The organism is Paraburkholderia sp. GV068 (assembly GCF_003058125.1).
In the GTDB taxonomy this organism is placed as follows: domain Bacteria; phylum Pseudomonadota; class Gammaproteobacteria; order Burkholderiales; family Burkholderiaceae; genus Paraburkholderia; species Paraburkholderia graminis.
The window spans coordinates 228,338-286,008 of sequence record NZ_QBUB01000008.1 but is presented as its reverse complement, the minus strand read 5'-3'; the positions used below and the strand labels follow the sequence as shown (position 1 = coordinate 286,008).

At 63.7% G+C, this 57,671-nt stretch carries 49 protein-coding genes; 30 read left to right on the top strand and 19 right to left on the bottom strand.

Features of this window, described 5'->3' with window-relative positions; all coding sequences use genetic code 11:
• Positions 1-78: 78 nt before the first annotated feature.
• From rpmB to nadB, 3 genes are all read left to right on the top strand, one after another.
• A complete protein-coding gene (rpmB, locus tag C8K18_RS18590) occupies positions 79-312 on the top strand; it encodes a 50S ribosomal protein L28 (RefSeq protein WP_006050117.1) in 234 nt (77 codons plus the stop codon).
• Between the two features lie 10 nt (positions 313-322).
• Positions 323-490, top strand: a complete 168-nt coding sequence (rpmG, locus tag C8K18_RS18585) for a 50S ribosomal protein L33 (RefSeq protein WP_006050116.1) — start codon at positions 323-325, stop codon at positions 488-490.
• A gap of 238 nt (positions 491-728) precedes the next feature.
• Complete coding sequence (gene nadB, locus C8K18_RS18580) at positions 729-2,327, top strand: L-aspartate oxidase (protein ID WP_029968033.1); 1,599 nt, start codon at positions 729-731, stop codon at positions 2,325-2,327.
• An 81-nt stretch (positions 2,328-2,408) separates the two neighbouring features.
• Here the strand turns inward: nadB and nadC are convergent, their stop codons facing one another.
• The 6 genes from nadC to purN form a co-directional block, all read right to left on the bottom strand.
• Complete coding sequence (gene nadC / locus C8K18_RS18575; protein ID WP_107708719.1) at positions 2,409-3,338, bottom strand: carboxylating nicotinate-nucleotide diphosphorylase; 930 nt, start codon at positions 3,336-3,338, stop codon at positions 2,409-2,411.
• Entirely contained in the window at positions 3,338-4,477 is a 1,140-nt protein-coding gene (gene nadA / locus C8K18_RS18570) for a quinolinate synthase NadA (RefSeq protein ID WP_006050113.1), read from the bottom strand. The genes nadC and nadA overlap by 1 nt, the downstream gene beginning before the upstream one ends.
• A 130-nt stretch (positions 4,478-4,607) precedes the next feature.
• Positions 4,608-5,804 carry a fatty acid desaturase gene (locus C8K18_RS18565; RefSeq protein ID WP_006050112.1) on the bottom strand — a complete coding sequence of 399 codons (1,197 nt, stop codon included), beginning with the start codon at positions 5,802-5,804 and terminating at the stop codon, positions 4,608-4,610.
• Positions 5,805-6,006: 202 nt separating this feature from the next.
• Positions 6,007-7,380, bottom strand: coding sequence for a mechanosensitive ion channel family protein (locus C8K18_RS18560; RefSeq protein ID WP_107708717.1), 1,374 nt, complete (start codon positions 7,378-7,380; stop codon positions 6,007-6,009).
• A 72-nt stretch (positions 7,381-7,452) separates the two neighbouring features.
• Positions 7,453-8,712: an RsmB/NOP family class I SAM-dependent RNA methyltransferase gene (locus C8K18_RS18555; RefSeq protein WP_107708715.1), complete on the bottom strand. Its 1,260-nt coding sequence runs from the start codon at positions 8,710-8,712 to the stop codon at positions 7,453-7,455.
• Positions 8,709-9,362, bottom strand: coding sequence for a phosphoribosylglycinamide formyltransferase (purN, locus tag C8K18_RS18550; RefSeq protein ID WP_006050109.1), 654 nt, complete (start codon positions 9,360-9,362; stop codon positions 8,709-8,711). Before purN ends, C8K18_RS18555 begins: the two co-directional genes overlap by 4 nt.
• A 116-nt stretch (positions 9,363-9,478) precedes the next feature.
• Here purN and C8K18_RS18545 point away from each other — a divergent pair, with 116 nt between their 5' ends.
• The 6 genes from C8K18_RS18545 (at position 9,479) to dut (ending at position 16,897) form a co-directional block, all read left to right on the top strand.
• Positions 9,479-10,474, top strand: coding sequence for a bifunctional riboflavin kinase/FAD synthetase (locus tag C8K18_RS18545; protein WP_006050108.1), 996 nt, complete (start codon positions 9,479-9,481; stop codon positions 10,472-10,474).
• 165 nt (positions 10,475-10,639) lie between these two features.
• The gene (gene ileS / locus C8K18_RS18540) at positions 10,640-13,477 is read left to right on the top strand and encodes an isoleucine--tRNA ligase (protein WP_107708713.1); all 2,838 of its coding nucleotides are present in this window, start codon (positions 10,640-10,642) and stop codon (positions 13,475-13,477) included.
• A gap of 11 nt (positions 13,478-13,488) precedes the next feature.
• The gene (lspA, locus tag C8K18_RS18535) at positions 13,489-13,995 is read left to right on the top strand and encodes a signal peptidase II (protein WP_107708712.1); all 507 of its coding nucleotides are present in this window, start codon (positions 13,489-13,491) and stop codon (positions 13,993-13,995) included.
• 139 nt (positions 13,996-14,134) lie between these two features.
• Positions 14,135-15,349 carry a bifunctional phosphopantothenoylcysteine decarboxylase/phosphopantothenate--cysteine ligase CoaBC gene (gene coaBC / locus C8K18_RS18530; protein ID WP_029968043.1) on the top strand — a complete coding sequence of 405 codons (1,215 nt, stop codon included), beginning with the start codon at positions 14,135-14,137 and terminating at the stop codon, positions 15,347-15,349.
• A gap of 64 nt (positions 15,350-15,413) precedes the next feature.
• A complete protein-coding gene (locus C8K18_RS18525; protein ID WP_006050103.1) occupies positions 15,414-16,433 on the top strand; it encodes an LLM class flavin-dependent oxidoreductase in 1,020 nt (339 codons plus the stop codon).
• Between the two features lie 17 nt (positions 16,434-16,450).
• Complete coding sequence (dut, locus tag C8K18_RS18520) at positions 16,451-16,897, top strand: dUTP diphosphatase (protein ID WP_006050102.1); 447 nt, start codon at positions 16,451-16,453, stop codon at positions 16,895-16,897.
• 95 nt (positions 16,898-16,992) lie between these two features.
• Here dut and clpA read toward each other — a convergent pair whose 3' ends face one another.
• Together clpA and clpS are read right to left on the bottom strand one after the other, a co-directional pair.
• Complete coding sequence (clpA, locus tag C8K18_RS18515) at positions 16,993-19,290, bottom strand: ATP-dependent Clp protease ATP-binding subunit ClpA (protein ID WP_006050101.1); 2,298 nt, start codon at positions 19,288-19,290, stop codon at positions 16,993-16,995.
• Positions 19,287-19,601, bottom strand: a complete 315-nt coding sequence (gene clpS / locus C8K18_RS18510; protein WP_006050100.1) for an ATP-dependent Clp protease adapter ClpS — start codon at positions 19,599-19,601, stop codon at positions 19,287-19,289. Before clpS ends, clpA begins: the two co-directional genes overlap by 4 nt.
• Positions 19,602-20,149: 548 nt before the next feature.
• Here clpS and C8K18_RS18505 point away from each other — a divergent pair.
• Positions 20,150-20,356 carry a cold-shock protein gene (locus C8K18_RS18505; protein WP_007180614.1) on the top strand — a complete coding sequence of 69 codons (207 nt, stop codon included), beginning with the start codon at positions 20,150-20,152 and terminating at the stop codon, positions 20,354-20,356.
• A 174-nt stretch (positions 20,357-20,530) separates the two neighbouring features.
• Here the strand turns inward: C8K18_RS18505 and C8K18_RS18500 are convergent, their stop codons facing one another.
• The 3 genes from C8K18_RS18500 to icd form a co-directional block, all read right to left on the bottom strand.
• On the bottom strand, positions 20,531-21,340 hold the full coding sequence (locus tag C8K18_RS18500; protein WP_258196144.1) for a hypothetical protein: 810 nt from the start codon (positions 21,338-21,340) through the stop codon (positions 20,531-20,533).
• 157 nt (positions 21,341-21,497) lie between these two features.
• Positions 21,498-21,803 carry a DUF1330 domain-containing protein gene (locus C8K18_RS18495; protein ID WP_107708708.1) on the bottom strand — a complete coding sequence of 102 codons (306 nt, stop codon included), beginning with the start codon at positions 21,801-21,803 and terminating at the stop codon, positions 21,498-21,500.
• Between the two features lie 236 nt (positions 21,804-22,039).
• Complete coding sequence (icd, locus tag C8K18_RS18490) at positions 22,040-23,296, bottom strand: NADP-dependent isocitrate dehydrogenase (RefSeq protein ID WP_006050089.1); 1,257 nt, start codon at positions 23,294-23,296, stop codon at positions 22,040-22,042.
• A 339-nt stretch (positions 23,297-23,635) separates the two neighbouring features.
• Here icd and C8K18_RS18485 point away from each other — a divergent pair, with 339 nt between their 5' ends.
• The 11 genes from C8K18_RS18485 to C8K18_RS18435 all read left to right on the top strand — a co-directional run bounded on the left by C8K18_RS18485 (position 23,636) and on the right by C8K18_RS18435 (position 36,285).
• Positions 23,636-24,205, top strand: a complete 570-nt coding sequence (locus tag C8K18_RS18485; protein ID WP_029968059.1) for a pseudouridine synthase — start codon at positions 23,636-23,638, stop codon at positions 24,203-24,205.
• Positions 24,206-24,591: 386 nt separating this feature from the next.
• Entirely contained in the window at positions 24,592-24,786 is a 195-nt protein-coding gene (locus C8K18_RS18480) for a hypothetical protein (protein ID WP_027212290.1), read from the top strand.
• A gap of 144 nt (positions 24,787-24,930) precedes the next feature.
• A complete protein-coding gene (locus C8K18_RS18475) occupies positions 24,931-25,461 on the top strand; it encodes a DUF192 domain-containing protein (protein ID WP_107708706.1) in 531 nt (176 codons plus the stop codon).
• A gap of 254 nt (positions 25,462-25,715) precedes the next feature.
• Positions 25,716-27,821, top strand: a complete 2,106-nt coding sequence (gene fusA / locus C8K18_RS18470) for an elongation factor G (protein ID WP_006050086.1) — start codon at positions 25,716-25,718, stop codon at positions 27,819-27,821.
• A 196-nt stretch (positions 27,822-28,017) separates the two neighbouring features.
• On the top strand, positions 28,018-28,542 hold the full coding sequence (locus C8K18_RS18465; protein ID WP_006050085.1) for a cupin domain-containing protein: 525 nt from the start codon (positions 28,018-28,020) through the stop codon (positions 28,540-28,542).
• A gap of 18 nt (positions 28,543-28,560) precedes the next feature.
• Positions 28,561-29,589, top strand: coding sequence for a HoxN/HupN/NixA family nickel/cobalt transporter (locus C8K18_RS18460; RefSeq protein WP_006050084.1), 1,029 nt, complete (start codon positions 28,561-28,563; stop codon positions 29,587-29,589).
• A 351-nt stretch (positions 29,590-29,940) separates the two neighbouring features.
• Positions 29,941-31,614 carry an ABC transporter substrate-binding protein gene (locus C8K18_RS18455; RefSeq protein ID WP_006050083.1) on the top strand — a complete coding sequence of 558 codons (1,674 nt, stop codon included), beginning with the start codon at positions 29,941-29,943 and terminating at the stop codon, positions 31,612-31,614.
• A 59-nt stretch (positions 31,615-31,673) separates the two neighbouring features.
• Positions 31,674-32,681, top strand: a complete 1,008-nt coding sequence (locus C8K18_RS18450; RefSeq protein ID WP_006050082.1) for an ABC transporter permease — start codon at positions 31,674-31,676, stop codon at positions 32,679-32,681.
• Positions 32,678-33,547: an ABC transporter permease gene (locus tag C8K18_RS18445; protein WP_107708704.1), complete on the top strand. Its 870-nt coding sequence runs from the start codon at positions 32,678-32,680 to the stop codon at positions 33,545-33,547. The genes C8K18_RS18450 and C8K18_RS18445 overlap by 4 nt, the downstream gene beginning before the upstream one ends.
• The gene (locus C8K18_RS18440) at positions 33,544-35,688 is read left to right on the top strand and encodes an ABC transporter ATP-binding protein (protein WP_107708702.1); all 2,145 of its coding nucleotides are present in this window, start codon (positions 33,544-33,546) and stop codon (positions 35,686-35,688) included. Before C8K18_RS18445 ends, C8K18_RS18440 begins: the two co-directional genes overlap by 4 nt.
• 114 nt (positions 35,689-35,802) lie before the next feature.
• Entirely contained in the window at positions 35,803-36,285 is a 483-nt protein-coding gene (locus C8K18_RS18435) for a hypothetical protein (protein WP_107708700.1), read from the top strand.
• Between the two features lie 31 nt (positions 36,286-36,316).
• On the opposite strand, the gene C8K18_RS18430 is transcribed toward C8K18_RS18435, so the two are convergent.
• A complete protein-coding gene (locus C8K18_RS18430) occupies positions 36,317-37,162 on the bottom strand; it encodes an aldo/keto reductase (protein WP_107708698.1) in 846 nt (281 codons plus the stop codon).
• Positions 37,163-37,390: 228 nt separating this feature from the next.
• Here C8K18_RS18430 and C8K18_RS18425 point away from each other — a divergent pair, with 228 nt between their 5' ends.
• Positions 37,391-38,137 (top strand): GntR family transcriptional regulator, encoded by a 747-nt coding sequence (locus C8K18_RS18425; protein WP_006050077.1) that lies wholly within the window; start codon positions 37,391-37,393, stop codon positions 38,135-38,137.
• Positions 38,138-38,203: 66 nt separating this feature from the next.
• Here the strand turns inward: C8K18_RS18425 and C8K18_RS18420 are convergent, their stop codons facing one another.
• On the bottom strand, positions 38,204-39,613 hold the full coding sequence (locus C8K18_RS18420; RefSeq protein WP_107708696.1) for a CoA transferase: 1,410 nt from the start codon (positions 39,611-39,613) through the stop codon (positions 38,204-38,206).
• Positions 39,614-39,732: 119 nt separating this feature from the next.
• Between C8K18_RS18420 and C8K18_RS18415 the strand changes: the two genes are divergently transcribed.
• Positions 39,733-40,959, top strand: a complete 1,227-nt coding sequence (locus tag C8K18_RS18415; protein WP_107708694.1) for a citrate synthase family protein — start codon at positions 39,733-39,735, stop codon at positions 40,957-40,959.
• Positions 40,960-41,058: 99 nt separating this feature from the next.
• Here C8K18_RS18415 and C8K18_RS18410 read toward each other — a convergent pair whose 3' ends face one another.
• Complete coding sequence (locus tag C8K18_RS18410; RefSeq protein WP_107708692.1) at positions 41,059-41,376, bottom strand: DUF2917 domain-containing protein; 318 nt, start codon at positions 41,374-41,376, stop codon at positions 41,059-41,061.
• 173 nt (positions 41,377-41,549) lie between these two features.
• Here C8K18_RS18410 and C8K18_RS18405 point away from each other — a divergent pair, with 173 nt between their 5' ends.
• From C8K18_RS18405 to C8K18_RS18395, 3 genes are all read left to right on the top strand, one after another.
• Entirely contained in the window at positions 41,550-42,959 is a 1,410-nt protein-coding gene (locus tag C8K18_RS18405) for a PLP-dependent aminotransferase family protein (RefSeq protein WP_053858671.1), read from the top strand.
• Between the two features lie 292 nt (positions 42,960-43,251).
• Positions 43,252-44,637 carry a multidrug transporter subunit MdtD gene (gene mdtD, locus C8K18_RS18400; protein ID WP_258196146.1) on the top strand — a complete coding sequence of 462 codons (1,386 nt, stop codon included), beginning with the start codon at positions 43,252-43,254 and terminating at the stop codon, positions 44,635-44,637.
• Between the two features lie 679 nt (positions 44,638-45,316).
• Positions 45,317-46,591, top strand: coding sequence for an EAL domain-containing protein (locus C8K18_RS18395; RefSeq protein ID WP_044021278.1), 1,275 nt, complete (start codon positions 45,317-45,319; stop codon positions 46,589-46,591).
• Here the strand turns inward: C8K18_RS18395 and C8K18_RS18390 are convergent.
• On the bottom strand, positions 46,547-47,800 hold the full coding sequence (locus C8K18_RS18390) for a sigma-70 family RNA polymerase sigma factor (RefSeq protein ID WP_107708688.1): 1,254 nt from the start codon (positions 47,798-47,800) through the stop codon (positions 46,547-46,549). The two genes, C8K18_RS18395 and C8K18_RS18390, sit on opposite strands and share 45 nt — an antisense overlap.
• A gap of 198 nt (positions 47,801-47,998) precedes the next feature.
• Here C8K18_RS18390 and clpP point away from each other — a divergent pair, with 198 nt between their 5' ends.
• A complete protein-coding gene (gene clpP / locus C8K18_RS18385; protein WP_029968083.1) occupies positions 47,999-48,658 on the top strand; it encodes an ATP-dependent Clp endopeptidase proteolytic subunit ClpP in 660 nt (219 codons plus the stop codon).
• A 137-nt stretch (positions 48,659-48,795) separates the two neighbouring features.
• Positions 48,796-50,391 carry an NYN domain-containing protein gene (locus C8K18_RS18380; protein ID WP_107708775.1) on the top strand — a complete coding sequence of 532 codons (1,596 nt, stop codon included), beginning with the start codon at positions 48,796-48,798 and terminating at the stop codon, positions 50,389-50,391.
• Between the two features lie 82 nt (positions 50,392-50,473).
• Here C8K18_RS18380 and C8K18_RS18375 read toward each other — a convergent pair whose 3' ends face one another.
• The 4 genes from C8K18_RS18375 to xseA form a co-directional block, all read right to left on the bottom strand.
• On the bottom strand, positions 50,474-52,225 hold the full coding sequence (locus C8K18_RS18375) for a pyrrolo-quinoline quinone (protein ID WP_107708686.1): 1,752 nt from the start codon (positions 52,223-52,225) through the stop codon (positions 50,474-50,476).
• Positions 52,226-52,519: 294 nt separating this feature from the next.
• A complete protein-coding gene (locus C8K18_RS18365) occupies positions 52,520-53,095 on the bottom strand; it encodes a glycine zipper family protein (protein ID WP_107708682.1) in 576 nt (191 codons plus the stop codon).
• Between the two features lie 317 nt (positions 53,096-53,412).
• Positions 53,413-53,991, bottom strand: a complete 579-nt coding sequence (gene sodB / locus C8K18_RS18360) for a superoxide dismutase [Fe] (protein ID WP_107708680.1) — start codon at positions 53,989-53,991, stop codon at positions 53,413-53,415.
• 217 nt (positions 53,992-54,208) lie between these two features.
• Entirely contained in the window at positions 54,209-55,588 is a 1,380-nt protein-coding gene (xseA, locus tag C8K18_RS18355; RefSeq protein ID WP_107708677.1) for an exodeoxyribonuclease VII large subunit, read from the bottom strand.
• Positions 55,589-56,167: 579 nt separating this feature from the next.
• On the opposite strand from xseA, the gene lpxK reads away from it, so the two are divergent.
• Entirely contained in the window at positions 56,168-57,184 is a 1,017-nt protein-coding gene (lpxK, locus tag C8K18_RS18350; RefSeq protein ID WP_107708675.1) for a tetraacyldisaccharide 4'-kinase, read from the top strand.
• Positions 57,165-57,368 carry a Trm112 family protein gene (locus C8K18_RS18345; RefSeq protein WP_006050060.1) on the top strand — a complete coding sequence of 68 codons (204 nt, stop codon included), beginning with the start codon at positions 57,165-57,167 and terminating at the stop codon, positions 57,366-57,368. The genes lpxK and C8K18_RS18345 overlap by 20 nt, the downstream gene beginning before the upstream one ends.
• The last annotated feature ends 303 nt before the right edge of the window (positions 57,369-57,671 follow it).

Genomic DNA, 57,671 nt, shown 5'->3' with positions numbered 1-57,671 from the left:
TGCCTGATTTCAGCGCGACTCTTTTCGGGAAACTTTCACGGCGTTCGAACTCAGAATTAGCGTATTAGGAGTGCTCTCATGGCACGCGTATGCCAAGTAACTGGGAAAGCGCCGATGAGCGGCAACAACGTTTCCCACGCGAACAACAAAACCAAGCGCCGGTTCCTGCCGAACCTGCAAAGCCGCCGTATTTGGGTGGAAAGCGAAAACCGTTGGGTGCGTCTGCGTATTTCGAACGCCGGCCTGCGCCTGATCGACAAGAACGGTATCGACGCTGTGCTCGCAGATCTGCGCGCACGCGGTGAAGCCTAAGGAGTAAATCATGGCGAAAGGCGCACGCGACAAGATCAAGCTGGAATCGACCGCAGGCACGGGTCACTTCTACACGACTACGAAGAACAAACGCAACATGCCGGAAAAGATGCTGATCAAGAAGTTTGATCCGGTCGTCCGTAAGCACGTTGACTACAAGGAAACCAAGATCAAGTAAGTCTTGGCTCCTGCCTTTTGACGAAGGCAAAGACATGTGCAAAAAGCCTCGCATTCGTGCGGGGCTTTTTTGTTTCTGGGTCGTCAAAACCGTCGTTTGACCTTGATGTGCCCAGTCGTGAAGTCTTATGACGTCCGGCTAGCTTTCCCTCGACCGTCGCGGCGCGTATCCTTTCTCGTTTTAGCAGCGCGTGATTGACGCGTTTGCACAGCAAAACGAAAAGACGGAGATGCAAGCAATGGAATTCGATGTGGCGATTGTCGGTAGCGGTCTCGCGGGGCTGAGCGTCGCGCTCAACCTCGCAGAAACGCGGCGGGTCGCGGTGATCGCCAAGCGGTCGATGACTGAAGGCGCGAGTGATTGGGCGCAAGGCGGCATCGCCGCCGTGCTGGATTCCGCGGACAGCATCGACAATCACGTGCGCGACACGCTGATTGCCGGCGGCGGCCTGTGCGACGAAGCGGCGACGCGGTTCATCGTCGAACACGGGCGTGCCGCGATTGAATGGCTGATCGACCAGGGCGTGCCGTTCACGAAAGACGACGCGGCGGAGCTCGGCTTCCACCTCACGCGCGAGGGCGGCCATAGCCACCGGCGGATTATTCATGCGGCCGACGCCACGGGCCACGCGGTTGTCACCACGCTCAGCGAGCGTGTGCGGCGGCATCCGAACATCACGCTGCTCGAAGATCACTGCGCGATCGACCTGATCACCTCCGACCGGCTGGGATTGCCGGGACGCCGTTGTCATGGCCTCTATGCGCTCGATGTGCAAACCGGCCGCACCGTCACCATCGAAGCGCCGCACACGGTGCTCGCCACCGGCGGCGCCGGCAAGGTCTACCTGTACACCACGAATCCGGACACGGCGACGGGCGACGGCATCGCGATGGCATGGCGCGCGGGCTGCCGTGTCTCGAACATGGAGTTCATCCAGTTCCATCCGACCTGCCTGTTCCATCCGTACGCCAAGTCGTTTCTGATCTCGGAAGCCGTGCGCGGCGAAGGCGGCGTGCTGAAGCTGCCGGACGGCACGCGTTTCATGCCGAACCACGACGAGCGCGCCGAACTCGCGCCGCGCGACATCGTCGCGCGCGCGATCGACTTCGAGATCAAGAAGCGCGGCATCGATTGTGTGTATCTGGACATCAGCCATCAGCCGGCCGATTTCCTGCGCGAGCATTTTCCGACGATTCTCGCGCGCTGCCTGGAATTCGGCATCGACATCACGAAGGAACCCATTCCGGTCGTGCCCGCGGCGCACTATACGTGCGGCGGCGTCGTCACCGATCTGGCGGGCCGCACCGATCTCGCGGGCCTCTATGCAGTCGGCGAGACCTCTTGCACGGGGCTGCACGGCGCAAACCGTCTGGCCAGCAATTCGCTGCTCGAGTGTCTGGTGATCGGCCGCTCGGCTGCGCGCGCCATTGAAGAAGAAGGCTTTAGCGGCGCGGTTCATGCGCCGTTGCCGGACTGGGACGAGAGCCGCGTGTCCGATCCGGACGAAGAAGTGGTGGTCGCCCACAATTGGGACGAGCTTCGCCGGCTCATGTGGAACTACGTGGGCATTGTGCGCACGGACAAACGGCTTGCGCGAGCGCGCCACCGGCTCGCCCTGTTGCGCGACGAGATTCACGAGTATTACGCGAATTTCAAGGTGAGCCGCGACCTGCTGGAGTTGCGCAATCTGGTGGACGTGGCTTCGCTAATCGTCGACGGCGCGCGCTCGCGGCGCGAAAGCCGCGGCCTGCATTTCAGCCGCGACTGGCCGGCGACTTTGCCCAAAGCGCTGCCGACCGTGCTCTCGCCGGAATACGTGCGCAACCGCAACGTGTGATGCAAACGGAAACGCCATCGCCGGCTTTCATGCCGGCGATGGCGTTTCATGTCTCACGAAGCCTAATTTCTGGAAACCGCGTCAGACGATTCGCAGCGAGTAATCGGTCGCTCGCACGTCTTTCGTCAGGGCGCCGATCGACACGCGGTCGACGCCTGTCTCCGCAATCGTCCGCACGGTCTCGAAGTTGACGCCGCCCGACACTTCCAGCACCGCGCGTCCAGCAGTGATGCGCACCGCGTCGCGCATTGCATCGAAGGAAAAGTTGTCGAGCAGAATGGACTGCGCGCGATGCGCCAATGCCGTTTCCAACTGTTCGAGCGTTTCGACCTCAATCTGAATCGGGACGCCCGCGTTGAGCGTAAGCGCGGCGTCCATGGCCGCGCCCACTCCGCCGGCGGCGGCAATGTGGTTTTCCTTGATCAGGATGCCGTCGTACAACGCGAGCCGTTGATTCGCGCCGCCGCCCACACGCACCGCGTACTTTTGCGCGAGCCGCAAGCCTGGCAAAGTCTTGCGCGTGTCGAGAATGCGCGTGCGCGTATGCGCGATTGCGTCGACGTACCGGCGCGTCGCGCTCGCCACGCCGGACAGCAACTGCAGAAAGTTGAGCGCGTTGCGTTCGGCGGTAAGCAGCGCGCGCACCGGCCCGCGCAGTTCGCACACCGGCGTGTCCGCCGTCATGCGGTCGCCTTCGCGATAACGCCACTGCGCCTCGATCCGCGGATCGACCTGGCGCAAGACGGCGTTGAACCAGGGCACGCCGCACAACACCGCATCCTCGCGGACGATGACGCGCGCGTCGCGCACTTCGTCGGCGGGAACGAGGCGGCCGGTCTGGTCGCCGGTGCCGATGTCTTCCGCGAGCGCGTCCGCGACGTTGCGTGCCAGCGCGGCGTCGAACGCGGCGCCGTACTGCGCGCGGATCTCGGCGAAGAGTGGCGACACGGCTTCCGCCTGGCTATAGGCGGCGGAACCGGCCTCTGCTGAATCTTGCGCTACCGCGTTCATCAGGCGGCTCCTACGTTCGAATACAACTGCGCGTCGCGCGCCAGATCGCCGCTCGCCTGCACGCGCTTCTTGTGACGCGCGGCGAAGTCCAGCATGCGATCGATCGGCAGACGAGCCCGTTCGCCGATAGCACGGTCGACGAAAATCTCGTTGTGGCCGCGCTCGAGCACGTCGGCCAGATTCGCGAGGCCGTTCATCGCCATCCACGGACAGTGCGCGCAGCTCTTGCAGGTCGCGCTGTTGCCGGCCGTGGGCGCGGCAATCAGCGTCTTGCCGGGCGCAGCGAGTTGCATCTTGTGCAGGATGCCGAGGTCCGTCGCGACGATGAAATGCGTCGCATCGAGCTTCTGCGCGGCGTCGATCAACTGAGTCGTGGAACCGACGACATCGGCAAGCGCCACGACGTTGGCCGGCGACTCCGGGTGCACGAGCACTTTCGCGCCGGGATATTCGGCGCGCAGCAAATCCAGCTCGATGCCCTTGAACTCGTCGTGCACGAGACACGAGCCCTGCCACATGAGCATGTCCGCGCCGGTCTTGTTCTGGATATAACCGCCCAGGTGCCGGTCCGGCGCCCAGATGATTTTTTCGCCGCGCGCGTGCAAGTCGGCAACAATCTCCAGTCCGATCGATGAAGTCACCATCCAGTCGGCGCGAGCCTTCACCGCGGCACTGGTGTTCGCATAGACCACGACCGTGCGATCCGGATGGGCGTCACAGAAAGCCGAGAATTCGTCCACTGGGCAGCCGAGATCGAGCGAGCAGGTGGCGTCGAGGTCGGGCATCAGAATGCGCTTGTCGGGACTCAGAATCTTCGCGGTCTCGCCCATGAAACGCACGCCCGCCACCACCAGCGTTTGCGCCTCATGGTCACGCCCGAAGCGCGCCATTTCCAGCGAATCGGCGACGCAGCCGCCGGTTTCGTCGGCAAGCTCCTGCAATTCGGCATCGACATAATAGTGGGCCACGAGCACTGCCTTCTCGCGCTTCAGCAGTGCGCGGATGCGCTCCTTCAGCGCCACTTTCTGTTCTGCCGACGGCATGTCGGGCACCTTCGCCCACGCCTGTCCGATCCCGCAGGACGTGCCCTGCGCCTGCGGCCGGTCGTATTCGACGGTCCTGATCGCCTGCTGATCCATGATCTCCTCTGCCTTCGCTCTGCCGCCGCGGCCTGCGCACTGCGTCATGCTGCATTTTCCGCGGCCCAAAAAGCAAAACCCCGCCAACGCGGGGTTTTGTGACGTAACGAAATTTTAATGGATTTCGCGATCAAGCATAACGGCGCAGTCGCATTGCAAAATCCTGCAGCGCTTTGATGCCGCTCGCCTCAGCGCGATGACACCAGTCCTGCAACTGAACCAGCAACTGGTCGCGCGATGCGTTCGAGCGCTCCCACATTGCCGCGAGTTCGTTGCGCATGTCGATGTACGTCTTCAGTTTCTGGCTGTTCGCGAAGATTTGCGGCAGCAGCCGTTTCTGCGGCTCGTCGAGCCCCGCTTCTTCCTTATGGAACCAGTTGCGCGCGCCGCGCATGAGCTGATACTTCTCGCGTGCGCCGACTTCCTTCAGATGCGCGAGTTCCTGACGATACGCACGCTTAAGCGCCTTGCCGTAACGCGCCATCACTTCGTAACGGTTTGCCAGCACGGCCTGCAACGTGTCCTGGTCGAGCACCAGCTTGCCGGTGGTCAGACGCGGCGTGGGCGCGATCTTCTTCACCTTCGCAAGACGGAAGGCCGACATGATGCGGATATACATCCAGCCGATGTCGAACTCATACCACTTGTTCGACAGCTTGGCCGACGTCGCATACGTGTGGTGGTTGTTATGCAGCTCCTCACCGCCGATGATGATGCCCCACGGGAAAATGTTCGTGCTGGCGTCCGACGAGTTGAAGTTGCGGTAGCCCCAGAAGTGCGCGAGACCGTTGACGACGCCGGCCGCCCAGAACGGGATCCAGACCATTTGCACGGCCCAGATGGTCAGGCCGACCACGCCGAACAGCGCGACGTTCAGCACCATCATCAGGCTCACGCCGAGAATCGGGTACTTCGTGTAGACGTTGCGCTCCATCCAGTCGTTCGGCGTGCCGTGACTGAACTTGCGCATCGTTTCTTCGTTTTTCGCTTCAGTGCGATACAGTTCCGCGCCTTCGAGCAGCACCTTCCAGATGCCGCGCGTTTGCGGGCTGTGCGGATCTTCTTCGGTCTCGCACTTCGCGTGGTGCTTACGGTGGATAGCCGCCCATTGACCGGTCAGCATGCCCGTGGTCATCCACAGCCAGAACCGGAAAAAATGACTGACGACAGGGTGCAACTCCAGCGCGCGGTGCGCCTGGCAGCGGTGCAGATAAACCGTCACGCCGATGATCGTGACGTGCGTGACCGCGAGGGTGTACAGCACAAGTTGCCACCAGGAGAAGCGCAGCAGGCCGTGGGCAAGGAAATCGAGCAAGGAATTCAACAAGGCAATTTACCTGTGGAACGAGAGACACGAGACACCCGCGGACTGCGCGTGTCAAGAAAGTGAAAGCATACAGCGGGATTGGACGACATTCTACTGGAAGCGTTCCAAGTGTTTGTAACAAATAGGGATTTTTTGTGCGGCATCAACGAGCGATAGTCTGCAATGAGCCCATTTTGACTCACCGCAGACCCAGAAGTGCCCGTCAGAGCGCGTTGTCTGCCTGATTGGCGGCAGGCGCGGTCATAGTTACCGGCTGCGGTGCGACACCGGAGACATTTGCAATGTGTCCGACGTTGCCGACGATCCGCACTTCGCGTTGCGCGAAAGGAATCGAAATGCCGTGCGCGGAGAAAAGCTGCCAGATGTTGCGATTGACCGCCGAGCGCACGGCCGAGGTGCCGGTTGCGGCGTCGGCGATCCAGAAACCCAGTTCGAGGTTGATGCCGTCAGCGCCGAAACTCGTCAGGTAAGGCGTGGGCGCCGGGTCCGCGAGGACGCGCGGCACGCCGGCGGCGGCTTGCGCGAGCAGCGCCATCGCCTGTTCGACGTCGGCCGTGTAGGCGATCTGCACCGCCGCCTTCGCATAGCCGCGCGTCAGATACGACGACTGGTTCTGCACGACGTCGGTGATCAGCTTCTCGTTTGGAATCAGCGTCTCGATGCCGTCGAGGCCACGCACGACCGTGTAACGCGTGCGGATCTGCGTGACCATGCCTTGCAGGCCGCTCACGTTGATCGTGTCGCCGATCCGCAACGACCGGTCGATCAGGATGATGAAGCCCGACACATAGTTGCTCGCGATCTTCTGCAGCCCGAAACCGAGCCCCACGCCGAGCGCGCCGCCGAACACGCCGAGCACGGTGATGTCGATGCCCACGAGCGACAGGCTGATCAGCACGGCCGCCAGCACGAAAGCCGCACGGCCGACGCGCGCCACCACCACTTTCAGATTGGCGTCGAGCGTGGTGGCGCGCATCAGCCGGTCTTCGAACGCCGAGCCGAGCCACATCGCGACGATCATCGTCACGCCCACCCACAGCAGGCCGGTGACGAGCGAAAGCAGCGTCATATGGGCATTGGCGATGCGAAAGTGAACGCTCGCCATCCACTCGATCACGTCGTCCTGAATGCCCATCACGGTCAGCACCATGGCGACCCAGACGACCAGCGTGACGATTTTTTCGACGACGAAAAGCCACGGATGCGTCTCGCCGTCGTGGCTAAAGACGCGTCGCGCGAAGAAAAACACGATGTAAATCAAGCCGATGCCGAAAAGCGGCACCAACGCGAGATCGAGCAGCGCAGTGTGGATGAACCGGCCCGCGATCGCGCGCGCGAGCCACACCAGCACCGCGCCGATCAGCGGGAAAAACGCACGGTTCAGGCTTTCGGCGCCGAAGCGCAGCGTCTGGTAGCGCGTCTGCCGGCGCAAATCGAGCGCCCGGCGCAGCACGCGCGCGAGCAGCCACGCGAGCGCGAGCGTCGTGAGAAGCAAGCCGATTTGCCACAGCATGACCGGCTGGCCGAAGTCGCGCGTGAGATCGCCGAAAAGGTGCGAAAAGAGTCGGTTTTGCATGATGTTGCGGGAATGGCCGGCTCGCCGGGATCGAAGAATCGATCGGCGAGCCGGCGGACAGCCCGTCGGGCCTCAGCTCTGACGTTCGAGCACGGCGGCGAAGAAGCCGTCGGTCGCGTGGCGGTGCGGCCAGAGCGACAGGTAATCGCCCATTTCGAGGTCGATGCGCTGCTCGGCCAGCACTTCACGCGCCGGGACGAGCGCGAAGTCCGGGTGATCCGAGAGGAACTGCTGAACGACCGCTTCGTTTTCCGCTTCGAGGATCGAGCACGTCGCGTACACGAGACGCCCGCCCTTCTTCACGAGCCGCGCCGCGCTCGCGAGAATCGACGCCTGCTTGGGCGCAAGCTCCGCGACCGATTCCGGCGACTGACGCCATTTCAGATCGGGATTGCGGCGCAGCGTGCCGAGGCCGCTGCACGGCGCGTCGACCAGCACGCGGTCGATCTTGCCGGCAAGCCGCTTGATCTTGGCGTCGTGCTCGCTGTCGATCAGCACCGGATTCACGTTCGACAAGCCGCTGCGCGCAAGCCGCGGCTTGAGCTTGGCGAGACGCCGCTCGGAGATGTCGAATGCGTACAGACGCCCGGTCGAGCGCATCGCCGCGCCGAGCGCGAGCGTCTTGCCGCCCGCGCCTGCGCAGAAGTCGACGATCATTTCGCCGCGCTTGGGCGCGACGAGCGAGCACAGCAACTGGCTGCCCTCGTCCTGGACTTCGAGCCAGCCTTGCTGGAACGCGTCGAGCTTGGTGAGCGGCGGCTTGCCGACCACGCGCACGCCGAACGGCGCGAACGGCGTGGCGCCGGCTTCAATGCCGGCCTTCGACAGCGCGTTCAGCACGTCGTCGCGGCTCGCCTTGATCGGGTTCGCGCGCAGATCCAGAGGCGCCGGGTAGTTGAGCGCGGCGGCCAGTTGCGCGAGTTCCGCGGCTTCGAACCGCTTGGTCAGCGCCTGATAGATCCAGTCCGGCAGATTCAGGCGAATCCGCAGCGGCAGGCTTTCCGGGTCGATCATCGCGACGTGTTCCAGCCACCTGGATTCCGAGTCCGACACGAACGGCTTGAGCGCCGAGCGGCCCGCCGTCTGCATCAGACCGAGCAAAGCCATGCGGCGCGCCGGGCTGCCGGCGCCGCTTTCGGCCAGATGCGCGAATTCCATGCGCCGGCGCAGCACCGCGAAAACCGCCTCGGCGATCACGCCGCGCTCACCGTGTCCGAGCTTCGGATGCGCGCGGAAAAAGCGGCTCGTGGTGGCGTCGGCGGGACCATTCAGTCTTAGGACTTCAGCCAGCAAAGTCTCAGTTTGTCCAATCAAAAAACCATGCAATCTCATGCGCCCTCTCCGGCGGTGTGACCGGCAAAGAGCCATTGCGGCTCCGGCGGCGTAAGCGTGACACGCAGGCCGTCAAGAGCAAGGCGCCCTTCGACGAACCAGCGCACCGCGCGTGGATAAATGATGTGTTCGGTCGCGAGCACGCGTTCGGCGAGCGTCGCGGGCGTGTCGCCGGCCACGACGGGCACCGCCGACTGCACGACGATCGGTCCGTGATCGAGCTGCGACGTCACGAAATGCACCGACGCGCCATGCAGTCGCACGCCGGCGTCGAGCGCCTGCTGATGCGTTTTCAGTCCAGGAAAGCTCGGCAGCAGCGACGGGTGCACGTTCAGCATGCGCCCCGCATAACGGTCGACGAAACCGTCCGTCAGCACGCGCATGAAGCCGGCGAGCGCGACGAGATCCGGCGAGAAACTATCGATTTGTTCGGCCAGCGCCGCATCGAAGCGCTCGCGGTCGGGAAACTGGCGGTGATCGACCACCGCCGTCGCAATGCCGTGCGACGCCGCGAACGCAAGGCCCGCGGCGTCAGGACGGTTCGCAATCACGGCGGCCACCTGCGCGGCCCACCCTTCGTCCGCACACGCGCGAACAATGGCTTCCATGTTGCTTCCCCGCCCTGAAATCAGGATGACGAGTTTTTTCATGCGCGGATTTTATCATTCGGGGACACCCAAACCGCGAGGCGCCGCCGTCCGTTGCGCCGAGCGTTTATAATCGTTTGTTTTGCGGCACCCCGCCCGCCCTACCCCGACGCGCTATCGTGAGAGTCTTCCGCGGTCTTCCCAACGCTGAAAGCCGTGCGCCGTGCGCACTGACCATCGGCAACTTCGACGGTGTCCACCGCGGCCATCAGGCTTTGCTCGCGCACGTGCGCGCAGCGGCCGACGCGCGCGGCCTGCCCGTCTGCGTGATGACCTTCGAGCCGCACCCGCGCGAATTCTTCAACCCGGCCGGCGCGCCGCCGCGCATCGCGATGCTGCGCGACAAGCTCGAAGCGCTGCGCACCAATGGCGTGGACCGCGTGGTCGTCGAGCACTTCAATCACACGTTCGCGAGCCAGTCGCCGGACGCGTTCGTCGAACGGATCATCGTGAACGGGCTGCACGCGCGCTGGGTGATGATCGGCGACGACTTCCGCTATGGCGCCAAGCGCGCGGGCGACTTCACGTCGCTGAAGGCGGCAGGGCAGCACTACGGTTTCGAAGTCGAGCAAATGGCCACGGTCGCCGATCCGTCCGGTGCGCGCATTTCCAGCTCGGGCGTGCGCGCGGCATTGGTCGCGGGCGATCTCGACGCGGCGCGCGCCGCGCTCGGCCGCGACTATCTGATCAGCGGCCACGTCGTGCACGGCATGAAGCTCGGCCGCGATCTCGGCTTTCCCACGCTCAATCTGCCGATCGCTCACAAGCGTCCGGCGCTCGCTGGAATTTTCGTCGTGCGCGTGCATGGCGTGACCGACGAACCGCTGCCTGGCGTCGCGAGTCTGGGCCTGCGTCCCACCGTCGACGATTCCGGCCGCGTGCTGCTCGAAGTGCACCTGCTCGACTGGCACGGCGACGCTTACGGCAAGCTCGTGCGCGTCGAATTCCTGAAGAAGCTGCGCGACGAGGAAAAGTACGTCGACCTCGAAACGCTCACCGCCGCGATTGCACGCGACGTCGCCAACGCGCGCGCGTGGTTCGCGGCCGTCGGCGCGGGCACGCCCGGCAGCCGCTCCACCGGTTTCGCCACGTCGGCCACCGACCGAATTAGATAGCCGCCGCGGTCCCTGCGCGCGTTCACCTGCCGCATGGACCGCCGCTGCGCGCATCGAAGGACATCCGCGCATTGCGCGACATGCCCGCCGCCGCGCCAACCCTCTCGCGCACCGTGCGCAACCCGCGCCCCGCTGCGCTTATAAAGAATTCACCGCGACCACATCATGAGCAACAAGAAAGCCGATTCGAAACCGCAATCACGCTACCCCGTGAACCTGCTCGACACGCCGTTCCCGATGCGCGGCGACTTGCCCAAGCGCGAGCCGCAATGGGTCAAGGAATGGCAGGAGCGCAAGGTCTACGAGAAGATCCGCGCCGCCAGCAAGGGTCGCAAGAAGTTCATCCTGCACGACGGCCCGCCGTACGCGAACGGCGACATCCACCTCGGCCACGCGGTGAACAAGATCCTCAAGGACATGATCGTCAAGGCGCGCAACATGGCGGGCTTCGACGCGGTCTACGTGCCGGGCTGGGACTGCCACGGCATGCCGATCGAAATCCAGATCGAAAAGCAGTTCGGCAAGTCGCTGCCCGCCGCGGAAGTCATGCAGAAAGCGCGCGCGTATGCGACCGAGCAGATCGAGAAGCAGAAGCTCGGCTTCCGGCGTCTGGGCGTGCTCGGTGAGTGGGACAACCCCTACAAGACCATGAACTTCACGAATGAAGCCGGCGAAATCCGCGCGCTCGCGAAGATCCTGGAAAAAGGCTACGTGTTCCGCGGCCTGAAGCCGGTCAACTGGTGCTTCGACTGCGGCTCGGCGCTCGCTGAGGCGGAAGTCGAGTACAAGGACAAGACCGATCCGACCATCGACGTGCTGTTCGGCTTCGCCGAGCCGGAGAAGACCGCGCAGGCGTTCGGCCTGAACGCGCTGCCGCGCAACGAAGGCGGCATCGTGATCTGGACCACGACGCCGTGGACCATTCCCGCGAACCAGGCGTTGAACCTGCATCCGGAAATCGTCTATGCGCTCGTCGATACGCCGCGCGGCCTGTTGATTCTCGCCGAGGAACGCGTCGAAGCATGCCTGAAGGCGTACGGTCTGGAAGGCTCGGTGATCGCGACTACGCCGGGCGCCAAGCTTGTCAACTTGCGCTTCAATCATCCGCTCGCGTCCGCGCATCCGAGCTATAAGCGCACGGCGCCGGTTTATCTCGGCGACTACGTGACGACGGAAACCGGCACGGGCGTCGTGCACTCGTCGCCGGCGTATGGCGTGGAAGACTTCGTGTCGTGCAAGGCGCACGGCATGGCCGATTCCGACATCATCAATCCGGTGATGGGCGACGGCCGTTACATCGAATCGCTCGCGCTCTTCGGCGGCCTGTCGATCTGGGCGGCGAATCCGCAGATCGTCGAAGCGCTGCAAAGCGCCGGTTCGCTTTTGCGCACCGAAAAGTACACGCACAGCTACATGCACTGCTGGCGCCACAAGACGCCGATCATCTATCGTGCGACGTCGCAATGGTTCGCCGGCATGGACGTGAAGCCGAACGACAGCGACAAGACGCTGCGCGAAACCGCGCTCGAAGGCATCGAAAACACGGCGTTTTATCCGTCGTGGGGCAAGCAGCGGCTCTTCAGCATGATCGCGAATCGTCCCGACTGGACGCTGTCGCGTCAGCGCCAATGGGGCGTGCCGATGGCGTTCTTCGTCCACAAGGAAACGGGCGAGCTGCATCCGCGCACGCTCGAGTTGCTCGAGGAAGTCGCGAAGCGCGTCGAGCAGGCCGGCATCGAGGCTTGGCAAACGCTCGATCCGCGCGAACTGCTCGGCGACGACGCGAATCTGTACGAAAAGAACCGCGACACGCTCGACGTGTGGTTCGATTCCGGCACGACGCATTGGCACGTGCTGCGCGGCTCGCACAAGGACGAACTGCAATTCCCGGCCGACCTGTATCTGGAAGGCTCGGACCAGCATCGCGGCTGGTTCCATTCGTCGCTGCTCACGGCTTCCATGCTCGACGGCCGTCCGCCGTATAACGCGCTTCTGACGCACGGCTTTACCGTCGACGGCGAAGGCCGCAAGATGAGCAAGTCGCTCGGTAACGGCATCGATCCGCATGAGGTGGCGAATCGCCTCGGCGCGGAAATCATCCGCTTGTGGATCGCGTCGACCGATTACTCCGGCGAGCTCGCGATCTCCGAGGAAATCCTCAAGCGCGTGACGGAAGGCTATCGCCGTATCCGCAACACGCTGCGCTTCCTGCTCGCGAATCTGTCGGACTTCGACTACGAGAAGAACGCGCGCCCGGTGGAAGACTGGCTCGAGATCGACCGTTACGCGGTGGCGCTGTCGGCGAATCTGCAAAACGACATCCTCTCGCACTACGACAAGTACGAGTTCCACCCGGTGGTCGCCAAGCTGCAGACGTTCTGCTCGGAAGATCTCGGCGGTTTCTATCTGGACGTGCTGAAGGATCGCCTGTACACGACGGCTGCTGACTCCGTCGCGCGCCGCTCGGCTCAAACCGCGCTGTATCACATCGCGCAAGGTTTGCTGCGTCTGATGGCGCCGTTCCTCTCCTTCACCGCCGAAGAAGCGTGGAAGGTGTTCCAGCCGAACAGCGAAACCATCTTCACCGAGACGTATCACGCGTTCCCGGCCGTGCCGGACGCGGGCGCGCTGCTCGACAAATGGACGCTGCTGCGCGCCGCGCGCGGCGACGTGACCAAGGCGCTGGAAGAAGCGCGCGTTGCTGACCTGATCGGCTCGTCGTTGCAGGCGGAAGTGGAAATCCGCGCGAGCGGCGCGCGTTACGACGCGCTGACGAGCCTCGGCGACGACCTCAAGTTCGTGCTGATCACATCGGCGGCGAGCGTCGTGAAGGTCGCGAGCGAAGCGGAAGAAGGCGTCGAAGTGATCACGTCGAAGTATCTGAAGTGCGAGCGCTGCTGGCACTACCGCGCGGATGTCGGCGCGAACGCCGAACACCCCACGCTGTGCGGCCGCTGCATCAGCAATCTGTTCGGCACCGGCGAGGCGAGGAGCGCGGCATAATGGCGAGAACCATGGCGAAATCCACATCGAAAGCGTCCGCCGGCAACAGTTCGCTGGCGCCCTGGCTCGGCGTCGCGCTGATCGTGATCCTGTTCGATCAGCTGACGAAAATCGCGGTGCAGAAGGTGTTTGCCTACGGCGTCGCGCATGAGGTCACGTCGTTCTTCAACCTGATCCTCGTGTACAACCGCGGCGCCGCCTTCAGCTTTCTCGCGATGGCGGGCGGCTGGCAGCGTTGGGCTTTCACCGCGCTCGGCGTGATCGCCGCGCTGGTGATCTGCTACCTGCTCAAGCGCCACGGCGGGCAAAAAATGTTCTGCACGGCGCTGTCGCTGATTCTCGGCGGCGCGCTCGGCAACGTGATCGACCGGCTCGCGTACGGCCATGTGATCGACTTCCTGGACTTCCACGTGCGCGCGTGGCACTGGCCGGCGTTCAACCTGGCCGACAGCGCAATTACGGTCGGCGCGGTGCTGCTCGTCATCGACGAGTTGCGGCGCGTACGCGGGTCGCGCTAACGGGCGGATCGTTGCAAGGCGCGGGCCGCCGGAAGTGGTTTTTCGCGCTTCGACGGCGGCGCGTTAGAAATCCGCTTTGAAGGCCGGCAACGGTGCAAGCGCGCCGCGCTCGGTCACCACGCTTTGTCGGAGGCTTTCGTTGGCAACCGCAGAACTCGCAGGAAAACACCTCGTCCTCGGCATGACGGGCGGCATTGCCTGCTACAAGATCGCCGAACTCACGCGTCTTCTGACCAAGGCCGGCGCGACCGTCCAGGTCGTGATGACCGAAGCGGCCACGCAGTTCATCACGCCCGTCACGATGCAGGCGCTCTCAGGCCGTCCCGTCTACACGAGCCAGTGGGACGCGCGCATCGCGAACAACATGGCGCATATCGATCTGTCGCGCGAAGCCGACGCGATCGTGATCGCGCCCGCGTCCACTGACTTCCTCGCGAAACTCGCGCACGGCATGGCCGACGATCTGCTCGCCACGTTGTGCGTCGCGCGCGATTGTCCGTTGCTCGTCGTGCCCGCGATGAACCGGCAGATGTGGCAGAACCCGGCGACGCAGCGCAATGTCGCGCAACTGCGCGCGGACGGCGTCGAAGTGCTCGGCCCCGATTCGGGACCGCAGGCGTGCGGCGAAATCGGCGACGGCCGCATGCTCGAAGCCGCGGCAACTTACGAAGCGATCGCATCGTTTTTCTCGCCGAAGATTCTGTCCGGTCGACGCGTGCTGCTGACAGCCGGCCCGACGTTCGAACCGCTCGATCCGGTTCGCGGCATCACGAATCGCTCGAGCGGCAAGATGGGTTTTGCGCTCGCGCGCGCCGCGCAGCAGGCCGGCGCCGACGTGCATCTCGTCGCGGGTCCGGTCGCGCTCGACACACCGTGGGGCGTGTTCCGCGAGGATGTGCAGACCGCCCAGCAGATGCACGATGCGGTGATGCGTTCGGTAGCGGACGCGGACATCTTCATCGGCGTGGCCGCGGTCGCCGACTGGCGCGTCGCTCACGCGAGCGAACACAAGATCAAGAAAGCCGCCGACCGCGCGCTGCCCACGTTTTCGTTCGTCGAAAATCCGGACATTCTGGCCTCGGTGGCCAAGCTGCCGCATCCGCCGTTCGCCGTCGGCTTCGCTGCGGAAAGCGGCGATCTCGAAGTGCATGGCGAAGAGAAACGTGTGCGCAAGAATGTGCCGCTGCTAATCGGCAATCTCGGGCCGCTCACGTTCGGCATGGACGACAACGAAGTGATCCTGTTCGAAGCCGGCGGTGCAACCCGGCTGCCGCGCGCCGACAAGCAGACGCTCGCGCGCGCGTTGATCGCGGAAATCGCGAAGCGTCTGCCCGACACAAGCCTGATTCGCTGAACTTGCCGCGCGCCGCCGAGACACCACAAAGCGAAGCGAACCGAAGCATCTGGAGCACACCGACATGACGCTACTTTCCGTGCTCGATCAAACGCCCGTCATCTCAGGGCACTCGGTGGCGGACGCTATCGCCGCCACTGTCGAACTCGCGCAACTTGCCGACGACCTCGGCTACACGCGCTACTGGTGCGCCGAGCATCACGGCTTGCGCGGCGTGTCGAACCCATGTCCCGAAGTGATGCTGGCGCGTCTTGGCAGCGTCACGCGACGCATCCGGCTCGGCTCCGGCGGCATCATGCTGCCGTACTACAGCCCGTTCAAGGTCGCCGAGCAATTCATGATGCTCGAGGCGCTGTTCCCGAACCGCATCGATCTCGGCGTGGGACGCGCGCCCGGCGGCGACATGCGCACCGCGCAGGCGGTCGCTGCCGGCGACTACAACCGCGGCGAATTCTTCTCGCAGCAAGTGGCCGATCTGGTGGGACTGATGCACGGCACGCTGCCCGCCCACCACATCGCGCAAGGCGTGCTGTTGCAACCGCAAGTGCCGACGCGCCCGCAACTATGGATGCTCGGCTCCAGCGAATTCGGCGGCCTGCTCGCCGCGCAGTTGGGCATCCGCTTCGCGTTCGCGCATTTCATCAACGCGCATTTCGGACATCAGGTTGCGCGCGCGTATCGCGAGCGCTTTGAGGCGAGTCAGGAAACACAGCAACCGTATCTGGCCGCCGCCGTCTTCGTGATTTGCGCCGACACGAAACAGGAAGCAGCGGATCTGGAAAAGGCCGTCGATCTGCGTCGCGTGCAAATGGCTTATGGCCTGAATGAGCCGATTCCGACCGTCGAACAAGGCATCGCGCAGGAGTACGGCGAGCGCGAGCAACTGGTGATCGATCGCGAAAAACCGCGCAGCATCGTCGGCACGCCCGAAGTCGTGACCGAGCGGCTCCGTGCATTGCAGGAACAATTCCAGGCCGACGAACTGATCGTGCTCACCGTCGCAGGCAGCTATCGCGCGCGTCTGCGTTCCTATGAACTTCTTGCCGACGCGTTCGAACTCGGGCGCCCGGCTTCAACTCCTTAAACTCTCGAAAAACCTGCATGAAACTCGACTTGAAGATTCTCGATGCGCGCATGCGCGATCAGCTTCCCGCGTACGCGACCACCGGCAGCGCGGGCCTCGATTTGCGCGCGTGCCTCAAAGAGCCGTTGACGCTCGAACCGGGTCAAACCGCATTAGTGCCGACGGGGCTCGCGATTCACGTCGGCGATCCCGGCTATGCGGCGCTGATTCTGCCGCGCTCGGGTCTCGGTCATAAGCACGGCATCGTGCTCGGCAATCTGGTCGGCCTGATCGATTCGGATTATCAAGGCGAACTGATGATCTCGACGTGGAACCGCGGCGAGACAACGTTCGTGCTGAATCCGATGGAGCGTCTCGCGCAACTCGTGATCGTGCCGGTCGTGCAGGCGCAGTTCAATATCGTCGACGAGTTCGAGCAAAGCGAGCGCGGTGCGGGTGGATTCGGCAGCACCGGCAAGCATTGATCCAGATTTGCTGAGCACAAAGAAAAACGGCGTGGACCCTGAGGTCCACGCCGTTTTTTGTTTGGCGAGTAGGCAGTACGCTTACTCGCTAACGCTTACTCGACTTCCACCGCTTCCGGATTCGGATTGCGCGGCGCCGGATGCTCGTCGAAGGTCAACTGCACCTTGTCTTCCGCATCGACGTCGACCGACACGCGGCCGCCGTTCATCAGCTTGCCGAACAGCAGCTCGTCGGCCAGCGCGCGACGGATCGTGTCCTGGATCAGACGCTGCATTGGCCGCGCGCCCATCAACGGATCGAAACCGTGCTTGGCGAGATGCTTGCGCAGCGCGTCGGTGAAGAGCGCGTCGACCTTCTTCTCGTGCAACTGATCTTCCAGCTGCATCAGGAACTTGTCGACCACGCGCATGATGATCTCTTCATCCAGCGCACGGAAGCTGATGGTCGCGTCCAGACGGTTACGGAACTCCGGCGTGAACATGCGCTTGATGTCGACCATCTCATCGCCGGTTTCGCGGCGGTTCGTGAAGCCGATCACCGACTTGCCCATTGCCTCGGCGCCCGCGTTCGTCGTCATGATGATGATGACGTTGCGGAAATCCGCCTTGCGGCCGTTGTTGTCCGTCAGCGTGCCGTGGTCCATCACCTGCAGCAGCACGTTGTAGATGTCCGGATGCGCCTTCTCGATTTCGTCGAGCAGCAGCACGCAGTGCGGCTTCTTGGTGACAGCCTCGGTCAAGAGGCCGCCCTGGTCGAAACCGACATAGCCCGGAGGCGCGCCGATCAACCGGCTCACCGCGTGACGCTCCATGTACTCCGACATGTCGAAGCGGATCAACTCGATGCCGAGCGTGAACGCGAGCTGCTTCGCCACTTCCGTCTTGCCGACGCCCGTGGGACCGGAGAACAGGAACGCGCCGATCGGCTTGTCCAGCTTGCCGAGGCCCGCGCGCGCCATCTTGATCGCGGCCGACAGCGCGTCGATAGCCGGGTCTTGCCCGAACACCACGCTCTTCAGATCGCGATCCAGCGTTTGCAGCTTGCTGCGATCGTCTTGCGACACGCTTTGCGGCGGGACACGCGCGATCTTCGAGATGATTTCCTCGATCTCGTTCTTGCCGATGGTCTTCTTCTGCTTCGACTTCGGCAGGATGCGTTGCGCCGCGCCCGCTTCGTCGATCACGTCGATGGCCTTGTCCGGCAGATGACGATCTGTGATGAAGCGTGCCGACAATTCAGCCGCCGCGGACAGCGCGCCCGACGAATACTTCACGCCGTGATGCTCTTCGAAGCGCGACTTCAGGCCGCGCAAAATCGCCACGGTTTGTTCGACCGAAGGTTCCGTCACGTCCACCTTCTGGAAACGGCGCGACAATGCCGCGTCCTTTTCGAAGATGCCGCGATACTCCGTGAACGTCGTCGCGCCGATGCACTTGAGCGTGCCCGACGAGAGCGCCGGCTTCAGCAGATTCGACGCGTCCAGCGTGCCGCCCGACGCGGCGCCCGCGCCGATCAGCGTATGAATCTCGTCGATGAACAGAATCGCGTGGGGACGTTCCTTCAGTTCCTTCAGGACCGTCTTTAGACGCTGTTCGAAGTCGCCACGATACTTGGTGCCCGCGAGCAGCGCGCCCATGTCGAGCGAATACACCTGCGCGTCGGCCAGAATATCCGGCACTTCGCCGCGCGTGATGCGCCACGCGAGCCCTTCGGCGATCGCCGTCTTGCCGACGCCCGCCTCGCCCACCAGCAGCGGATTATTCTTGCGGCGACGGCACAGCACCTGCACCACGCGCTCGACTTCCGACTCGCGCCCGATCAGCGGATCGATGCGGCCGTCTTTCGCCATCTGGTTCAGGTTCTGCGTGAACTGGGCGAGCGGCGTTTCTTTCTGCGCGGCGGCTTCGTCGGACTCGGCGTTCGCATCGCTCGCTTTCGCGGCGTCCGAACTGCTCGTCTTGGCGATGCCGTGCGAGATGAAATTGACCACGTCCAGACGCGTCACGCCCTGCTGTTGCAGGTAATACACCGCGTGCGAGTCCTTCTCGCCGAAGATCGCGACCAGCACGTTCGCGCCGGTCACTTCCTTCTTGCCATTCGAGGTGGACTGCACATGCATGATCGCGCGCTGGATCACACGCTGGAAACCCAGCGTGGGCTGCGTGTCGACGTCGTCCGTGCCAGGCACGGTCGGCGTGTTGTCATGAATGAAGTTGCGCAGGTTCTGGCGCAGATCCTCGATATTGGCCGCGCATGCACGCAACACCTCTGCCGCTGTCGGATTGTCCAACAGCGCCAGTAAGAGATGTTCGACCGTTATGAACTCGTGCCGCGCCTGGCGTGCTTCCATGAACGCCATGTGCAGGCTGACTTCCAGTTCCTGGGCAATCATGCTTCCTCCATCACACACTGCAGCGGATGCCCGGCCTGCCGTGCGTGGGTAACGACTTGCTCGACTTTGGTCGACGCGATGTCCCGCGTATAGACCCCACAAACTCCCCTGCCCTCGCGATGCACCTTCAACATCACCTGCGTTGCGGTTTCACGATCTTTATTGAAATATTCCTGCACGATCATCACGACAAATTCCATTGGCGTGAAGTCGTCATTCAGCAGCACCACCTTGTACATGGATGGCGGCTTGAGCTTTTTCTCCTGCCGCTCCAGTACGGTGCCGTCCTGCTTGTCCGGGATAATCGCCATACACCCATTCTAAACAACTAGGACAGGCCCGCAATCCTGTCAAAACCCGGCCAGCCGGCCAGTGAGCCCGTTCGCTACCGCACGGCGAAAATTACCGCCTGCGTGCGCCATTCGACGAGCCGATTGCGGGGCCGGCTCCAGTCCAGATCATGCGTTGCGGCCGTGCTGCGCCGCAGTCGGATCGAGTATCGCACAACCTGCCGGAGCTGGCTGACCGCCGCCCACTCGCGCAACCGGCGGCGAGCGACCCGCAGAACACCATGTGAGACGATTATGCGACTTTTCAAGACAGCCCGCTTGCGCAACCGCACATAACGAAAGCGGGAAAAACCCTGGAAACCGCCTGTTTGCAACGTGTGTCAGGGCATCTCAAAATTTTCTTGACACTCGAATAAAGAGCCTCAACAATCAAGCTGGCACTTTTTTCACTGCGCCAAATTTCGAAAAAATGCCGATGGTGAGCTTGTGAGGAGGGAGCGGCTGCATCACGCGGTCGTCGAGCTTTTCGAGGGCTCGTGGTAGTGACATGAGTTACAGGGGAAGTTGGAATGGCAACTGGTACGGTCAAATGGTTCAATGACGCAAAAGGTTTCGGATTCATCACGCCGGATGAAGGCGGCGAGGATCTGTTTGCACACTTCTCGGCCATCCAGATGAATGGGTTCAAGACCCTCAAGGAAGGCCAAAAGGTGACCTTCGAGGTCGTGCAAGGCCCGAAGGGCAAGCAGGCATCGAACATCCAGGCACCCGCCTGATACTTGTTCGATACCCGTCCTTTTGAAACCCGGCTTCGCGCCGGGTTTCTTTTTGGGCGATTATTTTTTCGCTTCTTTTTTTGCGTGCGTTTTCGGTGCGGCGATTTACCGTCCGCGGCGAATCGTCGATGTCCCAAATAACGGGCAAATTGTCGCGCTGGCTATTGTTTATTGCTATTGCACGGCGGCGTGTGTCATCGAGCGCTGAAGTTCGAGGCTTCGAGAAAGGTCGCCTTCGTACGTCGCAATGCCCTGGTGGCTGAGGTTCGAGCGCGTATCGATGACGGGCGTGATGCCGATGCTCTCGACCAGGTGACAAAACCAGTAGTCCTCCGACAGGTAGACCCGCGTCTCTGGATCGATCCCGGTATCGAAAAACGCATAAAGAAAGTCGGCGGTCTTGCCCTCGTCGAGTTCCGGGCGGCCGACGAACGGTGAGCGGCACCGCAATTCCGGATAACGCGCGATCAGCGCGACAAACACCTCGCGGCGGATCAGCATGAAACCGGTCGGCGCGTAGCGCGCGTCGAGGAAACCGTCGACGTCCGGCTGGAGCGAGTCGGTGCGCGCGACGGCCGGATACGTCGCGTAAAGCGCGCGGAAGTCCGCTTTGGTCGAACCGGCCGGCATCGCATGCGTGAGTCCGGTTGCCGGCCAGCCGTCGTTCTTCAACGGATATACGCCTGCCGCGACGGGTCGATCGACGCGCAAGAGACGCACGACATCTTCGCCCCTGAAACCGATGTCGCTATCGATCCACATCAGGTGAGTAAAGCGGTCGTCCGCGAGAAATTCGGCGACCATCGTATTGCGCGCGCGTGTGATGAGGCTGTCGAAACTGTTGAAGTTCACGCGAATGCCGAAACCGTGTGTCGACGACATATCGTAGAGGTCGAGCAGTCCGAGTGCGTAGCCCGTGGTAACGACGGCGCCGTAGCTCGGCGTGGCGACGTAGACGTTTGCGGCGATGTGAGCTGGGTTCATGTTCTGATCGTTATCTGATTGCATGCGGGAGGCGGCTGTCGTCCGCCGCGCCGTAACTTAACCGAGGCGGCGCGTTGTGCGTCTCGATAAAGTTGGGGCTGTGGCGGTGTGGGTGCAATCAACGATCGTTAGGCGTGGGAAAACCCGGCTGATTGAGTTAACCGGCCCCCTCCACCAAAACAAAATTCCCGCTCGCCGCCCCTGCGCGCAAAACTTTCGCCGCCTGATATTCCGGGCTCTCATAGAACGCCTTCGCGTCAGCGAACGAATCGAATTCGATAACCATGTGCTTCGTGTGCGTCTCGCCCTCCACATGTTCGTGTCGGCCAGAAACTGCGATGACCTTTGGCGCGACGTGTTTCGCGGCGAAGCTCGCTATCGCTTCGCCTGCGGCTTTTGAATAGATGGCGTAAGCGTTTGCGTCGGTGATGTTGACGTGTGCGATCAAATAACCTTTTGGCACGTGTGATATTCCTGTGGTTGACGGCCGCGCACTGTGCGCAGCCCGAGCCTCGCACTGTGCCCGTGTCAATGCCGCCGATAAAGCCGTCGCGAAGAACAAGACAATTCGAGCCGCACTAATAATCCGTGTTGGCGCGCCATGCAAATGGACATGAAATAAAAAACCCAGCTAATCGTTCGCATTAGCTGGGTTTTTATCGACCTGACGGGACGTTGCCGCGCGTCCCGAAAGCCGGACTACATATTCTCGATCATCACCTGCCCGAACCCCGAACATGACACCTGCGTGGCGCCTTCCATCAAACGCGCGAAGTCGTACGTGACGCGCTTTTGCAGAATCGACGTTTCCATCGACTTGATAATCAGATCCGCCGCCTCGAGCCAGCCGAGATGGCGCAGCATCATTTCGGCCGAGAGAATTTCCGAGCCCGGATTCACGTAGTCTTTGCCCGCGTACTTGGGCGCCGTACCGTGAGTGGCCTCGAACATCGCGACCGAATCCGACATGTTCGCGCCCGGCGCGATGCCGATGCCGCCCACTTGCGCGGCCAGCGCGTCAGACACGTAATCGCCGTTCAGATTGAGCGTGGCGATCACGTCGTATTCGGCGGGGCGCAACAGAATCTGCTGCAGGAAAGCGTCGGCGATCACATCCTTGACGACGATGTCGCCGCCCGTCTTCGGATTCTTGACCTTCATCCACGGGCCGCCGTCGATCAACTCCGCGTTGAACTCCTTCTGCGCGAGCGCATAACCATAATCACGGAACGCGCCTTCCGTGTACTTCATGATGTTGCCCTTGTGCACGAGCGTGACCGAGCGGCGGTCGTTGTCGATCGCATACTGGATCGCCTTGCGCACGAGACGCTCCGTGCCCTCGCGCGAGACCGGCTTGATGCCGATGCCCGACGTATCCGGGAAGCGGATCTTCTTCACGCCCATCTCTTCCTGCAGGAACTTGATGACCTTCTTTGCCTGCTCGGATTCGGCCGGCCATTCGATGCCCGCGTAGATGTCTTCGGAGTTCTCGCGGAAGATCACCATGTTGGTCTTTTCCGGCTCGCGCACCGGCGAAGGCACGCCCTTGAAATACTGCACCGGACGCAGGCATACGTACAAATCGAGTTCCTGACGCAGCGCGACGTTCAGCGAACGGATGCCGCCGCCGACGGGCGTGGTGAGCGGTCCCTTGATCGACACCACATATTCCTTCAGCACCTGTAGCGTTTCTTCAGGCAGCCACACGTCCGGCCCGTACACTCGCGTCGATTTCTCGCCCGCGTAGATCTCCATCCAGTGGATTTTCTTCTTGCCCGCGTAAGCCTTCTCGACCGCTGCGTCCACGACCTTGATCATGACCGGCGTGATGTCGAGGCCGGTGCCGTCGCCTTCGATATACGGAATGATCGGCTGATCCGAAACGTTGAGCGAGAAATCCGCATTGACGGTGATCTTGTCACCACCGGTCGGAACCTTGATGTGCTGATACGGCATGATCGGACTCCAGTGAAGGCTGTGCTGCAAGCTGATGGGAGACTGCCAAGACGATGCTCCTCGCTACGCGCAATGCCGGACGCGCGCACGCGGCCTGGCCGTTATTCTAGCCCACACGGCCGCGGCATCGAGGCCGCCGCGGCTCGGGGTTTTCCAACATGCAGACTGGAATAAAGCACGGCGTCCGTCTGTTGTCTTCTCCATCTCGTCGATGAGCGCAGCCGCCCCGCCGCGCCCTATGCATTATTATCCCGCCATTCGCCACAGGCATCGCTCCTGCGGCCCCGCGTCGCGCTTACTGCTGCTGCGGCGGGCGCCGCACGACATCATCACCTTCCTATGCGCCTCATCGCTCTGAACAAGCCGTTCGGCACCATCTGCCAGTTTTCCGCGCACGAAACGCGCGCGTCGCTCGCCGACTGGGTCAAGGTGCCGGGCGTGTATCCGGCGGGCCGTCTCGATTCGGACAGCGAGGGCCTGCTGCTTCTCACCGACGACGGCGCGCTGCAAGCGCGCATCGCCGAGCCGCGTCATAAGCTCGTCAAGCGCTATTGGGCGCAAGTGGAAGGCGCGGTGGATTCGGCCGCGCTGAAGAAGCTCGCGCGCGGCGTCGATCTTGGCGACTACGTGACGAAGCCGTGCCGCGCCGAGTACGTCGAGCCAGGCGACACGCTATGGACGCGCACGCCGCCCATTCGCTATCGCGCCGCGATTCCGACGACATGGATCGAGTTGTCCATCACCGAAGGCAAGAACCGCCAGGTGCGCCGCATGACGGCCGCGGTCGGCTTTCCGACGCTGCGTCTCGTGCGCGTCGGCATCGGCGCGCTGGATATTTTTTCGCTCGGCCTGCAACCGGGCGAGAGCGTCGAGTTGCCGCACAACGCGCCTTGGGAAGGCGTCGCCTGATTCGCTAACTCGTTGTATGCGCGAACAAAATCGCGCGTGAAACCAGCTAATGAAAAAGCCGTGAAACAGCGGCTCGCGCATGCATGGCGCGAAGCCTGGTTCAACTCAATGTCGCGTGCTGAAATTTTCCGCAAAATTGACGTCAACCGGTGCGCAAGCTCACGCGTTATTCGACGCAGATGCCGCCCGAAGCTGTCCGGCATTCAGCCTTAAGAGCCTTTGTACAAGCCGCTTGTGCGGTCCGTGCGGGCAGTCTGAGCGCTCGGCAGACGCGTCGAAAATTTGTTCGATGCGCTGTCAACCGAAAGGTGGATGGCACGTTTACCGACATGACTCAAACATAACCGGGTCATTTGGTTAATTAACTCAAGCTGAGGATTTTCAAAATGAACAAACTGATCGCCGCTCTGGTCGCTGGCCTTTTCGCAACGGCAGCATTCGCACAAGCTTCGGCACCGGCAGCAGCTTCGGCAGCTCCGGCAGCAGCAGCTTCGTCGGCAAAGAAGACCACGAAGCACGCTCACAAGAAGTCGCACAAGAAGGCAGCTGCTGCAGCAGCTGCTTCGGCAGCTTCGGAGTAAGTTTGTCGTAAAAACGCAGTCAAGAACTCGCTTCATTGCCGTTCTTACGGCGTTGAAAGGCAGATCACCGCAAGGCGATCTGCCTTTTTGTTTTTGACGCGCTCGCGTAACATTCCCCGGTTAATCTCAGCAAGGAGTCACGCCGTGCGATTTCCCCTGCGCTCGTTGATGGCGCGCTTCATGACACCTTTCTTGGCACGTCTCGCCGTTGCCGCAATCCTGCCGTTCGCGGCCCTGTCGTTCTCGGCTCTGAGCGCGCTGCCTGCTCACGCGCAGCAAATGCCCTCTGGCGCAAAACAGCCAGGCGAATTTCCGCGCGCGAAGCTGACCGCGGGCATGTTCGTGATCGACGCGGCCGTCGCCGCGAACGACGCCGACCGCGAGCAGGGCCTGATGTACCGCACGAGCCTCGCGCCCAACGAAGGCATGCTGTTCGTCTTCAATGAAAACGCCGTGCATTGCTTCTGGATGAAAAACACGCTGATTCCGTTGTCGATCGCGTTCATTCGCGCGGACGGCACCGTGACCGACATCGACGAAATGCAGGCCGAGACGACGAATAACCACTGCCCGAAGAACAACGGCGTGTACGCGCTCGAGATGAGCAAGGGCTGGTTCACGTCGAAAGGGATCAAGCCTGGCATGAAGATTCAGGGGCTTCCGGCGGCGCAGTAAAACCACGCGCAGCGTCGCCTCGCTCACCGCAAAGCCGGTGCCTGTTCATAAGGCATCGGCTTTTGTCGTTTTTACGCTCCGCGCGCCGCCAGCCACACCGCCAGCCACGCCACAGCCACACCTGGCAAGATTCCTGCAAAAGACGGGCCGACGCGCTATCCTAGTAGTCTTAGCAACGCAGCACTCCCGCGGTTCGGGCGGCACAGACTGCCGCCCGGCAAGCGTTTCAGGCGCGCTATTCCAAGGAGGTTCACGTGCCCCGCAAGACTCCCATCGAGCGCTACCGGAATATCGGCATCAGCGCTCACATCGATGCCGGCAAAACCACCACCACTGAACGCATCCTGTTCTACACCGGCGTGACCCACAAGATCGGCGAGGTTCACGACGGTGCGGCGACGATGGACTGGATGGAACAGGAGCAGGAGCGCGGCATCACGATCACGTCGGCGGCCACCACCGCCTTCTGGAAGGGCATGGCCGGCAACTATCCCGAGCATCGGATCAACATCATCGACACGCCGGGGCACGTCGACTTCACGATCGAAGTCGAGCGCTCCATGCGCGTGCTCGACGGCGCCTGCATGGTCTACGACTCGGTCGGCGGCGTGCAGCCGCAATCGGAAACCGTCTGGCGTCAGGCGAACAAGTACAAGGTGCCGCGCATCGCGTTCGTCAACAAGATGGACCGCGTCGGCGCGGACTTTTTCCGCGTGCAGCGTCAGATCGGCGACCGCCTGAAAGGTATCGCCGTGCCCATCCAGATTCCGATCGGCGCGGAAGAGCACTTCCAAGGCGTGGTCGATCTCGTCAAGATGAAGGCGATCTTCTGGGACGAAGAGAACCAGGGCATCAAGTTCGAGTACCGCGATATCCCCGCGGAACTCGCGGCAACGGCTAAGGAGTGGCACGACAAGATGGTCGAAGCCGCCGCCGAAGCGAGCGAGGAACTGCTGGAAAAATATCTGGGCGGCGACACGCTGACCGAAGACGAAATCAAGCACGGCATCCGCACACGCTGCATCGCCAATGAAATCGTGCCGATGCTGTGCGGCAGCGCGTTCAAGAACAAGGGCGTGCAGGCCATGCTCGACGCGGTGATCGACTACCTGCCGTCGCCGGTCGACGTGCCCGCCATCACCGGTCACGACGAACACGACAACGAAATCGAGCGTCATCCGAACGACACCGATCCGTTCTCGGCGCTCGCCTTCAAGATCATGACCGACCCGTTCGTCGGCCAGCTGATTTTCTTCCGCGTGTACTCGGGCGTCGTGAATTCGGGCGACACGGTCTACAACGCGATCAAGGAAAAGAAGGAGCGCCTCGGCCGCATCCTGCAGATGCACGCGAACGAGCGCAAGGAAATCAAGGAAGTCTACGCAGGCGACATCGCCGCGGCGGTCGGCCTGAAGGAAGCGACAACCGGCGACACGCTGTGCGATCCGAACAACGTGATCATCCTCGAAAAGATGATCTTCCCGGAGCCGGTGATCTCGCAGGCTGTGGAGCCGAAGACCAAGGTCGACCAGGAAAAGATGGGCATCGCGCTCAATCGTCTCGCGCAGGAAGACCCGTCGTTCCGCGTGCAAACGGACGAGGAATCCGGCCAGACAATCATCTCCGGCATGGGCGAGCTGCACCTGGAAATTCTCGTCGACCGGATGAAGCGCGAGTTCGGTGTCGAGGCGACTGTGGGCAAGCCGCAGGTTGCTTATCGCGAGACGGTGCGCAACAAGGTCGAGGACGTCGAAGGCAAGTTCGTCAAGCAGTCGGGCGGCCGCGGCCAGTACGGCCACGCGGTCATCACGCTCGAGCCCGCGCCGCAGGGCAAGGGCTACGAATTCGTCGACGCGATCAAGGGCGGCGTGATTCCGCGCGAATACATTCCGGCCGTCGACAAGGGCATCCAGGAAACGCTGAAGGCCGGCGTGCTTGCGGGCTATCCGGTGGTCGACGTCAAGGTGACGCTGACCTTCGGCTCGTACCACGACGTGGACTCGAATGAAAACGCGTTCCGCATGGCCGGCTCGATGGCGTTCAAGGAAGCCATGCGCAAGGCCAAGCCCGTGCTGCTCGAACCGATGATGGCCGTCGAAGTCGAAACGCCCGAAGACTTCATGGGCAACGTGATGGGCGATCTGTCGAGCCGTCGCGGAATGGTGCAAGGCATGGAAGACATCGCGGGCGGCGGCGGCAAGCTCGTGCGCGCGGAAGTGCCGCTGGCGGAAATGTTCGGCTATTCGACGTCGCTGCGTTCGGCGACGCAAGGCCGCGCGACCTACACGATGGAGTTCAAGCACTATGCTGAAACGCCGAACAACGTCGCGGAAGCCGTCATCAACGCGAAGCACAAGTAAGCCTGTGCGCCGGTGACAAAAGCCTGGGTTCTGCAAGGCAAAGCAGGCGAAGCCCGTCCCTCGTGGACGGGCTTTTTTTCGTCGATCGAATAAGCTCGTGAGCGCACTCACGCGACGCGCAGCTTTTTTAACGTGTAAAAATGCCGGACGGGGCCGCGAAGTTCGCCCCGCCTCCCAAGCCACGAGGAGACACGCGATGAGCCAGGATCACGAACATCCGCATTACAACGACGAGAAAGACGCGCCGCAGCCGGCGCCTGTCGATTGGCGCGAGCATGGCGTCAAGGTCATCAGGGGCGATCAGCTCGACACCAACACGGCGCAGACGCCCGGCATGAATCGCGCCGCCGCGATCAATGCGGCACGCGTCGGTGCACAGAAAATCTGGGCCGGCACCGTGACGATTCATCCGAATGCGAAGACCGGCGCGCATCATCACGGCGCGCTCGAAAGCGTGATCTACGTAGTGCGCGGCCAGGCGCGCATGCGCTGGGGCGAGCATCTCGAGTTCACCGCCGAAGCGGGCCCCGGCGACTTCATCTTCGTGCCGCCGTATGTGCCGCATCAGGAGATCAATGCGAGCACCGACGATCCGCTCGAATGCGTGCTCGTGCGCAGCGACAACGAAGCGGTCGTGGTCAATCTGAACATCGACGCCGTCGAGCAGCCCGAAACGGTGTACTGGGTCGATCCGATTCACAAACATCCGCACGATCACTAATCCACTCTCACGCGACTCATGACGCCGACCGCTTCGCTGCGCCCTCGCCTTCTCACGCTGTACGCCGTTCTGATCGCCGCCAACCTCGCCGCCTGGGCGTGGGCGTTGATCGCGTTCCGCCACTATCCGCTGCTCGTCGGCACGGCCTTGCTCGCGTATGGATTCGGTCTGCGCCATGCGGTCGACGCGGACCACATCGCCGCCATCGACGCCGTCACACGCAAGCTGATGCAGACCGGCAAGCGCCCGCTTGGCGTGGGTCTCGCGTTTTCGCTGGGACATTCGACCATCGTGATCCTGGCGACGCTCGGCATTGCGTGGACCGCGCATTCGCTGCACGGCCGCTTCGAGACGTTCAAGGCCGTGGGCGGCACGATCGGCACGCTGGTTTCGGCGACGTTTCTGCTCGTGCTCGCGGCTGTGAATCTCGTGATTCTGCGCGATGTATGGCGCCGCTATCGTCATGTGCAGCGCGACGGCGAAGCCGCTGTGATCGCGTTCGATCGTGCCGATGCAGGCGCACCCGGCGGCCTTCTATCGCGCGCGCTGCGGCCGCTGTTCCGGCTCGTGACGAAAAGCTGGCATATGTACCCTGTCGGCGTGCTGTTCGGCCTCGGCTTCGACACCGCCACCGAGATCGGTCTGCTCGCGATCGCCGCGTCCGAAGCCGGCAAGGGCTTGCCGCTGTATTCGATCCTCGTGTTCCCCGCGCTCTTCACCGCGGGCATGACGCTCGTCGATTCGACGGATAACGTGCTGATGGTCCACGCATACGGCTGGGCGATGGACGACCCGAAGCGCAAGCTCTACTACAACGCGAGCATTACGTTCGTGTCGGCGGTCATCGCGATCGTGATTGGCGGCGTCGAAGCGTTGGGACTGCTGTCGGACAAACTCGGGCTCAGTGGCGGCGTGTGGGATGCGGCGGCGAGCGTCAACGAGCAGTTCGGTGTGCTCGGCTACGGAATCGTCGCGGCGTTCATGGCGTGCTGGATCGGCTCGGTGCTGTTTCATCGCTGGCGGCGGCCGGACGTCGCAGCGCGGTGAGTTGATGAACCGCGCTCGAGCGTTGAAGCTCTTCATAGCTCCGTTGCCGGTTCGTTCGCTATAGCGCCACCAATGGCAATCGAAGTCCACGCGCGCAGCCCGCAGCAGGGACGCGCGGCTTCCGCGCGATGCCCCGTGAAGCCATCGCAACCGTTGTCATCACGACACACACCGGCCCTTTTTATCCGCCGATCGCGGACCTCGCGCCGACGCAAGCGCTCCAATCCGCGAGCAATCGCTTAAACTGAAACGGCCTTGCATCGCCGAAACAGCGCCCATGCGCAGTCAACCTGCCGCGCATCCGGCGCGGCTTCTCAGAACCGGCAACCGAACGGACTGGACATTCCAACGATGAAGACTCCCGCTGACCGATTCCCCGCTCTCGACCTTGCCCGCCGCACCGCCGACGCCTACGGCAATCACGCCATCGACGAATTCCGCGCCGGCCGCATCACGCGCCGCGAACTGCTGCGCTATGCGAGCGTGATCGGCTTGTCGCTCGTGGGCGGCGGCGTGCTCGACGCGCCGCGCGCATCGGCACAGGGCAGCGCGAAACCCGGCACGCCGTCGAATCAGACGATTCGCGTTGCGCATCTGACGCCCGCCGGCGCGGTCGATCCGCTCACGGTGACGGACGCAGCGAGCCTCGCGCTGCTGAACCAGACCGGCGAATTCCTGATCGACGACGACGGCGAAAAGCTCGTTCTGAAGCCGGCGCTCGCGTTGTCGTGGAAACCGAACGACAAGGGCGATGTGTGGACCTTCAAGCTGCGCGAGAACGTGAAGTTCCACGACGGCCAGCCGTTCACCGCGAAAGACGTGGTCGCGACGTTCGACCGTCTCGCCGATCCGGCAAGCGGCTCGGCGGCGCTGTCGGTGCTAAAGGGCGTGCTGTCCAAAGGCGGCGCAAAAGCGGTCGACGACCACACGGTCGCTTTCCACCTCGACGCGCCGAACGGCAACTTCCCCTACTACGTTTCTTCGGACAATTACAACGCAGTGATCCTGCCGGCGAACTACGCGGGCGGTTATGAAAAGAGCTTCATCGGCACCGGGCCGTTCAAGCTCGAGAAGTATCAGGCGAAGGTCGGCGCGTCGTTCGTGCGCAACCCCGATTACTGGGGCGAAAAAGCGTTACCGCAACGGGTACAGTTTTCGTTTTACGCGGACCAGCAGGCGCAACTGCTCGCGCTGCAAGGCCATCAGGCCGATGTGATGGGCACGTTCACCGTGCAGGGCGGCGCGGCCATTCTGAACAACCCCGACTACAAGGCAGTGGGCGTCAAGTCGAGCGCGCATCGGCAGATTCATATGCGCAACGACAATCCGCTCTTCAAGGACAAGCGCGTGCGCCAGGCGCTCGCGTTGTCGCTCGATCGCGACGTGCTGGTGCGCGGCCTCTTCAAGGGCCGCGCGCAACTCGGCAACGACAGCCCGTTCGCGCCGGTGTTTCCTTCGTCGGATGCGGGCGTGCCGCAGCGCAGGATCGACGTCGCGAAGGCCAAGCAGTTGCTCGCGCAAGCGGGCGTGCCCAACGGCTTCGACGTCACGCTGACCACCGAAAAGTACATGGAGATTCCCGATCTCGCGGTCGTCGTGCAGAACGCGGCGAAGGCGATCGGCGTGCGCATCAATCTGAAAGTCGAGAGCCAGTCGCTGTATTACGGCGCGGGCACGCCGGGCAAATCGGACTGGCTCGACTCGCCGCTCGGCATCACCGACTACGGTCATCGCGGCGTGCCGAACGTGTTCCTGAATGCGCCGCTCACGAGCGGCGGCACATGGAATGCCGCGCACTTTCAGAATCCGCAATACGATCAACTGGTCGCGCAGTTCGTCGCGGCTGTCGACCTCGCCTCGCAGAAGAAAATCTCCGGGCAGATTCAGACCTTGTTGCTCGACGAAACGCCGATCATCATTCCATTCTTCTACGATCAACTGATCGCGATGCGCAAGGGCGTGAACGGCGTGCGTTTCACCGCGCTCGCGCAGCTTTATTTCGACCGCGCGGTGCTGAGCGCCTGAGCGTCCCAGCGTCTGAGCGTTTTACTCGCGCGCCGCCTTTGACTGGTCAGCCGTTCACTATGTCGACCACTGCAAATCCCTCCGCTTCCGCGCCGAACGGCAACGCCGGGCGCGTCGTGCGTTTTCTGGCGACGCGCGTCGGCCTCTCGTTGATCACGCTGTGGCTGTTGTCGATGATCGTGTTTGCGGGCGGCCAACTGTTGCCCGGCGACATCGGCCGCGCGGTGCTCGGGCCGCTCGCCGACGCGCGCGCGGTCGCCGCGCTCAATCATCAACTCGGCGCCGACCGTCCGCTGACGACGCAATACGTCGACTGGATCACACATTTTCTGCGCGGCGACATGGGGCTTTCGTACGCGTATCGCGAGCCGGTGGGACCGTTCATCGCCGATGCGCTCGCGCATTCCGCGAAGCTCGGCTTGCTCGCGTTCATCGTCGTCGTGCCGCTCGGCATTGCGGGCGGCGTGTGGTCCGCCATGCATGCGGGACGCTGGCTCGATCGCACGATCAGCATCGCGGGTTTGTCGGCAACGGTGGTGCCCGAGTTCGTCTCGTCGATCGTGCTGATTCTCGTGTTCGGCGTGTGGCTGCGCTGGCTGCCGATCGAAGCGTCCTATCCGCCGGATGCCGGCGCGCTCGAACAGTTGCGTTACCTGATTCTGCCGATCCTGCCGCTCGTGCTGGTGTTCTTCGGCTACATCGCGCGGATGGCGCGCGCCGGCACCGTCGAAGCGCTCGACGCCGACTACACGCGCACCGCGATATTGAAGGGCTTGCCGCGTCATGTCGTGATCTGGCGGCATGTGCTGCGCAATGCGCTGCTGCCGACCATCACCGTCGCCGCGACCCAGCTCGGCTACATGATCGGCGGCCTCGTCGTGGTTGAGACGCTATTCCGCTATCCGGGCATCGGCTCGCTGATCTACAACGCCGCGAAGGCCAAAGACTTCCCCATGCTCGAAGCCGGCGTACTGACCATCGGCGTGGTGTACACCGCCGCCAATCTGATCGCGGATGCGTTGCACGTGCTGCTCAATCCGCGCTTGCGCGTGAGGAGCGCCGAATGAGCACGATCGTTCCACCGGCCGCGCCGCGCGCCGCGAGCGAGCCGCGCTTCGACCCGTTGCGCGTGCTGCTGCGCTCGCCGACGTTCGTCGTCGGCCTCGTCATCGTCGTATGGTGGATTGCTTGTGCGATCGCCGGGCCGTGGTTCGTGCCCGTCGATCCGTACGCGTCCGATCCGCTCAACTCGCTGATGCCGCCTGATCACACGCACTGGTTCGGCACGGATCAACTGGGCCGCGACGTGTTCTCGCGCGTGATCGTCGGCGCGCGCGACATTCTCACGATTGCGCCACTCGCGACGCTGCTCGGCACGGCGACGGGCACCGCGCTCGGTCTCGTGGTCGGCTACTTCGACGGCTGGGTCGACAACGTGGTGGGCCGCGCAATCGACGCCATTCTCGCGCTGCCGCTCGTGATCGTCGCGTTGCTCGCGCTTGCCGCGGTGGGCGCGTCGAACTTCACGGTGATACTCGTGATCGGCATCACGTTCGCGCCGATCACCGCGCGCACCGTGCGCGCCGCCGTGTTCGCCGAGCGCCATCTCGACTACGTGGCCGCCGCCCAACTGCGCGGCGAACGCGCGCCGTACATCATGTTCGCGGAGATCTTGCCGAACGTGCTGCCGCCCATCATCGTCGAGGCGACCGTGCGGCTCGGCTACGCGATCTTCGCGGTGGCCACGCTGTCGTTTCTCGGCTTCGGCATTCAGCCGCCGTCCGCCGACTGGGGCCTCGCGCTGTCCGAGTCGTACACGCTGATGGCGGGCGGCGCATGGTGGACCGTCGTGTTCGCGGCCGCCGCGATTGCGTCGCTCGTGGTCGGCGTGAATCTGATCGCCGACGGCGTACAAGGTGTACTCGACCGATGAACGGACCGCCGCCCTCCTCGTTCCCCGCCTTCGACGTCTCGAAGAGCGATCGCACGGATGCGCTGACCGTCGTCGGCCTGACGGTCACGTACCGGATGCGCGGACGCGATCGCGAAGTGCTGCAAGACGTGTCGTTTCGCGTGCGGCGCGGCGAAGCGTATGGGCTCGTCGGCGAATCGGGCTGCGGCAAGTCGACCGTCGCGATGGCGGCGCTGCGCTATCTGCCGCGCAACGGCAAAGTGAAGGCGGGCAAGATCGCGATCGCGGGCGCGGAGGTGAACAAGCTCGACGCCGATGCATTGCGAGCGCTGCGCGCCAATACGATTTCGATGGTCTATCAGGACCCCGGCCGCGCGTTGAATCCGTCCCTCACGATTGCGCGGCAAGTGTCCGAAGCATTCGAAGCCGCCGGTCTCGCGCGCGAAGAAGCATTGCAGCGCTCGCTCGAGATGCTGCAACGGGTGCGCATTGCGTCGCCGGAACGGGTGATGGCCAGCTATCCTCATCAATTGTCGGGCGGCATGCAGCAGCGCGTGGTGATCGCGATGGCGCTGGCCTCCAACCCCGCGCTGCTGATTCTCGACGAACCGACCACGGGGCTCGACGCCACTGTCGAAGCCGAAGTGCTCGATCTCGTCGCGCAACTGCGTGCGGAGCTGGGCACGGCTGTGCTGTTCATCAGCCACAACCTCGCCGTGATCGGACGCATGTGCGAGCGCGTCGGCGTGCTTTACGCGGGCAAGCTGGTCGAGGAAGGCGCGACCGAAGATGTCTTCACGCGGCCGCGTCATCCGTACACGGTGGGCTTGTTGCGCTGCCTGCCCACGGCGGGACGCAGCAAGGACAGCGAGCGGCTCGATACGATTGCAGGCGGCTTGCCGTCGCCGGGGTCGGTCACGCAAGGCTGCATCTACGCGGAGCGTTGCCGTCTCGCCGACGACCGCTGCCGCCGCGAAGCGCCGCCGCCGTATCGCGTGAGCGCAGCGCATGGCGATCAGATGTCGCGTTGCCATTATCACGAACGCGCGATCGAGTTGCCGCGCGCGAGCGCGCAAGCGTTGCCCGCGGACCATCGCGCGATGAGCGGCAACGAGCCGCGTGCGCTCGTGCTGCGGGCCGAAAATCTGTCGAAGACTTTCCATGTATCGGGCGGCGGGTTGCGCGCGGTCGACAACGTATCGCTCGATCTCGCAGCCGGCGAGACGCTCGGCCTCGTCGGCGAATCAGGCAGCGGCAAGACGACGCTTGCGAAGCTGATGCTCGGCCTGCTCACGCCCGACCCCGGCAGCGTGCTCGAACTCGACGGCGCGCCGCTCGCCGCGCGCGTCACGCGACGCAACGACGAGCAGGTCAAGTCGCTGCAGATCGTATTCCAGAATCCCGACTCGGCGTTGAATCGCGCGCATTCGGTCAAGCGGCTGATAGGCCGCGCGTTGTCGCGTCTTGGCGCGCTGCGCGGCGCCGCCATCGACGAACGGCTTGCCACGCTGACCGCCGCCGTGCGTTTGCCGGAGCGCTATCTCGGCTCGCGCACGCGCCAGCTTTCCGGCGGACTCAAGCAGCGCGTCGCGATTGCGCGCGCATTCGCGGGCGAGCCGCGCGTGGTGGTGTGTGACGAGCCGACTTCCGCGCTCGACGTCTCCGTGCAGGCCGCGATTCTCAATCTGCTCGCCGACTTGCAGCGTGAGCGCGGCGTCAGCTACGTGTTCATTTCGCACGATCTGCATGTCGTGCGCTATCTGTCCGATCGTATCGCCGTGTTGTATCTCGGCAGGCTGCTCGAAATCGGGCCGGCTGCCGCGGTGTTCGACGGACCGCAGCATCCTTATACGGAAGCGCTGCTGTCGTCGGTACCGACACTCGATGCCCACGCGCGTAAAACCCGCATTCGGCTTTCAGGCGATTTGCCGAGCGCCGCATCGCCGCCGTCGGGTTGTGTGTTTCATACGCGCTGCCCGCGCAAGCTGGGCGCGATCTGCGAGCAGCAGGACCCGCCGTTTGCGGACGCAAGCGGCGGCACGGAAACTACCGAAGGCAAGCACCTGATCCGCTGCCATATTCCCGTCGATCAATTGCGCATGCTGCAAGCCGCCCCGCGCAACGAGGTCAACGACATTCCCGACGACGCGCCAACTGTCTAACGCAAAACGCCGTACGCGACCCATCGCAATAGATGCGCCAGCCGCGCGTGCCTGGAACCAAAGCGCCGCGATTGCCTCATATCAATTCAACGTTCGATATGAGGGCATCACAACATGCAACGAAACGTCCCCCGCTACGCGGCGCGTGCGGTCGCCGGCCTTGCCGCGGCCGCCGCTTTGAGTCTCGCCTCGCTCGCGCATGCGCAGACCGGCGCGCAAAAGCCGGCGCCGGCCGCGCAACCACTGTCGCCCACGTTGTCGCAGGCCGCGCCGCCTGTCGATCCCAGCTTCTCCGCGTACTCGCTCGCGCAGACCTGCAAGCAGAAGAACGATAACGTCGCGCAGGGCCAGTGTGTCGGCGCGATTCGCGGCATCATCCACGGCTATCAGTACGGCGTGTTGTTCCTCGGTCAGCGCACGCCCTTGCCGGCCAACGAAACGCAGCGCGTGTCGCTGTGTCTGCGCAATGCGCCGGTGTCGTCGATCGTCGAGGAATTCGTCACGGACGCGGGCCAGGTCAACGACGAGTCGCTCAAGCACACGCCCGCCGAAGTCGCGGTGCTGGGCTCAGTGCACATGCATCACAGCTGCAATTGACGACGCACTGCCCCTGCGGTGAGCGCGACGCTCAGAGCATTTCCAGCGCGCGCTTGCCGCGCGGCGGCTTGAAGTAGCCGTCGATGGCGGCAAGCTCCTCTGCGTCGAGCCGCAATTCGAGCGCGCGATAGTTGTCGCGCACGTGCTCGACGCGGCCCGCCTTCGGAATCGCGAACACGCCCGGCTGTTGCAGCACCCAGGCAAGCGCCACCTGGAACACCGAGACGCCGCGCGCGCTCGCAATATCGTCGAGCGGCGAGCGGCGCGGCAGACGCGCGTGATCGACGGGACTGTAGGCCATGGCCGGCATATTGCGCGCGGCGAGCCAGGGCAGCAGGTCGAACTCCGGCCCGCGCCGCGCGACGTTATACAGAATCTGGTTCGTCGCGCACGACTCGCCGCCGGGCGTGGCCACGAGTTCTTCCATGTCGTCGGTATCGAAGTTGCTCACGCCCCAGTGGCGGATCTTGCCGGCTTCGCGCAGCGCCTCGAATGCCGCGACCGTCTCCGCGAGCGGCACCGAGCCGCGCCAGTGCAGCAGATACAGATCGAGCCGATCCGTGTTCAGACGTTTGAGGCTGCGTTCGCACGCCGCAATCACGCCGCGCCGGCTCGCGTTATGCGGATACACCTTGCTGACAAGGAACACCTGGTCGCGCAGTCCTGCAAGCGCTTCGCCGAGCAGCGATTCGGTTGCGCCGTCGCCGTACATTTCGGCGGTATCGATCAGCGTCATGCCGAGCTCGACGCCGCATCGCAGCGCGTCGATCTCAGCCGCGCGGCGTGAGGGCTGCTCGCCCATCTCCCATGTGCCTTGCCCCAGTTTCGGGATGCGCTCGCCGTCGGGCAGGCTCACGCTTGCGATGTCGCTCGTCATGCTGGCTCCTGAAGTGACTGACTATGGCTGAATGTCCGACCATGCGACGGCGCGAAACACAGACCCGGCGCACGGCGCTGCTGCTCGATTCGTATCGACGACGCATCGACGACGCATCGACGAGTTTAGCGGCTACGCCGCGATCCGACCGATGACCAGGCAAAAGCCCGCTATAACGTCGCGCGCCGATGTCTTAGAATTGCTCCTCGCCCTTCTAGCGTAAGCCCCATGACCTCTGCCTCGGAAGACCGCTGGCGCGACCTGCGCCCGGACCCGGAAAACGACACACCGCTCTACCTGCAACTTGCCCGCAAGCTCGGCGCCGCAATCCACGAGAATCGCTGGAACGCGGGCGAAGCGCTGCCTTCGGAGCGTGTGCTCTCGGAGGCGCTTGGCGTTTCGCGAATCACGTCTCGCAAGGCCATCGCGTTGCTCGTCGAACAAGGTTTGATTCGACGCACGCAGGGCGCCGGCAGTTTCATCACGCCACGCTACGAAGACCCGCTGTCGCGTCTGTCGAGCTTCAGCGAAATGCTGCGGCGGCGGGGCTTTACGCCGAGTTCTCAGTGGCTGTCGCGCGAGATCCTGCCGGCCAATCGCGATGAAGTGATCCAGCTCGGGCTGTCGCCGGCTGCGGCGGTGACGCGTCTGCGGCGCTTGCGTCTCGCGGACGGCATCGTGATGGCCGTCGAGAACTCGACCTTTCCGGCTGCGGTGATTCCCGATCCGCAGGCCATCGGCGATTCGCTTTATACGTACCTGGAGAACCGCGGGCTGACCATCGTCCGCGCGTTGCAGCATTTCCGCGCAGTGAATGCGAGTGAGGAAATCGCGCAGCAAATGAGCATCGCGCCGAATGAGGCGCTGCTGCTGATCACTCGTGTGGGCTATACGGCGGATCAGCGCGCTATTGAACTGACCGACACTTATTGCCGTAACGATTACTACGATTTTGTGGCGGAGTTGCGTAAGTAGGTGGTTGGGAGTTTGCTGTGCAAGCTTTCTTCGATGCGGCCGTCGTGATGCGGCCGCATCAACGCATCAAACCCACTTCGCCTCGTGCGTGCCGATCGGCGCGGGTGGCAGCGCAAGGAAAGCCGGCGTCTCGTCGAGCTGCTCGGCCGGCTGCACAGCCTGCACGCGGCCAAACCCGGACTGCACGGTATCGACGCAGTCGCGTACGTCGTCAAGCGTGAGCTCAGGCGCCTGCCAGCCGTCGGGAATCTCACCGAACGATTGCAGCCAGCGGCCCGTCTGCGCGAGCGACACCTTCACATGCCAGCTACCGCCTTCGGTAGCGCGCCGCGCCAACGCGGCCATCGCGCCGAACGCGGCGAGATAGCCGGTCGCGTGATCGAGCGCCTGACACGGCAGATGCCTCGGCTCCGCGGATGCCGCCGCGCGCTGCTCCGTCGCCGCGATGCCGCTCGCGGACTGCACGAGGCTGTCGAACCCGCGCCGCGACGCCCACGGCCCTTCGTATCCATACGCGCACACCGACACGTAGACGATGCCGGGCCGCAGACGCGCTGCATCGTCGGGACCGAATCCGCGCGCCGCCAGTGCGCCGGGGCGATACGCCTGTAGAAAGACATCGGCACCGCGTGTCAAGCCGCGCAGCGTTTCGCGGCCTGCCGCATCGCGCAGATCGAGCACGGCCGAGCGCTTGCCGCGGCCGTTGTCGATGACGAGCGGCGCAATGTTCGGCAGATGCGGGCCGTTGATCATCAACACTTCGGCGCCATGCTGCGCGAGCGCGCGCCCGCCCACCGGACCGGCGATGATGCGCGACAGGTCCAGCACGCGCACACCCGACAGCGGCCGGCTGCCCGCATTCACCGACGGCGACGCATGCCGCGTCGCGAGTTCCGGCGGGGCATCGCCGATTCGCTCTATTTCGAAGAGCGGCAGACGCGCGATTGCCTTTGCCTGATCGAGCGCGGCCCACTCTTGCGGCGTGCGAATCAACGCGGCGCACAGGCCGGCGTCGGCGAGCGTCTGGTCGAGCGCCGAGCCATCCCATCCACGTATCGCCGATGCGACCGCCGCGCGATCGTTCTCGCAGCCGAGCACTTTCAATACGCCCGCCAGATGATGCGCGAAGTTCGTGTGCAATTGAATCCAGCGGCCGTCGCGCGTCTCATAAAAACCCGTCACAGGATCGCGCAGCGCGGGCGGCGGACCACCGTCGATTCGCAGATAACGTTCGCTGCGAAACGAAGCCAGCGCGCGGCGCATGTCCACGCTGACGCGCTGCCCGCGTCCCGTGCGCAACCGATGATATTCAGCCGCTGCCAGCCCCGTCGCGGCGATGGTCGCGCACGCCAGCGCGCCGACACGAAACACCGACGGCAAGGCCGGCTCGCTGCCGGTGAAGTGAACCGAGCGAAGCGCGGCTCGCTCGCAGCCTGCGAGCGTCCAGATGTGATCGAGTGCGAGTTCGGGGGTCATGGCGTTCACATTCGGGTCGAGGAATGTGGATGAGTCTAGGAGCGTGGGTTGTTTGAATCAATCTTGATTGTGATAATCAATGTATATTGATTTGTTTGGTTGTTGTGCGGCCTATCCGCATGTCCCCATCTCCCGATTCCTTGACTGCCACAGAAGCCGCCGCCGAACTCGGCATCAGCGTGACCACGCTTTATGCGTACGTGAGCCGCGGCTTGCTGAGTTCGTCGCCGGATGCACAAGGCAAGCATCGCCGCTACGACGCGCGCGAAGTGCGGCGGCTCGCGCGGCGCAAGGAAGACGGCAAGCGCGCGGGCAAAGTCGCGCAGAAAGTGCTGGATTGGGGCGTACCGGTGCTGGAATCGTCGATTACGCTCGTCGCCGATGGTCGCCTGCTGTATCGCGGACGCGATGCGATGGAGCTTGCGCGCACCGAATCGCTCGAAGATATTGCGGCATTGCTGTGGGAGTGCAGCGCGGCGCGTATCGCCGATGCGCCGCCCGTCCCGCTCGGCGCCGCTCAATGGGCCGCGTGGCTGAAGCTGTGGGGCGACAGCACGCCGCTCGATCGCGCGCTCGTGCTGCTGCCCGCGGCGGCCGCGCAAATGCCGCGGGTCTGGGCGCTCGGGAGCGATGCGCAATTGGACAACGCGTGCGCCGTGATGCGGCTGCTGGCCGCCGCGATGATCTCGGCCGCGCCTTCGAATGCGCCGCTGCATCGGCAGTTGGCGTCCGCCTGGCAGGTCCGCAACCGGCAGCAGGCGGCGCTGCTGCGCGCCGCGCTGGTCGCGTGCGCGGACCATGAACTGAATGCGTCCACCTTCACGGTTCGCTGCATTACGTCGACGGGCACGCATCTGTTCGGCGCGGTCGCGGGCGGTCTCGCCGCGCTGGCCGGCCCGCGTCACGGCGGCGAGACCATGCGCATCGCGGCGTTGTTCGAAGAAGCGTCGCGCGCCGCCGATCTCGATCGTTACCTGGCCACTCGTCTATCGCGCGATGAGCACGGCGCGCAGGGGCCGGTGCTGTCCGGCTTCGGCCATCCGCTGTATCCGCAAGGCGATCCGCGCGCGCGGCTCCTGCTGGAATTGTTGCGCGAGTGCGCGCCGGCGCGCTCGCCGCTCGGCGAGGTGCAGGCGCTGGCGCGGGCGGTCCGCGATACGACCGGTGCTGAGCCGACCGTCGACTTCGCGCTCGCGGCTATCGAGCGGGTGCTTGGCTTGCCCGTGGGCGCCGCTTTCACGTTGTTTGCGGTGGGGCGTGTCGTCGGGTGGATCGCGCATGCGATGGAACAGGCGCGCGACGGCGGCTTGATCCGGCCGCGGGCGAGGTATGTGGGGGAGAGTTGAGCGTTTCTTGTCGTCGGGCGGGGCACCTACGCGCCGGCCCGGCGGGCTCCTTCTCTCTTCACGCAACGACTGTCGCGCAAAACGCTCCCCTCCGCTCCTTCACATAGCGCCGAGCCAACGCGGCAGCCAGCTCGGCACCGACACGCGGCGCGCCGGCCTCGTCAAGCCACGTTCCGCACTACGCTCCGAGCCGCTGGCGAGCGCGAAGCGCGCACCCGCCTCTCCCGCGCTGATCCACGCGACCGCCCCGCGCGGCAGATCGATCGATTCGCCGGTGGCGAGCCAATAGTCGTCGCGGTCACCTTCGACCGTTAGCCAGATTTCACCCGAGATCACCTTGAAAGTGGACGGGCGCGCGACGCGCCACGCGGCCACCGGCTCGTCATGTTCCAGTTCGAAAATCCGCACTTCACGCATGGCCGTTCTCCTTCAGAGGGCTTTTGTGTTGTATCGATTATTGTCGTGCGATCATCGAATACCCATGCACAGTTCCGAACAGTTTCATCGGAACTGTGCAGTCGAAAAACCGAACAGTTGGCGTGTGTGAGCTCCTGAACCGCACCGCACGTCTTGTCCGGGAAGGAAAGCACATGCGACTTGAGATTCAGCTTGATAGAGACAACGGCGTACCGCTGACGGAGCAGATCGTCGCGGGCGTCAGCACCTGGATTCGTTCACGGACCGCGCATCCGGGCTCGAAATTGCCGTCGATCCGCCAGTTCGCCGCCGACTACGGCGTGAGCCGCTTTCCGGTCATCGAGGCGTACGACCGGCTTGTATCGCTCGGTTACATCGACTCGCGCCACGGTTCCGGCTTCTATGTGGCGGACCGGCCGCCCGGCGGCGCGCAATGCGACGGCACCTCGGACCCGCGCCGCGCCGAAGAAGAATCCGACCATCTGCTGCAGCAGTTCAACCACCCCGGCGAAACGCTGAAGCTCGGCAGCGGCTTTATCCCCGAGCCGTGGCGCGATACGGACAGCATCGCGCAGGCGATACGGCACGTGCTGCGCACCGATCCCGCGAGCATGGTCGATTACGCGACGCCGCTCGGCAACCTCAGCTTGCGCGAACATTTGCAGGCGCGAATCGCGCAACTCGGGATTCGCGCGGACACGTCGCAGATCCTGATCACGAACGGCGCGAGTCAGGCGTTCGATCTGCTGATGCGCTACATGCTGAAGGCGGGCGACACGATCTTCGTCGAAGACCCCGGCTACTACAATCTCTACGGCCTGCTGAAGCTGCACGGCGTGCGGCTGGTCGGCATTCCACGCACGCGCAGCGGGCCGGATCTCGATGTCATGCAGGCGCAGTTGAAGCAGCACCGGCCCAAGCTCTTCTTCATCAATACCGTGTTTCACAATCCGACCGGGACCACGGTCGCGCCGCCGGTCGCGTTCCGGCTGCTGCAACTGGCACGCGAACACGGCTTCACGATCATCGAGGACGATATCTACGCCGACTTTCAGACCGACGTCACCGACCGCCTCGCCACACTCGATCAGCTCGAACACGTGATCTACATCGGCGGACTGTCGAAGACGCTGTCGTCGTCGTTGCGCATCGGCTGCGTGGTCGCGAGTCACGCGATCATCAAGGATCTCGTCGACATCAAGATGCTGACGAGCATCGGCGGCTCGCTTTTCGCGGAAACAGTGACGGCGTCGCTGCTCGAGCGCGGCGCATATCGTAAGTATCTCGAACGACTGCGCCGCCGTATGCGTGACGCGCTCGGCTCGACAATCCAGACACTCGAGGATGAGGGCTGGGAAGTGTTCGAGAAGCCCGTCGGCGGCAAATTTTTGTGGGCGCGCGTGCCGCACGTGGACAATGCCGAGCGGCTGGTGGAATGCGGCGCGCCGCTGGGCGTGACGGTCGCGCCGGGCAGTTACTTCAGGCCGGGTATGGAGCCGAGTCCGTGGATTCGGATTCACGCGGCGTTCGGCAACGAGCCGCGTGCGCAGGCGTTTTTTCGGGCGGCGGCGAAGTTGAAGTGAGTGACTCGGGCTTGCGCGCTGGATGTCTGAGCCTGGCTCCGCACCGCGGCCGTGCTGCGTCGGTGCTGCGTCGGTGCATTCTCCAAACGATACCGGGCAGCAGATGCGAACACGCTCGTCTCGCGCGGTGCTGCGGCCCGACCCCTCGCTGTGTCGTCCGCGGCTTTTCCCTAGAATAGCGAGTTCCTGCCCGTTCTGAGCGCCAAGCCGCTACTTCATGTCCACGCCGCCGACCCAGCCCGTTCCCTCGACCGTCGCGCCCAGCGCGCCTTCCGCCCGCTCGCTGACGGTCATGCTGTGGCTCGTCGCCACCGGCTTTTTCATGCAGACGCTCGACTCGACGATCGTCAACACCGCCCTCCCGGCGATGGCGACGAGCCTCGGCGAATTGCCGTTGCGCATGCAGTCCGTCGTGATCGCCTATTCGCTGACGATGGCCGTGATGATCCCAGTCTCCGGCTGGCTCGCCGACAAACTGGGCACGCGACGCGTGTTCTTCAGCGCGATTCTGGTTTTCGCGGTCGGCTCGTTGCTGTGCGCGAACGCTCACACGCTGAACCAGTTGGTGATCTTCCGGATCGTGCAAGGCGTGGGCGGCGCGATGTTGCTGCCGGTCGGACGGCTCGCCGTGCTGCGGACTTTTCCGGCAGAGCGCTATCTGCCGGCGCTGTCGTTCGTCGCGATCCCTGGACTGATTGGCCCATTGATCGGCCCGACGCTGGGCGGCTGGCTCGTCAAGATCGCGTCGTGGCACTGGATCTTTTTGATCAACGTGCCGGTGGGCATCGCCGGATGCATCGCCACCTTCGTCTTCATGCCCGACAGCCGCAACGAACAGGTCGGCAGGTTCGACGTCAAGGGCTACTTGCTGCTGGTCGTCGGCATGGTGGCGATTTCGTTTGCACTCGATGGCCGCACCGAATTCGGCATTCAACACGCAACGGTGCTGGTGCTGTTGATTCTGGGCCTGGCCTGCTTCGTCGCCTATGGCTTGCACGCGGTGCGCGAGCCCGCGCCGATTTTTCCGCTCGATCTGTTCAAGATTCACACGTTCAGTGTCGGACTGCTCGGCAATCTGTTCGCGCGGATCGGGAGCGGCGCGATGCCTTATCTGATTCCGCTGCTGCTGCAAGTGAGTCTCGGCTACAGCGCATTCGAAGCCGGCATGATGATGCTGCCCGTTGCTGCTGCCGGCATGGCGTCGAAGCGGCTCGTGACGAAGCTGATCGTCAGGTACAGCTATCGTCGCGTGTTGATCGTCAACACGGTTCTCGTCGGCCTGACGATGGCCAGTTTCTCGCTGACCAACGCGGGACAGCCGCTCTGGCTGAGGCTCGTGCAACTGGCGTTGTTTGGCGGCGTCAACTCGATGCAATTCACCGCGATGAATACGTTGACGCTCAAGGATCTCGGCACCGGCGGCGCAAGCAGCGGCAACAGTTTGTTCTCGCTGGTCCAGATGCTGTCGATGAGCCTCGGCGTCACCGTGGCCGGCGCGCTGCTGGCGACCTTCACCGGGCTCTTGCCGCGCGTGACGGCTGCCAACTCGCTGCCCGCGTTTCATGCGACGTTCCTTTGCGTGGGGATTATCACCGCGGGTTCGGCGTGGATCTTCGCGCAGTTGTCGCCGGATATCCGGACGCCGGCCAGGAAAACTGATCCGTCGGAGCGGACGTGAGGGGTGGGGTTGGTGGGGGTTTGCTGGTGGGAAGGTTGCGCTTGGAATGCGGGCGGAAGTGGCTCGATGGCTTGATGGCTCGATGGCTTGATGGCTTGATGGCTTGATGGCTCGGCGGCTCGATGACTTGGGGGCTGGAGGTGGAACGGTGGAGGCTAGCCGCTGAGGGGTGAAGGCTGGTGGCTGGGGGTTCGTGGTTCGTGGTTCGTGGTTCGTGGCTCGTGGCTCGTGGCTCGTGGCTCGTGGCTCGTGGCTCGTGGCTCGTGGCTCGTGGCTCGTGGTTGAAGGCTGAGATGTGAGGGCTGGAGGTTGAAGGCGAAAGGCTGAGGGCTGAGGGCTGAGGGCTAGCTACCTACGCAAGCCGTCATGGCGCCACACTATCCGAGCGGATGTTCAACGGATACCACGCCCAAGGTAGTCACTTACTCGCATTCAGGCGCGACATGACCACCACCAACTTCGACCCGCAACGGGGCGCAGCCCGCACCAGCGAAGTGCGATACATCATGCCGGTGCCCGCGTCGTTGACCGACACTCGGCAGCTCGCGCGCCAACTGCGCACCCCGCCAGCCTTTCGTATGCGCATAGATCTTGCTCACCTATCCTGTAAACTTACGCATTGCGCGTGCAGCTTCCGCATTGAGCCCCTAATCCGGCCGCCACCCACACGACTGACATGATGAGCATGATCGAACTCGATCCTCCCGGTTTTCAGCCTCCCCGCCCGATGGCCGGCGACGAGGGCTCCCGGCGCACCGTTCTCTACGGCGGCTACACCGTTTTCAGCGTGTTTCAGCCGGTTTTCTCCGTGTCGCACCGGCGCGCGATCGGCTATCACGCCTCGCTGCGCGCGCACGACGAGCATGCGCGGCAAGTCCCCTCGCACGAGGTGTTCACGCAGGCCGCGCGCCGCGGCGACTTGCTGGAACTCGGCCGGCTGGCCGAGTCGCTCCACCTTGGCAACTTCAATGCATTCGACAGTCACGACGAATGGCTCTTTCTGAGTCTCCATCCGGCCGCGCTGATGGACACGAGCTACGGCGACGCGTTGCTCGCCGGGCTCAAGGCGTTGGGCTTGCCGCCGCAGCGTGTAGTGCTCGAGGTCTCCGAGCAAGCGGGCGGAGAAACGACGCGTTTCGCCGAGATCATCGACGCGTTGCGCAAGTCGGGCTTCCTCATCGCGCTCGATGGCTTCGGCGCCAAGCATTCGAACATCGACCGCGTGTGGAATCTGCGGCCCGATATCGTCACGCTCGACCGCTGCATTCTTGCGCAGGCAAGCGAGCACTCGCACATTGAACGCGTGCTGCCCGGTCTCGTCTCCCTGCTGCATGAATCCGGCCAATTGGTCCTGATGGGCGGCCTGACCACAGAGCGCGATGCGCTGATCGCACTCGAATGCAACGTCGATTTCGTCCAGGGCGCATTCTTCGCTGGGCCGAGCGTCGAACCGGTCAAGCCGCAAGCCGCTGCCGGCTTGATGGACTCGCTCTCCGCCGCGCTGCGCGAGCGTGTTGCCACGCGTGAACGCGCGCAGGCGACGCGGCTCGCGCCGTACGTCAGCGCGCTCGAAACCGCAGCCGCACAGCTGGTTGCCGGGCAGCCAGCCGCTGACGCGACGGCCGCGCTGCTCAAGCTCGGCGAGACAGCACGCTGCTTCATTCTGGATGGCTCCGGACGGCAAATCGGCGACAACGTACTGCCTCCTGGCCGCGCGTCGCAACGTGCGAAACGCTTCCGTCCGCTATTGCATTCCGAAGGTGCAAGCTGGGAGCGCCGGCCTTACTTCATTCAGGCGATGCGTACGCCTGGGCGCGTGCATCTCACTCCTCCTTATCTGTCGATCAATGAAGCGCATTTGTGCGTGACCGCTTCCATCGCGGCGCACACGCCCGGTGGCACGCAAGTGCTATGCGTAGACATCAACTGGGAAGTCGCGGCTCATCGCAATTGAGTCGGCCGAGTCCACCGAGCGCTGCTGAATGCGCGCCAGCAACTCGGTGACCGCCGTGCGGCCCAGCACGCGATTGGCGGCCAGCAATCGCGATGCGCTCGTCACTGCATGCAACGAAACGATTCTTGCAGCGCCGTTGAGCGGACCGTGGGCCCGCCTATGACCGTGCGCCTCGCCGGTGGTGAGCCCGGTGGTGAGCCCGGTTGTAAGGCCGCTCTCGAAGCCAGTGTCGAAGCCGCCGGTCGTCCCGTTTTTCATGCCGCTCGCCGCGCCGCTGCCTGAGCCCTCGGTGGCGATGTCGATCAACGCAACGACGTCGCCTTCGATAAGCAGCACGATAGACAACGCCCCCTCCACCGATACCAGTTCCACGTGGCTCGCCTGACGTGCAAGCGACGTCACCTTCTCCATCCAGTCACCCAATGCGCGGTCTGACGCGCCGGTGCGTGCCTGGGGGAACGCCTTCGGCGGCACACCAAGCGCGCGTGCATCGGCGTGTGCATAGCAGTTTGTCGAGGCAGCGGCACGCACAACAGCCGGTGAGTCGCCCGGCACATTCAGCGGCGCTCCGCACACCGGCTCGTCGCTGACGACATGCGGCGCATCGCTAAACAGCTCGAGCAGGCTAGTCCTGTCCTGCGCCTCAAGTGCGTTGCGCAAGCGCTCGACAATCCGCGCGTGACTCTCCGGATCGGCCCGATGCAACGGTGCGCCCGCGCGCTGCAGGCGCGCCCTCGCCCGATGCACGATCTGCCGGCAACTGGTCGCGCTACGTTCAAGAATCCTGCCGATCTCCGCGTAGTCGCAATCGAACGCTTCATGCAGCACAAACGCGGCGCGCTCGTCGGGTTTGAGGCGCTCCAGCAAAAGCATCACGCCATAGGACATTTCCGCCGCACGCAGCGCGAGTTCTTCAGCCGATGGCGCGAATTCGTCGAGCCACGGCTCCGGCAGCCAGCCGGTGGCCTGAGACTCGCGCTCGCGCTGCACATTTCTCAGACGGTCGATCGCCGTGCGCGTGGTGAGCGTGGTGAGCCACGCGGCCGGCGTCTGCACCTCATGCGTATCAGCGAGATGCCACTTCAGCCAGACGTCTTGCACGATGTCTTCCGCCTCCGCACGGCTGCCGAGCATGCGGTACGCCAACGCGAGCAGGCGGGCCCGCACCGCCCCGAAGCTGGATGCCTTGTCGATTTCGTGTTCTTTCATGCGTAGACCTCCAGATCGTGCGTGGTAAAAGCGCGTGCGCCGCCTGCCAGATTCCTCGACCGCGCGCCGCAAAGACATCCATTGCAGCTTGACGATTGGGCGAGCCGCCGCGTGACAGGCGCGCGAAAAAAAATTTATGTCACGCCGCCGACAGCCGGCTCGTCATAGGGACAGCAGCCCACTTTGGACGAGGCAAATATGCAATCGAGCTATCCACCTGTTACCGGCCTTGGCCTCGTGCCAACCGTGATCGAGCAGTCCGGCCGCGGCGAGCGCGCCTACGACATCTATTCGCGTCTGCTGCGCGAGCGCATCGTGTTTCTGGTCGGACCCGTGAACGAGCAATCGGCCAGTCTCATTGTGGCGCAATTACTGTTTCTGGAGTCGGAGAACCCGGACAAGGACATTTCGTTTTATATCAATTCGCCCGGCGGCTCGGTGTACGACGGGCTCGCAATTTACGACACCATGCAGTTCATCAAGCCAGAGGTATCCACGTTATGCACCGGCTTTGCTGCGAGCATGGGCACATTCCTGCTGTGCGCGGGCCAACGCGGCAAGCGGTATGCGTTGCCCAACGCGCGCATCATGATTCACCAGCCTTCAGGCGGCAGCCAGGGCACGGCAGCGGACATAGACATTCAGGCTAAGGAAGTGCTCTATCTGCGCGAACGTCTCAATGCAATGATGGCCGAACGCACGGGGCGCAGCATCGAGGAAATCGCGCGCGACACAGACCGGGACAATTTTATGTCCGCGTCCGCGGCAAAGACCTATGGCCTCGTGGACGAAGTGCTGGAAACGCGGGCGGCGCTGAACTCGTCTTCGGTGGCGTCGGACAGACACCATGACGTATAGCGCAGCGCGGTTGAACTGTGCCGGGTTCAACTGCCCGCGCTGCACTGCTCTACCCGACAAAAGCTGATCACGTTGGCTGGAATCGCTATCATGGTCGCGATTCGTCGACTCCGACGAGCGCTTCAATGGAGATTTACATGGCGTCATCCAACGAAACCGTCAGCATGGCGCTATTCTGCGACTTCGAAAACGTCGCGCTGGGCGTGCGGGACGCGAAGTACGACAAGTTCGATATCAAGCTGGTGCTCGAACGTCTGCTGCTCAAGGGCAGCATTGTCGTGAAAAAGGCATATTGCGACTGGGATCGCTACAAGAGCTTCAAAGGTGCGATGCACGAAGCCAATTTCGAGCTGATCGAGATTCCGCACGTGCGTCAATCGGGCAAGAATTCGGCGGACATCCGGCTCGTCGTGGACGCGCTCGACCTCTGCTACACGAAGTCGCACGTCAATACGTTTGTGATCATCAGCGGCGACTCGGACTTTTCTCCGCTCGTGTCGAAACTGCGCGAGAACGCGAAGCAGGTGATTGGTGTCGGCGTCCAGCAGTCCACGTCTGATCTGCTGATCGCGAACTGCGACGAGTTCTTTTTTTACGACGACCTGGTACGCGAAAGTCAGCGCACCGTCGCCAAACGGGAGTCCTTGCGCCAGCAGAAGAGCGCTCAGCCGACAGCCAAGGTATCGCAGGACGAAGAGAAAAGCCGCAACAAGGAAGATCTCGAAAAGCGCCGCACCAAGGCGGTGGAGATTGCGGTGCAAACGTTCGACGCGCTTGCATCCGAGCGCGGCGACAGCGGGAAAATCTGGGCGTCCGTATTGAAGAACGCGATCAAGCGGCGCAAGCCGGATTTCAACGAAACCTATTATGGCTTTCGCGCGTTCGGCAATCTGCTCGAAGAGGCGCACGCGCGCGGGCTGCTGGAATTCGGCCGCGACGAAAAATCGGGGGCTTACGTATATCGGAGCACGGTTTCGGGCGCTGCGGGGGAAGGTGCCGGAGAAAGTACGGGCGAATCGGCGGGCGAGCACGCAGCGGCACGTGGAAACGAAGCTGTGGACACCGCAGAGGTAGCGGAACAACTTGACGAGTCGCAGACAGTTGGCGCGGCGCAAGCGGAAACAGGCGCCAAACACGAGTCTCGTCGTCGGGGTCGTGGAGATCGGAAGCGAGGCGCAAGCCAGCAAGCCGCCCGCGAAGCCACGCACGAGACGGCACAGGGAAGCGCAGAGGAAGCCGGCCACCAAACGGCGCCACGAAGGACGCCGCAAGCCGCCAACACCAGACGCACCAGACGCGAAGAAAGCGGGGCCAACCTGAGCCAGGCCGAAGGCGATGCGATGTATGCCCCTGAAGCGGAAAACAAGCGCGCGACGTCCGAGCTGCCGCAAGCGCTCACGAACGAACCGGGCCATGTTTCTGATCAGGCTGGCGCGGCCGAAAATGCCGACCCGCACCAGACCGACGAAACGCAGCCGAAGCGTCGCAAGCAACGCGAGCCGCGTAAAACGGCCGCGAAGAAAACGCGGAAGACCGCAGCACGATCGGACGACACGGCAAACAACACGAACACGGTGAACACCGCGCACACTGCAGACACCGCATCGCCAGCAACCGAACCTTCACCGACCGCAGAGGAAACACCCGCGCCCGCCAGGAAAGCCGCGCGTAAAACCGCGTCGTCGCGCAACCGCCGGCCGCGCAAGACAACGGGAGGCAACGACACCGAGTGACACCGAACGATACCGAATGGCGCCGAACCACACCGAACAGTCCGCACCTTGCTCCGCATCCGGCAGCGGCCGAAGCCTAGTGTCACCGCAAGCCGAACACCGCAACACCATTGGTCGCGCCGACATAAACCTTGCCGCGCGCGATCATCGGCGTGATGAACTTGTTGCCCGCGCCCCATTGATCGCGCGTGCCCGCCTGGTTGCTGTTGTACAGCTCGTTGGCAAGATTGCTCGCGTCGTAGGCATGCAGGGCGCCGGTCGAGCCGTTCTCCGCCGCCCAGACAATGCCGTTGCTCGCGCCATTGGCGGATATCGCCGGCGTTGCGCCCGGATAGGCAAAGGTCGTCGGGCTTCGAGATGAAGCCGTCGTTGCGAGGAACGCGCCGGCGATCGGCAACGCTTTGAGGTTGTCGTTTAGCCCTCCGTAGTACACGACGCCCTTGTAATAAGCCGGCGAACCCCAGATGCCGCCAGCAAGCGTGCCGATGAGTTCTTGCCAGATGTTATTGGCCGCTGGGCTGAATTTGCCCATTGAATCGCGGTCGACCACATAGATGTGGTTGTCTTTGCCGGCCGCCACAGCAAGATGCTTGACCACGCCGGCCGCGGTCGTCTGGTCCGGCAGCAACATCACGCCTCCAGAACCGAAGTCGTTGTCCGTATTGGCCTCTTCGACTACGTTGGACATCGCGAAATAGTCGGTGACTTGCAGTTGGCCAGCCGACAGTTTCATCAGCGAGTTGCCGAAGTTGCCGTCGACGGGGAAGCCCTGTGCATTGAGCGTCGTGCCGAACGTGCCGTTGCCGTCGACGACATAGATGGACGAGCCGTCGGAAGCCATGCCGGAGCCGGCCATCCAGATCGAGCCCTGGCTGCCGTTCGGCGTGATGTTGAGCGCGCTGGTCTGCTTGAGTGTGCCGGCGTTGTACGCCATGAGCCAGCCGGTGTAAGCGCCGGACATGCAGTGCGCCGTCCAGCCCATATGGATGTTGCCGCCAACGAGCGTCAATGCCGCCCGCTCCGTGTGCAACGACGCGTTGAACGTAATGACGCCGTTGACGCTCCCCGCGCCGCCGCCCGGATAAGTCGCCGCAATCTCGGTGGGACCGCCCAACAGTTCGGCGCCCGTCGCGAGGTCGAGCGCATGCAGGCGGTGATGGTAGGCGCCGCCGCTGTCTTTCGTCATCGAGACCGCGTATAGCGCGCCGTTGGGGCCGCGCGAGCGGTCGATCACCGGCGTCGACGTCACGCCAATCTCGGGCGTGATGTCCGGGCATCCGCGGTCGTCGCTGGGCGTTTCGCCGCTGCCGTTTAGCGTCGCGTGCCACAACTGCGCGAAGCTGGTGGCGTCGTACGCATAGACGCTATTGTGTTCGGTCGCGACGTAGACTACGTCGTGCGGCGCGCCGCCAATCGACAACGCTGTCGCAAAGAGCGGCTGGGCATCCACCTTGCCGTCCGCCGCAAGGAACGCGACTTTGCCGAAGCTCGATGGGTTGACGTTGGCGGGCGTCAGCGTGGTTTCGGCAAGCATCTGGCCGGTGCGCGCAAGGTCGTTGTGGTGCATCAGCACGTCGGTGGCGAATACGGGTCCGGCGGGTGCAGCCCCGCCCGCGCCGCTCCCCGCGCCTGAGCCTGAGCCGCTGCTGCCCGCGCCCGAGCCACCACCGCTCGCCCCTCCGCCCGACGATGTAGACGCCGCTCCCGGCGATCCGCCCGAGCCGCCGCCACATGAAGCAAACCCCCACGCAACAGTGAGCAGCGCCGCCACTGTGCACACACGAACCCACGGCCCGGCCGATAGCCGGTCGCCGCCACCTCGCGAGATGCGCATGTCCGCCTCGTCTCTCAAACGATGCGACGCTCAGTTCCGCAAGACGAAGGCTGCGCGTGATGCGAACACGTCGCGTGCCGCGGAGGGACGCCCCGTGCACATCTTCCGATGGCTGATGGATGATCACATTCAACGTCCGCGGCCAATTAACCGTACGCCGTTTGCGGAGTTTCATGCCGCCAGGGTCTCGCCACTCTCCGCCAGGCAAACACGCGGCTGGCGGCGCAACGCGAAAGCAAGGCGCGACCGCGCGCGCGATCGCGTGTCAGGCATCAAAGCATCGGAATGAAAGCATCAGTAGTACGGATAAGGCGCGTAAATTACGGGCGGCGGTCCGTAATAGCGCGGCCGCGGCGCAACATAAACCGGTTGCGGCGCATACACAGGCTGCGGCGCGTAGACCGGCACTTGCGGCTGCGAGATCGTGTTGCCCTTCGACGTCATGCACTGCGCGTAGGCTGCGTCGTAGCGCGCCTGCAAGCTGTTCGCCGAGTACTGCGCGCCGTTGGCGCCGGCCGCGCCGCCGATCAGCAAACCGCTGCCCGCTCCGATCGCCGCACCGGCTCCGGCATTGCCCGCCGCCGCGCCGAGCAGCGCGCCGACGGCCGCGCCGCCCAACGTTCCCACCGCCGCGCTGTTGACGCTGCTGGTGGTCGCTCCTTGCGAAGCGCCGACCGCATCGGACGAATGGAACGCGTAGTCGCGACACGTGTAGTCGTCCTGTTGAAACTGGCTGAGCGGCTCGCCGCTGCGCGGCATGGCCACCACCGACGGGCCGCTCGGCGGCACGACGGCGCAGCCGCCCAATAGCGCGAGCGCGACGGCCCCGAGAGGCAGCGCGACGCGCAACGGTGTTAGACGTGAAATCATGATGGCGCGAATAGGGTGGATTGGAAATCACACGTTATGCGAATCCACGCTCGCGATGTTTACCGCATCGTTACCGTATGTTTTATGCCCGTGCGCGAAGCCGCGCCGCAAGCCTGAGCCACGCGATGTGCGTTATCGCGCGGTTACGAACAGTGACAAAGATTCTGCAAGTCATGAACGATGCTCGTGCGGCGACGCGCGCAAAAAGCAGAAAAGCCCTCATATGGAGGGCTTTTCTTTCTTTCTTGCATAGCGGCCGTTGTGAACCGATTCAGAGCCGGCTCAAAATCGATTCAACGCCGCAACACACCGAAAAATCACGCGAAGTTCTTCGACGCGAATTCCCAGTTGACGATGTTCCAGTAAGCCTCGACAAACTTCGGACGCGCGTTGCGATAGTCGATGTAATACGCGTGTTCCCACACGTCGATCGTGATCAGCGCTTTGGCGTCCGTGGTCAGCGGCGTCGCAGCGTTGCTCGTCGACACGAGGTCGAGCGAACCGTCTGCCTTCTTCACGAGCCATGCCCAGCCCGAGCCGAACGTGCCGATTGCGGTCTTCGCGAACTCTTCCTTGAACTTGTCGAACGAGCCCCACTTGGCGTTGATCGCGTCGGCCAGCCCGCCGGTCGGTGCACCGCCACCTTGCGGCGACAGGCTGTTCCAGAAGAAAGTGTGGTTCCACACTTGAGCTGCGTTATTGAACACGCCGCCCGACGACTTCTTCACGATTTCTTCGAGCGACAGATTCTCGAACTCCGTGCCCTTGATCAGATTGTTCAGGTTGGTCACATAGGTCTGGTGGTGCTTGCCATAGTGAAACTCGAGCGTCTCTTCCGACATGTGCGGAGCGAGTGCGTTTTTCGCGAACGGCAGCGGCGGGAGCGTATGTTCCATGGTGCTTTCCTTCAGTCTGTATCTGTTGTGGGGAGTCTGCGGATAACGCTTTAGAGCACTCGATTGTAGGCGACTTGGAATAACCCCGCAAACGAACGGACTTTATGTCCGGCATCGGCGAATCGCCCGCAAAACCGCGTAATTAGTGCTTCCGTTTGCTCTACAAACGCGAGCTCGCGCAGTCAAAACTACGCACGCGCAGCGTGTCAGCGCGATGTCAGAAACCGTCGGCAAGACGCGGCTGCACATCGGCGAGAGCGACGTCGGCGGTGCCCTCGGCGAGATGCATCGTCAGGCGGCGTCCCGGTTTCAACGACGACGGCGCGCGCACCGCGCGGCCGGTCTGTGCATCGAGTACCGCGGCATAGCCGCGCTCGAGCGTGCGCTGCGGACTCAGCACTTCGAGCCGCGCCGACAGCGTGGCGATGCGCGCGGTCTGACGTTCATGCTGACGCAGCAATGCGGCGTCGAGCCGTTGCGTGAGATTGCCAAGCCGCGCCTGATGCGCAGCGAGATCCGGACGCCAGCGCTGCCAACGCATCTGCAGCAGCGAAAAACGCGCTCGGGCATCGCGCACGGGCCTTGCCCCTGCCGACGCGAGCCGCGCGCTCAGTTGCTGCAAATGCGTGCGCTGCCGCGCGAGACGCTCGGCGGGCGACACGAGCCGGCGCGCGAGCCAGTCGAGCTGCTGGGCGCGCCGCTCCATCATCCGGCCGAAGCCGCGTGCAAGCGTCGCATGCCGATGGTCGAGCTCGCGCAGCAACAGCACGCGCTGCGGGCTCACCAGTTCGGCGGCGCCTGTGGGCGTGGGCGCGCGGACATCGGCGGCGAAATCGGCGATCGTGAAATCGGTTTCGTGACCGACGCCGCTCACGACCGGAACCGCGCTCTCCGCAATCGCGCGCGCAAGCACTTCTTCGTTGAAGGCCCACAGGTCTTCAATCGAGCCGCCGCCACGGCACACGATCAACACGTCGACCTCGCGCCGCGCGCTGACCGCATCGACCATTGCCGCGAGCTTCGCGCTTGCGCCCACGCCTTGCACCGGCGCCGGATAGACGATCACGGGAATATGCGGCGCGCGACGCGACAGCGTCGTCAGCACGTCGCGCAGCGCCGCGGCCTGCAACGACGTGACGATGCCAATTGCGCGCGGATGCGACGGCAGCGCGCGCTTGCGTTCGGCGGCAAAAAGGCCCTCGGCTTCGAGCTGTGCCTTGAGCCGCAAAAACGCTTCGTAAAGACGTCCCTGGCCGGTGCGCCGCACTGCCTCGACGTTCAGTTGCAGTTCGCCGCGCGGCTCGTACATCGTGACGAGCGCCCGCACTTCGATGCGGTCGCCTTCCTTCGGCGTGAACTCGGCGTATTGCGCGCGGCCGCGGAACATCACGCAGCGCATTTGCGCCTGCGCGTCCTTGATCGAAAAGTACCAGTGACCGCTCGCGGCGCGCGTGAAATTGGAGACTTCGCCGGCAACCCACACCAGCGGAAACGAGCGCTCGAGCATGCTGCCGATCGCGCGATTCAGAGCGGAAACTGGGACGACGACTTCGCCGCCGGGCATCGTCGACGAGGTAAGGGAACTGTCGGAATTCATGCGAAGGGATGGTGGTGACTGGCCGGACAGACGATAGACCGAGTGGCCAATCGCGTCCAGCGCGACGCGCAAATTGTTAAAAGTGTCCACATGCCGGGACCGTCAAGGCGAATTCCGCCACGCGCCCGGCAAACTACGGGAAACCGAAGCATCCCGTTGATTTATATGAAATTTACTGATGACCTCCGCAGGTGATCGCCGACGCAAGGCGCTTGCAACGGCCCTTGAGGCGCTGCGGCGGGCAGGTTCTCCACAAAGTTATCCACAGGCTGCAAGAGGCGCAACACGCGACGCGGCAGGCATAGGACGCAGCCACCGCGACTTGCGGCCGGGGACGCGTGCGCGCTAGAGTGGCGGGTTCGACAGTAAGGGAAAGTCACGCACGCAAGCGCCGCAACGTGCGCGTGACGAAGGGCGTTGCTGACACGCGCTGCCTGTGCTTCCCTTCCGTTTTTTTAGTTTTTCGACCGTCCGGAGAATCGCGCTGATGCCTGTCCCGCGTATTGCCCCTGGCGCCTTCACGCCGCCGCGCTCGCGCCGTCCCGCGAGCGGCGAGCCGCTCGTCCGCCCGGCCTGCCGATGAGCGGAATCTTCGATCGTTTGGAAGCGCGCGTGGCGCGCGAGTGGCAGCACCGCGGACCGCTTGCGTGGTCGCTGACGCCGCTCGCATGCGTGTTCGGCGCTGTCGCCGCGCTGCGCCGCGCGGCATTCTCGCTCGGCTGGATTAAGCCGGTGCGCGTGGGCGTGCCCGTCGTGGTGGTCGGCAATGTGACCGTCGGCGGAACCGGCAAGACGCCGACCGTGATCGCGCTCGTCGAAGCGTTGCGCGGCGCCGGCTTCAACCCTGGCGTCGTGTCGCGCGGCTACGGCGCGCGGGTCAAGACGCCGACGCCGGTTACGCCCGCCTCGGCGGCCAGTGTCGGCGGCGACGAACCGCTGTTGATCTCGCGGCGCACCGGCGCGCCCGTCTGGGTGTGCCCGGACCGCGTGGCGGCGGCGGAGGCGTTGTGCGCGGCGCATCGCGACGTCGACGTAATCGTCAGCGACGACGGCCTTCAGCACTACCGGCTCGCGCGCGACGCCGAGCTGGTCGTGTTCGATCACCGGCTCGGCGGCAACGGCTTTCTGCTGCCGGCGGGTCCCTTGCGCGAGCCGCTCTCGCGTCGGCGCGACGCCACGCTGATCAACGACCCTTACGCGAAGACGCTGCCTCCGTGGCCGAACACGTTCGCGCTTCAGCTTGCACCGGCCGACGCGTGGCATCTCGATAACCCGGCGTTGCGCCGCCCGCTCGCGCAGTTCCGCGGCGAGCGCGTGCTGGCGGCCGCCGGCATCGGCGCGCCCGAGCGTTTTTTCGCCACGCTGCGCGCCGCCGGCCTCGCGCCCGAGACACGCGCGCTGCCCGATCACTACGCTTTCGAGCGCAATCCTTTTACCGGCGCCGACGCCGACGCCATCCTGATAACGGAAAAGGATGCGGTAAAATTGGGGTCCTGGCGCGACGCGCGCATCTGGGTTGTTCCCGTCGAAGCCGCGCTCGATCATCGCCTCATTGCATTAGTTGTGGAGAAAGTCCGTGGACGCTCGCCTGCTTGAAATTCTCGTTTGCCCGATCTGCAAGGGCCCGCTCAGCTACGACCGTTCGGCGCAGGAGCTGATCTGCAACGCGGACAAGCTCGCCTATCCGATCCGCGACGGCATCCCCGTCATGCTGGTCGACGAAGCGCGGCAGACTGTCGAAGGCACGCCTGTGGATCTGAATCCGGGGTCGGTGGCCTGAGGCGTGTCGGGCTGGCGCGGCGTGAAGATTTTTTGCGCGGAGCCAGTTCGGGGTCTGGTAGCGGCGCGTGGTTGGCGACGTTTACGAAGCGGCGGTTGGTGCAAGATCAGTGTGCGGGTTGCCAGGACGGCTCGTTGGCCGGTTGTTCCGGTTGGCTTGCGGCTCGGGACTTGGTGAACTCGTTGGCTGGTGGCGTGGCTCGTTCGCCTTCGTTAATTCGTTAGCTTCTTGGCTGTCGTTCACCGCTCCCGCTCGCACCCCTTAGCACATCCCCACACCACCTCCCTCCCTTTCCCCCACTTC

Bases quoted from the DNA above. Each gene is read 5' to 3' on its own strand.
- rpmB (WP_006050117.1), top strand. From the start codon at position 79: ATGGCACGCGTATGCCAAGTAACTGGGAAAGCGCCGATGAGCGGCAAC.
- rpmG (WP_006050116.1), top strand. From the start codon at position 323: ATGGCGAAAGGCGCACGCGACAAGATCAAGCTGGAATCGACCGCAGGC.
- nadB (WP_029968033.1), top strand. From the start codon at position 729: ATGGAATTCGATGTGGCGATTGTCGGTAGCGGTCTCGCGGGGCTGAGC.
- nadC (WP_107708719.1), bottom strand. From the start codon at position 3,338: ATGAACGCGGTAGCGCAAGATTCAGCAGAGGCCGGTTCCGCCGCCTAT.
- nadA (WP_006050113.1), bottom strand. From the start codon at position 4,477: ATGGATCAGCAGGCGATCAGGACCGTCGAATACGACCGGCCGCAGGCG.
- C8K18_RS18560 (WP_107708717.1), bottom strand. From the start codon at position 7,380: ATGCAAAACCGACTCTTTTCGCACCTTTTCGGCGATCTCACGCGCGAC.
- C8K18_RS18555 (WP_107708715.1), bottom strand. From the start codon at position 8,712: ATGAGATTGCATGGTTTTTTGATTGGACAAACTGAGACTTTGCTGGCT.
- purN (WP_006050109.1), bottom strand. From the start codon at position 9,362: ATGAAAAAACTCGTCATCCTGATTTCAGGGCGGGGAAGCAACATGGAA.
- ileS (WP_107708713.1), top strand. From the start codon at position 10,640: ATGAGCAACAAGAAAGCCGATTCGAAACCGCAATCACGCTACCCCGTG.
- lspA (WP_107708712.1), top strand. From the start codon at position 13,489: ATGGCGAAATCCACATCGAAAGCGTCCGCCGGCAACAGTTCGCTGGCG.
- C8K18_RS18525 (WP_006050103.1), top strand. From the start codon at position 15,414: ATGACGCTACTTTCCGTGCTCGATCAAACGCCCGTCATCTCAGGGCAC.
- dut (WP_006050102.1), top strand. From the start codon at position 16,451: ATGAAACTCGACTTGAAGATTCTCGATGCGCGCATGCGCGATCAGCTT.
- clpA (WP_006050101.1), bottom strand. From the start codon at position 19,290: ATGATTGCCCAGGAACTGGAAGTCAGCCTGCACATGGCGTTCATGGAA.
- clpS (WP_006050100.1), bottom strand. From the start codon at position 19,601: ATGGCGATTATCCCGGACAAGCAGGACGGCACCGTACTGGAGCGGCAG.
- C8K18_RS18505 (WP_007180614.1), top strand. From the start codon at position 20,150: ATGGCAACTGGTACGGTCAAATGGTTCAATGACGCAAAAGGTTTCGGA.
- C8K18_RS18500 (WP_258196144.1), bottom strand. From the start codon at position 21,340: ATGAACCCAGCTCACATCGCCGCAAACGTCTACGTCGCCACGCCGAGC.
- icd (WP_006050089.1), bottom strand. From the start codon at position 23,296: ATGCCGTATCAGCACATCAAGGTTCCGACCGGTGGTGACAAGATCACC.
- C8K18_RS18485 (WP_029968059.1), top strand. From the start codon at position 23,636: ATGCGCCTCATCGCTCTGAACAAGCCGTTCGGCACCATCTGCCAGTTT.
- C8K18_RS18480 (WP_027212290.1), top strand. From the start codon at position 24,592: ATGAACAAACTGATCGCCGCTCTGGTCGCTGGCCTTTTCGCAACGGCA.
- C8K18_RS18465 (WP_006050085.1), top strand. From the start codon at position 28,018: ATGAGCCAGGATCACGAACATCCGCATTACAACGACGAGAAAGACGCG.
- C8K18_RS18460 (WP_006050084.1), top strand. From the start codon at position 28,561: ATGACGCCGACCGCTTCGCTGCGCCCTCGCCTTCTCACGCTGTACGCC.
- C8K18_RS18455 (WP_006050083.1), top strand. From the start codon at position 29,941: ATGAAGACTCCCGCTGACCGATTCCCCGCTCTCGACCTTGCCCGCCGC.
- C8K18_RS18450 (WP_006050082.1), top strand. From the start codon at position 31,674: ATGTCGACCACTGCAAATCCCTCCGCTTCCGCGCCGAACGGCAACGCC.
- C8K18_RS18445 (WP_107708704.1), top strand. From the start codon at position 32,678: ATGAGCACGATCGTTCCACCGGCCGCGCCGCGCGCCGCGAGCGAGCCG.
- C8K18_RS18440 (WP_107708702.1), top strand. From the start codon at position 33,544: ATGAACGGACCGCCGCCCTCCTCGTTCCCCGCCTTCGACGTCTCGAAG.
- C8K18_RS18435 (WP_107708700.1), top strand. From the start codon at position 35,803: ATGCAACGAAACGTCCCCCGCTACGCGGCGCGTGCGGTCGCCGGCCTT.
- C8K18_RS18430 (WP_107708698.1), bottom strand. From the start codon at position 37,162: ATGACGAGCGACATCGCAAGCGTGAGCCTGCCCGACGGCGAGCGCATC.
- C8K18_RS18425 (WP_006050077.1), top strand. From the start codon at position 37,391: ATGACCTCTGCCTCGGAAGACCGCTGGCGCGACCTGCGCCCGGACCCG.
- C8K18_RS18420 (WP_107708696.1), bottom strand. From the start codon at position 39,613: ATGACCCCCGAACTCGCACTCGATCACATCTGGACGCTCGCAGGCTGC.
- C8K18_RS18415 (WP_107708694.1), top strand. From the start codon at position 39,733: ATGTCCCCATCTCCCGATTCCTTGACTGCCACAGAAGCCGCCGCCGAA.
- C8K18_RS18410 (WP_107708692.1), bottom strand. From the start codon at position 41,376: ATGCGTGAAGTGCGGATTTTCGAACTGGAACATGACGAGCCGGTGGCC.
- C8K18_RS18405 (WP_053858671.1), top strand. From the start codon at position 41,550: ATGCGACTTGAGATTCAGCTTGATAGAGACAACGGCGTACCGCTGACG.
- mdtD (WP_258196146.1), top strand. From the start codon at position 43,252: ATGCTGTGGCTCGTCGCCACCGGCTTTTTCATGCAGACGCTCGACTCG.
- C8K18_RS18395 (WP_044021278.1), top strand. From the start codon at position 45,317: ATGAGCATGATCGAACTCGATCCTCCCGGTTTTCAGCCTCCCCGCCCG.
- C8K18_RS18390 (WP_107708688.1), bottom strand. From the start codon at position 47,800: ATGAAAGAACACGAAATCGACAAGGCATCCAGCTTCGGGGCGGTGCGG.
- clpP (WP_029968083.1), top strand. From the start codon at position 47,999: ATGCAATCGAGCTATCCACCTGTTACCGGCCTTGGCCTCGTGCCAACC.
- C8K18_RS18380 (WP_107708775.1), top strand. From the start codon at position 48,796: ATGGCGTCATCCAACGAAACCGTCAGCATGGCGCTATTCTGCGACTTC.
- C8K18_RS18375 (WP_107708686.1), bottom strand. From the start codon at position 52,225: ATGCGCATCTCGCGAGGTGGCGGCGACCGGCTATCGGCCGGGCCGTGG.
- C8K18_RS18365 (WP_107708682.1), bottom strand. From the start codon at position 53,095: ATGATTTCACGTCTAACACCGTTGCGCGTCGCGCTGCCTCTCGGGGCC.
- sodB (WP_107708680.1), bottom strand. From the start codon at position 53,991: ATGGAACATACGCTCCCGCCGCTGCCGTTCGCGAAAAACGCACTCGCT.
- xseA (WP_107708677.1), bottom strand. From the start codon at position 55,588: ATGAATTCCGACAGTTCCCTTACCTCGTCGACGATGCCCGGCGGCGAA.
- lpxK (WP_107708675.1), top strand. From the start codon at position 56,168: ATGAGCGGAATCTTCGATCGTTTGGAAGCGCGCGTGGCGCGCGAGTGG.